Below are 57,671 nucleotides of genomic sequence, written 5' to 3' on the forward strand. Positions count from 1 at the left end.
AAACGGTAACCTTTAAGAGCCGAGAATACATCAAGTTTAAGCATGGCAAATAACTACGCGATCTCAAAGCGCTCATCAACCTGACAGAGCCGTGGGGCCATCGAGCGGTGCCAAAGGAGTGCAGGTCGTGCCAGTTATATCTGTCAGTAACGTACCGTCCGGCGCCTCGATGCTCAAAGTAGTTGCGCTCGAGGCAGTCGAACCAACACCAAATGGCGAGTTAACAATTGTAACATCGTAGGTAATAAAATCTCCTGCTGGAGCAGGATCATAAATTCCATCTGTAACATCAAGAACAAGATCGAAAACTGCCGCAGAAGCGCTTTGAGGTAAAGTGATCGCCGCTACCGAAAAGACGATTTGACCAACCTGCTTTAATTTAGCCGCGAGAGCGTTCAGACAGTTCATTTGCATTCCAGTTCACAATCGACATCAGCCAACCAGAATCGAGAAGGCAATAACTGGCCCTCGCACAGGCAACAGCTTACCCGCAACGTTTCTTGCAGTTTTTAGAGTTGGCGTGGTCGCTTGGGCCTAACAGCCCGCATACTTACCTAACGTGAACTAACATTCTTCATATGAGCATTAAATACATTAGAATTATTAATCATGAGAAACTCACACATTTTGTTAAATTTGTATATTTCTGTGATTATCTCGTCACTATGACGGCGCTTAGGCCGATGATGTTTACGGCCACTTTTGCGGTGAAGAGGAGAAGCTACGTTGGATCACTTGCGCAAGAACAGACCGCACTACATTTTGACGTGCGTCTCAGCTGCATTTCACTTCTTTAAGTTCAAAGCGCTCATCAACCTGACAGAGCCTAGCAAACAGCCCCAACGCACACAGGAAGTAGGCCTTTGCAACACTTTGAGATTGGTATTTCATAGACGCTACTCCTTAACCTGCATCATTGGGCGGCCAGCCCTGCGTGTCTGTTTGATCCGCCCATCTCAAGAACTCAGCAAGACCACGGATTTCTTCATCGGTGAGGTTGAAGTTTGGCATCTGGCGGCGCCCTTCAATGCCAGATGGTTGAGATTCCATCCATGCTTTCAAGGTTTCAAAAGCGGCTTGTGGATCATCGGCAACATCCCAGCGCGTCATGACATTGCCAACTTCCGGAGCAAAATAGGCACCCTCGCCATGCAGTGTATGACAGTTGATGCAGGAGTTCTTTTCCCAGACATGCTTGCCAAGAACGACTTGCTCGCTCAAAGGCATCCCAGCTGTGGATTTTTCGGTAATATAAAGATGGCTTTGAACAGTCATAACGACGAAAATAGCTACGAAGAAAACCGAGCCTCCGTAGAATATATTTCGCGCCCGGGATTTTGTTAATATTTCTGCCATTAGAGGCCTCCCCCTGATTACGTGATATTCAAGGAGTAGCTTCTTTTAAAAATTCGAGTTTGTGTTTGCGCAACGTTCTAATCTGAATGAAGACTTGTTTGAATGTCGCGCCCGTCATTTGTCGCAACCAGCGCACCGGAGCAGATAAAAGGCTCTGTTCCCATTAGGCCAGTTCCGCAAATTTACAATGGTCGGTTGGCCATGATGGGTTCGTTTGGAATTGGCAGGATCCCTTCTCTTACCCGTCTGTTCAAATGGTTTCGCGGCTGGTTCTTCGTGTAATACGCGAAATATTCAAACCCCACTTCAATATTCGGAAGAATCCTATCACAAGCCCGAGGAGGTGAAAAAGAGCAGGTCATCCAACAAATAGTGGACTGAACTGGCGCGTAAATGAACGGTGGTATTGCTGTTGGGAAGTAATACAACGCCTAAACTACGCAAAGATCTGTGTTCGAGAAAGACTTTGATTCTCGTTTGACTACCTGTCGATTAGTTGACTATTGTTCATATGGTGGTGTGGTAAGTCTCAGCGTTTCATTCAAGTGCTTTCTTGAAGTCATGCGAGATCTCCGCTGATCGTAACTTACAGCTGAAAATGCAGTACGCAATGAGGTAACCTTTGGCACACAGAGGTGGTTTGGGGTTTGCTAATGTTTTCGCACAGGACAAACATGAGGTACCCCATGCCAATCACTCAGACCGCGACGAGAGTTATCCCACATAGCATTGCGGAAACCCCTAGTGCATCCAGCTTGGAGCAAAAACCTGATGGCGCGGCACGCGGCGAAGAGAACGCCGCTTGGAAAGATGGCGTGCATTATGAGTTGAAAGCTGAGCAACAACCACGTGCGACGCGTAGCTTTCGCCAGACATTGAAGCGAGTGACAACCATTCGGCGCACGACTACGCCAATGCCAGATAAAACAGAACAGAAGAGGGCGTTTAGCGGAAAGAAGGCCGAAGCTCTCGATTTTCAAAAAACGGTATTGCAAGCGGTTAAAGGCTTCCTAAAAGCGAAGGAAGGGGACCATGGCGCGTTTGTGTCCCTACGGGGAAAAGTCGAACAGCAATTGGTAAGGATCGAAGAGGAACTGAACACTGGCGCAAATCAACCTGTTTCCTTGGAAGATGTAAAAGTGGCGAAGGCTATGAGTAAGGAGTTGAAGGCCGATATTGCCAATGCGCTGCGTCTGGAAACCGGCATCAATGAAAAGGATGCCGCGAAGCAGGCGAAAAGGGTGTTCAACGAGTACTTTGTGAGCACCATAAACAATATGGAGTGGGCGACCATTTCCAAGAGCTTTCGTATTGGCACGGAGAAGCTGACGTCTACTCTCACTCCAGCGGCGCAGATGCGCTTGGGCGGTGAGAACTCCTGCGACATTTTTGCGAGAAGCTATGATGGCAAAGGGGTTTGCGCAGGCAGCACTACCGAGACCAAACACGCGGCAAATCTATGGTTTTCGGAGCTGAAAGCCGAAAGTGGCGAAGTTTTGTTCAAAGGTATTCGTCACGGAATTCTCTCTCCCTACGGCTTAAAAGAAGGCAGTGTCGAGCGCCAAGCAGGCGCTGATACGAGGGTGAAAGAACTGCTGACCGCCGCACTCTTCATGGATATTAGCAAAATGGAACGGGCGTTGGCCGGTGAGGTTGTCCCGATGAGGCTCACGTCAACTTCTCTGGTTACCGCCTCGAAGATCGGAGGGCTGAACAATGAAGGAGCGATGTTTGACGACCAATTTGCTGCACTGAGTAAGGCCTCTGGAAAGACCCTGAGTTTAACAGTGACTACGGCGGATGGCAGTCAGAGGGATGTGACAGTTAAGCCAGAGGTCCTACCATTTAGCGTTGGTGTAAACGTGGTTGCACTTTCTGTTCCTCTGGATGCTGTTAGCGGATGGAAGGGGGCAGACAAGATCAACCGTCAGAGCTTGGAGGTGTTGCTCGGGCCGCTTGAAGGCGAAGACCTGCAAGGTTGGGCAGGGGCGTATCTGTTTGAAAACCCAGATGCAGACAATGCCGCGCGTGTCACGACACTTGCCTCGCAGATCAAAGAAATCTGGGAACGTAAGAGCCATCACTCCGATGGGCAGGATCCTTACAAACTGGCGCAACGTATTGCGTTGCTGACGCATGAGGTTGGGGCTGTGCCCGCTTGGAACTGTAAAAGTGGGAAGGACAGAACAGGCTGGCTGGATGTCGAGATCAAGTCCGCAGCGATTATGGCGCACCAAGCCGCCATAGATAATAATGGTGAAGCAAAAGCCCATCCTGCACCAGGTGCTGCAGCTGATCGGCATAAGCAAGTCATCAGTAATGTTGCTTTGCGGGATGGCAACCTTGAGCTACAGAAAACGAATACCGGCGTGAAGGGCAATAAGATCTTTAATGGAACGGCGGCAGACCATACAGCACTATCGTTTTACAACCGGGTTTCTGATCAGCGCATCGCAACGCAGATCAAGGGATTGTCGACCCTTTATGGAGCGTAACATGCAAAAGCAACTGGACGTACTTTTCACTCATCTTGGGCTTGAATATGCCCCGGACCTTCAAGGAGATCAGGCGACCTTAGTGGTAGACCAGCAAACGGCGATTTTTTTTAATGAGATAACGGATGTGGTGCCCGCCGGGTTTCTGATGACCACAGTGCTTCCACCTGAAGGCGGAGGTCGCGACTACGCGTTGAAGCTTCTTGCGAGAAATTCGGGATTACCATCAGAGATCTGTTTTGGGTTTGATGAGGAGATGGAAGCCTACACCGCCAGTGTTTTTGTGAGTGAAGATGTGAGCGGTGATATGTTCGTGTCCCTGTTCAACAATTTCCTGAGCGAACTGGCATCTATACGAGACACAAAAACAGCACCTTCTGCAAATGCCGTGGGAGAAAACATGTCTATGGTAGAATTAACGCTCTAGTACTGAGTAATCGTGGGACAGTGAACGCTATCTAGCAAAGTTTCATGTGTTTTTTGTTGAAGGATCAACTAGTTCGCTAACTCATTAAAATAGGGAGCTACTTACCCTAGATGTGCTAAGCATATGTTGAGTGATCATCTATTGTTGTGGAGTAGAAAGCATTTAGATTATCGATGGTTTTCCTGCTATCAAAAATGGGTTAGAAAAACTTGTCGTTCCTGCTTGCTGGTTGTTCTATGAGCATCCACAAATGGCGACACTTTCTTGGTTTGGCGTTTCACCTCCACGTGCTGGCGTCAAATAAAAGCACCGGGAGTCCCCAAGTCTCCCGGTGCTTGTTTTTACAGCTACCTTAGTTTAATGCGCTTTACCATTGGCAAGGCTCATGTCTGGCAGCTTGTGGGCTATGCCTTTGTGGCAATCGATGCATGTTTTCTCACCAGTGACCAGATACTTTTCGTGCTGCTCGGCAGCGCGTTTGCTCTGTCGCGTGAAGTCCATAGAGTCATCACTATGGCAATTGCGGCATTCAAGGGAGTCATTGGCTTTGAAGCGGGCCCACTCGTGGCTTGCCAGCTCAAAACGCTTTTCTTCGAATTTTTCCGGTGTGCTGATTGTTCCGAAGATCTTGCCGTACACCTCTTTAGAGGCAGCAATCTTGCGGGCAACCTTGTCGCTCCAGTTATGTGGCACGTGACAATCAGGACAAGTCGCACGTACGCCAGAACGGTTTGTGTAGTGAATTGTTGATTTCAACTCTTCATAGACGTTTTCACGCATCTCGTGGCAACCAATACAGAATTCCTCTGTGTTGGTAACTTCCAAGGCGGTGTTAAAGCCGCCCCAGAAGATAATGCCGGCCACAAATCCACCGAGTGTCAAAGCCCCAAGGCTATAATGAACACTCGGACTACGGATCACCTGCCATAATTTCTTAATCCATGAAATCATGAGGCGCTCCTATTTGTTGCTGTCTGGTGCCAGCACACTGTCAACGTCAACAAAGCCGTTTTCGACCAAAGGCCGGGCATCGGTTTGCGGAACATGGCACTGTGTGCAGAAGTAGCGGCGTGGAGAAACGGAGGCCAGAAACTGGCCGTCGCGGTTCATGAAGTGTGTGATGGAGACCATTGGCGCTTGCGACTGCTCAACCGCGGTGCGGCTGTGGCAGGTCATGCACTTATTGGAGTTCTTGTCTACCTGGTAGCCATCGATCTTATGGGGAATGAGCGGTGGCTGTTCAGGATAGTTTCGCACCTGCCGCTCGTCTGAATTGACGATTTTTGGCATATCTGGTGCAGAATCTTCTGCCATGATGTCGTTATTGCGCATTTGCGAGATCGGTTCAGCAGCTAAAGCGCTGGGACCTGCAAAAGAAGCAAGAGCGACGAGGCTGGCGATCAACAGTTTATGCAGTTTCATAGCTTACCTCATGCAGCAACAATTTTGACCGCGCACTTTTTAAAGTCGGTCTGTTTGGAGATCGGGTCGGTGGCGTCCAGTGTGACTTTGTTAATCAGCTCACTGGCGTCAAAGAATGGCACGAAGACCAAACCGCGCGGAGGCTTGTTGCGGCCACGGGTTTCTACCCGGGTGGTTATCTCACCGCGGCGGGAAATCACACGGATTTCCGAGCCACGACGGAGGCCTTTGGCTTTGGCGTCATCCGGGTGCATGTAACACACGGCATCCGGCACCGCTTTGTAAAGCTCCGGTACGCGTTGTGTCATGGTTCCCGTGTGCCAGTGCTCGATCACACGGCCGGTGCAGAGCCAGAAGTTGTACTCTTCGTCCGGGCTCTCCGCTGGCGGCTCGTAAGGCAGTGCGAAGATGCGCGCCTTACCATCCTTATGGCCGTAGAACTCGAAGCCCTTGCCCTTACCTACATAAGGGTCTGAGCCTTCGCGGAAACGCCACTGGGTTTCCTTGCCATCAACAACCGGCCAGCGCAGGCCGCGCTCTTCGTGATAACGCTCGAACGGAGCCAGATCGTGGCCATGACCGCGACCAAACTGGGCGTATTCTTCGAACAGGCCTTTTTGCACGTAGAAGCCGAAGTGTTTGGCCTCTTGGTTGTCGTAGTCCGGATTGGTTTCAGCAAGCGGGAACTTGTCGACCTGCCCGTTGGTGAACAGCACTTCGTAAAGCGTTTTGCCGCGATACTCCGGTTTTTGTGCGATTAGCTCTTCTGGCCACACATCTTCAACGGTGAAGCGCTTGGAGAACTCCAGCGTCTGCCACAGGTCAGACTTGGCATCGCCCGGTGCGTTTACCAATTGGTTCCAGAACTGGGTGCGCCGCTCGGCGTTACCATAGGCTCCTTCTTTTTCCACCCACATGGCGGTTGGCAGAATAAGATCTGCTGCCATGGCGGATACGGTTGGATATGGATCAGAAACAACCACGAAGTTCTCTGGGTTGCGCCAACCGGGGTAGATCTCGTCAACAACGTTCGGCCCCGCCTGCATGTTGTTGGTGACCTGTGTCCAGTAGAAATTCAGCTTACCATCTTTAAGCATCCGACTTTGCAATACTGCGTGGTAGCCGTTTTTAGATGGGATGGTGCCTGCTGGCAGTTTCCAGATTTTCTCGGAGATTTCGCGGTGTTTTGGATTACCAACCACCATGTCCGCTGGCAGACGGTGGGCAAAGGTACCAACTTCGCGTGCTGTGCCGCAGGCAGAAGGCTGGCCGGTCAGTGAAAACGGACCACTGCCGGGCTTGGCAATTTTACCTGTCAGCAAGTGGATGTTGTAGAACATCTGGTTGACCCACACGCCGCGGGTGTGCTGGTTTGCACCCATGGTCCACAAGGACATCACCCGCTTGTTTGGATCGGCATAGAGCTTGGCAAGCTCAAGCAGACGTTCGGCAGGAACACCGGACATTTCCTCGGCGTATTCCAGCGTGTAGTCGCTGACAAACTTCGCGTACTCCTCGAAGGTGATTTCGGTGGAGCCACCCGCCTTGCCGGCGTTTTTCGCAGATTTCTGCCGTGGGTCTTCGGGGCGAAGGCCATAGCCGATATCGTCATTGCCAAGACGGAAATTGGTGTGCTTGGAGACAAAGTCTTTATCAACCGCATCATTCTGGATGATGTAGTTGGCGATAAAGTTGGCAATGACCAAGTCGCTTTGTGGTGTAAACACCATCGGAATGTCAGCCAGATCAAACGAGCGATGCTCATAGGTGGACAAGACGGCCACTTTTACATCCGGGTTTGACAAGCGGCGATCGGTTATCCGGGTCCACAGAACTGGGTGCATTTCCGACATGTTAGAACCCCAAAGCACAAAGGCATCGGCGTTTTCAAAGTCGTCGTAGCAGCCCATCGGCTCGTCAATGCCGAACGTGCGCATGAAGGCGGCAACGGCAGAGGCCATGCAGTGACGGGCGTTTGGATCGATGGTGTTGGAGCGGAAACCAGCCTTCCAGAGTTTGGCAGCGGCATAGCCTTCCCAAACAGTCCACTGGCCAGAGCCGAACATGCCAACAGAGAACGGGCCGTTCTTTTTCATCGCCTCTTTGGCTTTAACTGCCATGATGTCGAAGGCTTCATCCCATGAAACTGGGGTGAATTCGCCGTTCTTGTCGTACTTGCCGTCGGTCTTGCGCAGCAAAGGCGTTGTCAGGCGATCCTTGCCGTACATTATCTTAGAAAGGAAGTAGCCTTTCACGCAGTTCAGGCCGCGGTTCACCGGGCTTTTCGCATCGCCATGGGTGGCGACAACACGGTCATTCTTGGTGGCAACCATAATGGAACAGCCGGTCCCGCAAAAGCGGCAGGCGGCTTTGGACCATTTCAAATCGGTTTTGCTGGCATCTGTAATCACGTTCGAGGCGCTTGCAGGCAGGCTCCCACCTGCAGCAGCAACTGCAGCAGCAGCGGCTTGCGCTTTAACGACGGCACGTCTTGTTAGTTTTATCATGAGCATTTCCCCTCGATTGGCAGGTCACCCTGATCTGAAATGACGATTGAGTTGAGGTCTGTTGTGTCGGTTTGGTGGTAAACCAGAGAGGCAACGAGAACGCCGTCCAGCTTCTGGATTGTGTCCAGCGCGTTGGCGATCTGTCGCTCGCTTTTGGCTTCCAAGGTCACGACAATCTTCTCGGTTTCCGTTACCTCTGGCAGTTCCGCGCCGGGAATCTGGAGGATTTCCGAGCACACCGCCTCTTTTTTGCTTGGATCAGCTGTGACGAGCACACTGGATATGTGCCAGGCTTCGTCTGTTTGGTCGCGCTCTACATCCATATTGCGCATTAGTTAGGTGTCTCTCTGTTGGCGTCGATTAGTGTTATGGCGCTGGCAGGGCAGACGGGCAGGCAAGCGCCGCAGCCCGTACAGCTGTCTGTATTGAGTGTTATTTTTCCAGCAGGTGGTTGGCGAAGATCAAAGCGCAGCGCACGCGGCTCGCAAAGATCTGTGCAGCTCTGGCACGAAATTCCTTTGTCCAGCAAACAGGCTTGGGTATTGAGCTGAGCAGTAAGCTGCCAAGGTTCTTCCTGTAGGTCAAAGACCTTCGCTGTGCACTGGGAGGCACATTCTTCGCAAAACGTGCATTCTCCAATGCCGGGCTCAAGGTAGGGTCGGTTGTCCTCGCTGCGCAAAATACCTTCTGGACAGGCTTTGACACAATCCATACACCCAGTGCACAGATCTTCGATCCGCTCTTCCGTTGTCCACGGCGGGCGGATCGGCTGCTTCTGGCTGGTAGAAGAGCGAAAGCGGGTAAGAAAGGCGCGGCGAGAAACGTTGACCATCACGAATGCCTAGACAGTCGGAGGACCAAATAGAATTTGGCTCATCCAGAGGATGAAGCCGTAACCACCAACCAGTGCCGTTACAACAACGGGTGCAAGAACGACAGCGAGTAGGAAGAACGCAATGCGCTCCTTCGCCTTGCTATGGATTGATTGATCAATGTCGCTTGTCATAAGCCTCCCCTTGATAAGTGGGAATTGGAACTGCGAGACAGAAGCCAATTATCCCTTAGGAGGGTTAGGTTATGACTTTTAGAGTTCTTCGAATTTGAGGAATCGCAAGTTTTTTGCTGAATCCCCTTGTATAATGCACAATTAACAAAGTTTCTGGTGAATAAAATTAGTAAATGCTAACGATAAAGCGCAATTAGAAAGAATTTTCCTTTTTTACACGGCCGTCAGTTAGTATTGATCTGGTTGGTGTAAGGTTTAATCATGCGCATAGAAGTTTAAATCCGCAGATGCCAATTGATTCCTGCGGATTTATTAGGGCTATCGGAATTTAAAGGCGAGTTCTGCCGAGTGGGTCAAGGTTATCGCGCAACCAATCCCCGAGCATATTTAGGCCGAGCACCGTCATCATGATCGCTAAGCCGGGAAACACTGTAACCCACCAAGCGGATTGTGCGTAGTTTCTTCCCTCTGCCAACATGCCGCCCCAACTTGCAACACGTGGGTCTACGCCGAGCCCGAGGAATGTAAGACTACTTTCCAGCAGAATATTGTTGGCGACGTTCAGCGTCATCAAAATGATGAGTGGTCCAAGCGCATTTGGCAAAATATGCCGAAAGATGATCTTGGAGTTAGCCAGCCCATAGCTGCGCGCTGCCTGCACAAACTCTCTTTCTCGCAGAGACAAGACAGAGCCACGCACAAGGCGCGCATACTGCACCCACTGCGAAACAATCATCAGAATGATGATGCGATCCAACCCGGGGCCGAAAATGGCAATGATTGTGATGGCCAGCAAGATAAACGGCAGCGCCAGCTGAATATCGGCAAAGCGCATCAGCAACGCGTCGGCAAAGCCGCGGTAGTAGCCTGCAAACAAACCAATGACGGTACCAAGCGTGACAGCACCCAGTGCAGAAAGAATACCGACCGTGAACGATACACGGCCTCCAACAATGATGCGGGTAAGAATATCCCTTCCCAGCGGGTCTGCACCTAATGGATACTCGGAGGATTGCAAGGGGGGCATAAGACGTGCCAAGAGATTTACGCTTTGTCCGCCATCAGGGAACAAAAGCGGAGATATTAGTGCGAGCATGCCAATCGTTCCGCAGAGCATCAATCCAGCTACAAACTCAAACTGTCTAAAACTGGAGCGTTTTACCTGACCTTCGATCTGGGAGTGTTCGTTCGCCATGTTATTCCACCCGAATTCGCGGATCGATCAGGCCGTAAACCAGATCCACCACTAAGTTGACAAAAACAATCATCACAGCCAGCAGGGAGATCGCGGCTTGTAATACTGGATAGTCACGTTGCCCGATGGCCTCGACTGCCAGTGTCCCCATGCCCGGCCAGTTAAATACCAGTTCCACAATAACCAAACCGCCGATCAAATTGCCAAACTGTAGGCCAAGGAAAGTTACGATGCCGATAGCTGCATTGCGTAGCGCGTGCTTATAGATCACCACCCGTTCGCTCAAACCTTTCGCTCTGGCGACCATGACGTATTGCGAGGACAAAGTCTCCAGCATCGTCGTGCGCACCAGACGGACATTGGTCGCCGTGAGAATAATGCCGATCGTGACAGCTGGCATGACGATAGAAGATGCACCGCTAAACCCGCTGGCCGGAAAGAGGGGGATGGTGATCGCAAAAAGGAGCACCAGCATGATACCAAGCCAGAAATTCGGGAAGGACAGGCCCAGCAGCGAAACAACGCGGATGATCTGATCGGCTATCCCCCCTTTGTGAACCGCAGCATGGATGCCTAAGGGAATAGAAATTGCAATGGATACAAGCATCGAGCTTAAGGCGAGGACTAAGGTAGAAGGCAGGGCAATGGCAATGAGATCGCCAACGGCGCCGCGGAAAAAACTCTGCCCCAAATCCAGCGTAAGTAGGCCGCGGATAAACTCGTAGTACTGCACAAGAAATGGCTTGTTGAGACCAAGGCTCTCACGGATCCGTTCAAGGTCAGCCTCGGTAACGCTGGCGGCTTCTTCGGCCAAAATGCTAGCGGGATCACCCGTCAGGCGAATTAGAAACGCCACAAACAAAGTGACGATAAACAGGACGAACAGTGCTTGCACCACGCGCCTGATAAAGAAAGCCGCGATAGACATATACGCTCCAAACTCGGCAGAATTCGACAAACCGAAATCATGTTCCGGTTGCAACAGGTTAAAGAGGGGTGCGCCCTAAGAGGTAAGAAATAGGGGTCAGGGCGCACCCCAACGCTTTTACCGTTTGACAGAAACGTTCATGAAGCGCAGACGATCATCCGGCGCGGCCACAAACCCTTCTACGTGCTTGCCAACGGCATAAAGCGCAGCAATGTTGAACAGGGGCACTTCAAAGGCCTGTTCATGTGCGTATTTGGCTACAGCCTGCAACCCTTCGCGGCGTTTTTCTGTGTCATACGTCTGGCGCTGTGCTTCCAGCAAAGCATCCAGCTTTTCATCCTTGATGTAAGGGTTAAAACGCTCACCTGTGTGGTACAAAAGATAGGCCGTGTTATCGAAATCAAACGTCCAGCCGCCCCAGCCGAAGGCAAACATTTCTCCGGTGTTACCTTTGTAAATGATTTCCGAGCTGTAGATGCTGGCTTCATGTGGCCGCAGCTTGAGGTTGAGGCCTACTGCTTGCAGATAACTGGCAACTACGGTGCCGACTTCGCGGTCCAGATCACGATTGGAGCGGTAGTCCAGCGCAATTTCGGTGCCCGGTTTAATACCGGCCTCTTTCAGCAACTGCCGCGCTTTTTCTGGATTGTACTCGTAGGTTTCCAGATCCGGATTGAAACCAAACGACTTAGATCCTTGCGCACTGTTAATGGGTGTACCATAGCCAGACAGCAGCGCTTGCACGATCATCTTCTTGTCGATGGCCATATTAATGGCTTTACGAACGCGAATATCCTTGGTGATGAACTTTGCCGGGTTCAAACGGAAAATGTTTACCCGAGGGCCGTCGACGGCGTGCAGCTCCACATTGTCATTTTGCTTGAGAGCATCAATGGACGTTGTTGGGATATTCAAGGATATATCGATGCCGCCGGACATAATCTCGGCCATGCGCGTGGAAGGTTCTGCAATAAAGCGAACCTGCACGCCTTCCATTTTGGCAGTGCCATTCCAGTAGTCGTCAAAGCGTTCGAGCTTTAGGTCAACACCCGGCGTATAGCTCGCAACTTTAAACGGACCGGTGCCGACGGGCTTTTTATCAAACGCTTCCGGTCCCACTTCGGCCATGTATTTTGGCGGTACAATCATAGCGCCGTAGCCGGAGAGCTTGGTTATGATGACCGGATCGGGTTTGGCCATATGAAAATCAACGGTATGTGCATCAATTACCTCAACAGAGCCAATCGAGGTGTAGTTTGCCCGTTGTGGTCCGGCCTTACCTTCTTCTCCCAGCAAGCGATCAAAGGTGAATTTTACAGCGTCGGCATTGAATGGTTCGCCATTATGGAATTTGACACCTTTGCGCAAGGAAAAGCGAATGCGCTTGCCTTCCTCAAGAAACTCCCAGGAGGTTGCAAGGCCGGGAGACAGTTTGATCTGCTCATCGCGTGTCACAAGCCCATCAAAAATATTGCTGCCGAATGAGCCCCAAGATAGGGTAAAAGTGTCAATAGGGTCGAGGTTTTGTGGGTCGCGGCCTTGCGCAACCTTCAAGACATCTGCTTGGGCGAGGCTGGTCATCGGCAAGGCAGTTGCCAGAGCTAGCCCGGAAACCACAGCCGCCTTGAAAGCGATCTGGTGGGCTGTCTTTAGTGAATGCAATTCAAATTTCATCAGTTCCCCCTGAACTAATTAGCTAGGAATGAAATCACTTTGCGAAACAAAGTGGCCTGGTGCGATTTGCTCCAGCTTATTAATTGCTGGTTCGTTCCCAACAGCACGCATTGGGCTTGGTATTTCGCCTTCCAATGGCGGTTTAAACCGCCCAGGCCCGCGCGATGGATCCATATGAGGCACCGCATCTAGAAGGCGTTTGGTGTAATCGTGCTGAGGATTTTCAAATACTTGCTGTCGGCTGCCGATTTCGACAAGCTGACCAAGATACATAACGGCAACGCGGTGAGCGACGCGCTCTACCACGGCCATATCGTGGGTGATAAACAAATAGGAAAGCGCGCGTTCTTGCTGCAGCTGCATCATCAGGTTCAGCACTTGTGCCTGCACGGACACATCCAGAGCGGAGACGGACTCATCGGCGATAATGACCTTTGGATCGCAGATAAGTGCTCGGGCAATGCAAATTCGCTGCCTTTGCCCGCCAGAGAATTCATGCGGGTAGCGTTGTGCATGCTCGGGCTGTAAGCCAACCTTTTCAAGCAATGCGCCGACCATGTTCTCCGCTTCAACCTTGCTTGTTGCAATACCATGCGTGAGAGCTGGCTCCATGATGCTCTGGCCCACCGTCAAGCGCGGGTTCAAGGATCCGTATGGGTCCTGAAAGATGTATTGGATCTCGCGCCGAAACCGTTGGCGGGCAAGTTTGGGTAGCTTGAAAATGCTTTGCCCATCGAAATGGACCTCGCCAGATGTTGGCTCGATCAACTGCTGAATGGTCTTACCTACGGTCGACTTGCCCGAGCCGGATTCTCCAACCAACGCAAGGGTCTCTCCCGGGTATAGCTGCAAGGATACTTGCTCGGCTGCATGGACACGATGAGTGATGCGGCTGAATAGTCCTTTGCGAATGTCAAAACGCTTAGTTAGGCCTTTCGTCTCCAATAGTGGGGCTTTGGTGTTGTGGTCAGCCTGCGGGCCAGATGATGGGTTCGTCGTGCCTTCGCTCAGGCCGGGCACCATGAAGAATTTCGGCTTGCTTTGGCCTTTCATACTGCCGATTTGCGGCACCGCGGCCAGCAGCGCCTGCGTATACTCTTGCTCTGGATTTAGCAGAACTTTTTCAACGCTGCCCTGCTCTACCATTCGACCTGACTTCATTACCAGCACATCATCAGCCATTTCCGATACCACGCTCATATCGTGGCTGATGAAAATGACAGCTGTGCCAAGCTCCGCCTGCAGTTCGCGGATAATATGGAGAATTTGCGCTTGAATGGTGACATCCAACGCGGTGGTTGGCTCGTCGGCAATTAGAATTTTCGGCTGACAAGACAAAGCCATAGCGATCATCGCCCGTTGGCGCATACCGCCTGATAGCTGGTGCGGGTAGGCGTCCAAAAGCCGCAGGGCATCAGGCAAGCGAACGAGGTCAAGATAGTCTTTAGTGAGGCGACGGGCCTCGGCGGCGGACACTCCCCGGTGCAACATAAGCGTTTCACTTATTTGCGTGCCAATGGTGTAAACGGGATTGAGTGATGTCATCGGCTCTTGAAAAATCATCGATATTTCATCGCCGCGGATCTTTCGAAGTTCTTTTTCGCTGAGCGAGTTTAAATCAACTTCGCGGCCCAACACCCGGCTGTTGAAGAGGGCCGAGCCGTTTAGAACACTGCCACCTAAGTGATGGACAAGCCCAAGCAGTGCTAAGGATGTGATCGACTTGCCAGAACCAGACTCCCCAACAATGGCCAGTGTCTTATTCATAGCAAGGTCGAAGGACAAATCTTCTACAGCCCGCACCGATTTGCCATTTTGACCGAATCCAACGCTGAGATTTCGCAGAGAGAGGATCGCAGAGGCGGGCTTGCTCGCCGTTACGGTGTTAGTGGAGGTGAGGGGAGTTGTCAGTTCTTGCACCAAACCCTAACCTCCGCACTGCTTGGTCGAGCGCTCACGGACACTTTGCGCAACGCAACCGATGGTTATCTCCAGCGCCTTAGTCGACATTTCAAGGCTCATGGAGCTGCTGTTGCGCCCTTCTTTGCTGCCATTTGCAACATTTTCCGGGCTCTGCGGTATATGAATAAAGCCGCTGAGAATAGGCAGTGCGCGTTCGCTAATCAGGTGACGTAGCGTGTATGTCATCTGGTTGCAAAGATGTGTCCCGGCGTAGAACGAAAGTTCGGCTGGGATCCCAGCTTTTTTAATTTGTGAGACGATTTGTGTGTGCGGCAAGTCTGAATTGTAAGCGACCGGGCCGTCTTCGACGATGTTCTCAAGCTGGGCATTGATGCCGTCAATATCTGGAACATGGAAGTGACGCCAGTTTAGGCCAACCATTTCACTGCGTACGACATGAGAAGATACGGCGACGCCAATGCCGATCCAGGCATCTGGCTTGTATTTATCAAGGGCCTCCAGGACAAACTGGCTTAATTTCGAAGTTGAAACTGGAACCTCAAGCGCGACCAGCTCAAACTCGACGTAATCTCGGCTTTTTAGATTATCCACGACCGCTGCGGCTGGGTTCTTGGCTGCCATCGCCCAGCTAGAGTAACCAGCCACGAGGATCCTTGGTTTCTTTGGTCCAAGTTGTGCGCTCACGATCTTCTCTCCTAAGTAGTTAGCTGTAGATTGAGCTGGAAATCTCATAATATCAAATAGTAATAATATATAGTGTATGTGAAAATGTTATTCATCTAATGATTGTGGAGATGAGAACATGCAGCATAGGCAGGTCGAGGCATTTCGCTATGTGATGGTAGCTGGAACGACAAAAGGCGCCGCTGAGATCATGCATATCTCGCAACCAGCAATCAGCCGTTTGATTGCAGATCTTGAGATTTCTCTGGGGTTTAAGCTCTTTGATCGAACGGGAGGGCGTCTTGCCCCAACGAGCAATGCGCTGCGTTTTTTGGAGGCAGTAGATCAGTATTATACCGGCATGGACCGGCTCTCAAACGTGGCGCAGCAAATCCGCAGAGAACGTCCTGCAGATCTAAAGGTTGCTTCCACACCTGCACTATCGACCTATTTTTTTCCGCAGGTGATTAGCAAATTTCGCGAGCGTTATGAAGATGTTGAGTTGGTAGTGGAGAATATGTCTTCTGCGGAAATCGTTAACCGCCTGCAGTTAAACCTCACTCAAATGGGCGTAACGCTTGCCTTTCCAGAGATGGCGGGAATCCAGCAGGTGCCTATTGCCAGAGCTTCTCATGTTTGTGCAATGCACCAATCACATCCACTGGCCCGCAAGGACTGCATAACTCCACAAGATCTACAGGGAGAGAATGTGCTCAAAATCCTGCCTTCGGGCCTTGCCAGCTGGAAGAGGGTAGAACAGGCTCTGGCCTTTTCAGGCGTTGAGTACAGCCAGTCAATTGGAATTCAGAACTCGCATACGGGCTACAGCCTTATCGCGCATAATTTGGCGGTTGCGCTGATTGAGCCCTTCGCCGCCTCTGTCTGGCGTTGCAATGGCGTTGTGATCCGTAAATTTCTGCCTGATGTCAGTTATTCCTATGTGGTCGCCTACTCAAAACTAAAGGATATGCCGCCGGAACTACAAGAGTTCTTGCGTTTAACACAGCTGCACTTCATGGGGAGCGAATATGGTGTAGTGACCTAGGATGCGCTTGCCGCCTCTGGGGAGCTCTGCATCGCTACCTGTAGCCTTGGTACGAGACTACGAATATCGCGGTTTAGTTCCGACAGTTCGTTAATCGCCCGCGCCATTTTTTGGATGCGGGCATCATCCATTGGTTTGGTTTCCCCTAGTGTGAGCACTCCCGCTTTTTTCTGAATGCGCATGGAGTATGTATGGGTGATTTCTCCTGTTTGGTCTTGCTGAAAAAAAGAATGATTAAACTCATTACGCAGTCGTGTCAGGCGATTGAATACGCGTATGATACGGCGCAGTTCCGCTGCGATTTCCTTTTTTTGCAAGTGCGCATTCGCCAAGCGTTCTACAAGATCTATGCGGGCGCGAGTGGTGTTGAGACTAGCGAAAACGAGCGTGGCTGTGATTTCGTCACTTTGCATGAGGTGCTGCATCACATAGATGAACATGCTTTCGTTGTTTGACCAGCTATAGCTGATATGGCCCATAAGGCCAAAGATTAGATTGCGCCGGCCTGCCAAGTCAGGTGCAGCGCGGTCCAATTCTTCAAAGTCTGCGCCATGTCGATGGTCTACCTGCATCCCAGTCCTTCTGCATAATCAAGCATGGTACCCTCGCAATTTAGTCTAGAGGAATGTGACAGGCGCTTCCAAGCCACCAATACGTGGGGGACAACCTCCCCCGAATGGGTGATTTGTCTCAAAACGGTACATCCATTAGTTCTCACTGGTTGAAGCAACACTCTAAAAAAATAGGGATTCTGCATAGTGATTGTGCATAGCAGTTGGTCAATCCCCATATTTCAAGGAGTATCGAACCAAAGAGCATCAGCAAAAAGCAAGGGGTTTATTTTGAGGTCCTCGAAAAGCATGTTTTCAATAACTTAGTTCTTGCCAAGCTAAAGGTAAATGTCACAGAAAACAAAACGGCATCTTGGTCATTTCGAAATTATTTTTCATTGTGGTGCGTAAAAACGATAGTTACTAAGGAAAAGTTTAATTTTACCGCATATCCGTTGGATAAAAATCTATAGAATTACTGTGTATTATTTACAGCTATTAATTTGCAGAGTTGTTCCTCGTTTAATTAATCCGTCAAGTGTCGCCGTGGCTGCGGTAACCTCTTGTTCATCGTAGCCAACTTTTGGCTGAATATTTTGGATTAGGATAACACGCTCGACTTTTTAGAGTAGTTCGGTTGTACGTCATCAAATGCATCGCAATATCTCGCAGGATCTGTTCTGCGTTAACGATGCTGCTGTGTCTTATATCTGAAACCATCCTATCCCGAATTCTTGGCCAGATTTAACACCCGCCTGCTGGCGGGGATGTTGCTGCTGGGTGGCCTACGTAAGTGATAGGGACCCACAGCGAACTCTTGAGGAGTTTTTGCATGGCTATGGACAGATTTGATCTAACTAGGACTGGAAGTGACACGACTTTAAAGGTGTCATCGAAAAACACGGCGCAAGAAGCAGATCTACTGATTGATCCTGACTTTAGAAATGATGCTGTGCTGTCGCAGGATGTGAATGTGAACGACGACAGCAGCACAGATGCAATCGCAGCTGTGAAGACGGCGTTGCAAGATACAAACTACGCTGATGCAATTGGTGACGACCTGACGATTGCGGCGGATGCAGCTGCCTCCGCACAAGGTACGGGGTATGCTCTGGGTTTCAATCAATCTGTGGCCTCGGGGGCGAACGCACAGTCCAACGCGCTTAACGCCAATATAACCGGTGGTGACGCGGAAAATGCCAGTAGCGGTGGAGATGGTACCAGCTTCAATTCAGGCAATACAAGCCAGAATGGCAAAATGAACGATACGGACACCAGTGCCGACATCACACAAGGCAACTCAATCGCTGATATCGACTTGCTCCAAAATGTGCAGGTCGAGAATCTGGCGGATATTTCGCAGGTAGTGCGTGCTAACGGCGGACAAGCCAGCAGCGATCATGGTGTTTACAGTACAAACTCGCAGGCTCTTGGCGCTAGCAGTGTAGCGGATGATCTTGATATATCCGGTTCCACTGGTGCGACCGCAGCTGCGACAGGCTTAGCCTCCACGGTCAATCAAAACTTGAAGAGTGGCTCGAACCAACAAGGAAATGACGCGAGCCTGCACATAACTGGCACTGACATAAATGCGGTCACCGCAGGTGGTGATGGCGCATCGCTTGCAGCTAGCAAAAATCCGCGTAATGCCGACACAAATACAGATGCTGACTTTGCGCAGAGCAACGCTTTGGCTGATAGTGAAAGCGGTGTGAATGCTATCAACTCTGCGGCGATCGTAAACAGTGCTGGAATTAATCAGGATGTGATTTCTCGCGGCGGCGGTGCCGAGAGCAGTAGTGGCATCGAAATGAAAGGCCAACTGGGCGCTATTGGTAGTGTTGGCGGTGATGCGAGTATCGTGGGAAGTGCTGAGGCAATAGGGAGCGCAAGTGCTGTTAGCCTAGCGGTACAGCAAGAGCTTTCCTCAGGCGCAAATACGCAAGGAAATAAGCTTAGCTTTGAGCAGGTCGGCGGTAGCATCAACACCGTATCCGCGGAAGGCAACGGGGCGACGAACAACGCCATGGCAGGTAGCCATTTGGGTGGTCACTTTGCGAATACAGAGGTAGCTTCAACGCAGGTAAATGCGCTAACCGACAGTGATGAGTTAAGCGATCCGAGTATCACCAACGATGCCGCGATTTCTCAACAAAGCGTTGCGCGGGCTGGTGATGCGACTGCCGAAGACGGGATCACTCAGCACGCGGGCAATGGCGAGCTTGGGTCAACAAAGGTCGATGGCGATTCCGCTATTGCTGGCACTACTTCGGCTATTGCTGATGGCAAGGCCATTGTTGCCTCTGCAAACCAGAGCGTGAACACTGGCGCGAACCAACAAGGCAACACAGCCGAAATCGCAACAGTCGGTGGCAATTCGACATCTGCATCTGCAGGTGGTGACGACGCCACAGCGGGCTACAACGCATTGACTGGCGGACATCAGGGCGTTGATGTAACGCATAATCTTGAAGCTGCTCAGTCTAACAGTCTGACGGATACGGACAGCCTTCATAGTCCGAGTGTTCTAAATAACTCCACACTTATGCAAACTGCTATTTCCAATGGCGGATCAGCGGCATCAGGCAGCGGGATCTCGCAGGCAGATACTGTGCTGTCACAGGCCAATAGCTATAGTGATAAAAGTGTCGGGAGTGATGAGAGTATCTCAGGGCGATCCACGGCGTCAGCAGATGCAGTCTCACAAAGCTATGCATTCAACCAGTCACTAAACACCTCCGCCAACTTGCAGATCAATAAGGTGGCAAGCACGCAGGCAACCGCAGGCCAAGTCAGCGTGAGTGCAGGAGGTGATGGTGCAACCCTTGCTGTGTCTGGTGTAGATGGTAGCCCAGAGTTGGCATCTACAGCTGTATTGGATACCACCGGACAGACCAATACTTTAAATGATACAGATGAGGTTAGTTCCACATCCGTCACGAATAACTCGTTTGCCATGCAGTTTACATCGGCAATCGGTGGGACTGCGGGATCTGGTGATGGTATTGCGCAGGGTGAGTTCCACGAAGAGCTTGGTGCTGCGACTGTAGGCGGTGATAGTCTTATCTCTGGATCTACATCGGCAAGTGCGGATGCAAAGGCATCGGCGAGCGCGTTTAACCAGACCATCGTGACTGGCGGAAACAAACAGGGCAATTTCCACGAGACCTCCAGCGTTGGGGGAACCGCAGCCAATGTTTCCGCGGAGGGCAGCTCGGTCACGCTAACTGGGGTAATGACTTCTGATCCAAATGAAGCAGGTTCCTTTGCTCACAGCGCCTTTGCGGAACAATCCAACACCCTAACAGATGCCGATCGCATCTCGAACACAAGCGTCGCAAACGATGCTAGCTTTATTCAAGATACGACAGCGCGAGGCGGTACAGCAAACTCTGGATCCGGCATTTCACAGGGTGAAAACGCGACAAGCACCGGTGACAAGTTTTCGCAGCGAGAGATCGACGGGGATGCCACCATCAGCGGTGTAGCAAGTGCGTCAGCCGGTGCAAATGCTGTTATATCAAGTTTTAACCAGAGCCTTCTGACTGGTGGTAACGTGCAAGGCAATAGCTCCGCATCGGCAATCATCGGCGGCAATAGCGCAGATGTAAGCGCTGGTGAAAACGACGCGCAGAACAGCGCTCAGGCAACGCCACCGCCTACTATTGCGAATTCGGTTGATGTTATGTTGTCTGCACAACAAAGCAACACTTTGAATGATCGAGACACTGTTACAGACGCGCGAGTTGAACTAACTGGTAGCGTTGATCTATCCGCAAGCGCTGTTGGCGGAACGGCGACGTCCGGCAACGGCATTGAGAGCGAAGCGTCCATGGTTCGGCTCGGGGCCGGGCATGCTGGCGATGATGGAATGCTAACAGGAGCAAGCTCAGCTCGTGCGGACGCAAATGCTGCGACTGGCAACTTCAATCAATCGCTCTCAAGTGGTAAGGGCGCGCAGTCAAATACGTCGTCCTATGATTTGGCAGGCGGCGGCGCCACAGCACTGCACACGGGTGAAGATGATAGTGGTTTGAATTTCGCCACCTCCACGAGCGGTCCAGCCACGGTGGATCCGCTTTTGGTGCCTAGCTCTAGCAAGGCAACAATTGAACAGACGAACAGTTTGCAAGATCAGGATACCATTGAGGCTGCATCTGTTGTCAACAACGGCAGCTCCATTACACACTCGGTGTCGGCAACAGGTGGAATTGCTACGTCTGCTGATGGCATCAATGCAGATTCCATGGTTGGCATACTCAGCTCCGGTGATGACAATGGTGTCGTTGGTAAAACGCTTGCAAGTGCTAATGCTTCTGCTGAAGCTTCAGCGTTTAACCAGACGATTATCACTGGTGGCAATATCCAGACGAACAAGCAGCTTTCGGATGTTGTCGGGGCACATCGTAACCTTGTAAACGTCGGCGAAGACTCTACCGGCAACGGTGGTAATCTGTTTGCGGGCCTAGCGGCAGGTAATATTGATGCGTCCCTCACGCTTGATCAAACCAATGGCCTGAACGATCAAGACACCATCACTGATGCCTCCTTAGTGAACAACGAGGCGTTCTCTCAAAGCGTTTCCGCTAATGGGGGGACGGCCACCGCCGGAGACGGGATTGCGGATGATGGTAGTAGTATGTTCAACGGCATCAACGGTGATGTTGGAGATGACTACAGCATTACGGCTGAGAGTGTTGCATCGGCCTCTTCCACTGCGAAAGCCACGGCGTTTAACCAATCTCTCAATACTGGTGGTAATACGCAGGTAAACCTAAGCAAAAACGAGTTTACCGGTGAGAACGACACGGTGTTGTTTAGTAGTGAGGATGACACGCTTCCAGATGGGATCAGTTTGTCTGTGACGCCAACGGGGCAAGCCGGTTTTATAGATGCGGACCCACAATTGAATGGTGCGGATAGTACATTTGATATCGAGCAAGCCAATTCCTTGCAAGATCAAGATGTCTTGACCAACCCATCCGTGGTGAACAACGCTGAATTCTCTCAGGAGGTTAATGCTCAAGGCGGTCTTGCACAAACCTCCTATGGCATGGACGACGCAGAGGGAATTGTTGACTTCTCAGCAGGGGATGACATGAGCCTAGTGGCCTCTACAGCAGCAACTGCTGATGCCTTAGGGGTTGCAAGCGCCTTCAATCAGACCATTGTGATGGGTGCAAATGTCCAAGCAAACTCAGTCGATATTTCGGTTGTGGGTGGTTCTGCTATCACAAACCTCACCGGTGAAGACGACATGGGCTAGCCAAAACGAGACCCGCGCTTGGCGCGGGTCTTTTCAACTGGAAAGAGGATAGATGCTTACTTCATCGATCAATGAGTTAACTTGGCACTTCCTAGGGTACTTGCGCCTTATCCAAAGCGAGGCGCCTCAAACCGTAAACTATGAAGAAGGTGCTATCCAAGCAGGCATTAGCCTTGAAGTGGGAAGCGAGACAGCGGCGGAAAGCGCATTTGGTACTAGCCCGCACCAAGACGTAGTGGCGCCGCTCGCACACATGGAAGCGGCAATCCCTCTGACACATGCAGTTACTGGGAAAACAATCGGCATACAGCAGCAAGAAGCCGCAAGCCTGCCGAGTATTAAGGAGGAAGGGGAAGTTAACATTAGCGATCCGGTAGGCTTCGATCAGGTTGTCGTGCCAACGCAGACTATTTTCTCTATTACTGTTTCTGCCTATTACAACTTGCAAGAAACTATGAGCCAACAAGTATTTGCTGAGCAAGGCAACGTGATTGTTGATGATGACCTTTTGGTTTCGCAAGGTCGGACGATAGAGAAAACAATAACCGCCAAGCAGATATACGAGGATGTCTCCGCACTATCGCAAAGTATTGAATACTTGCCCTTCGGAGATGTTGGTGCTGCGACAGCAATGACCGCGCAGCAAAAACTTGTAACGATTGCCTCCCAGGTAACCGGGCGGGTAGAGGCAGGTAAAGCAAACAAAAAGTCCATTGAGCTCACTCGCGAAAGCGGCGATGAGAGCGGTGCTTTGAACTTACAACAAAGCAACATATCCACACCGGATCAGTACATTGATTTGGGAAACAACGAGACGCTAAACACCGCAAGTATTGTTGATCTTGGACTAGTGAAAGCTGGCGTGTCGGTACTTGGCGATTATTACAATAGCGATATAATCGTCCAAACCAATATTAGTTGTCATTCAAACGCCTCCAGCGAAGTCGCTTCGATTGCGTCTCAACTTTCGAATGAGGCTTTGTTTTCACGAGAGGCTGGCGAAGTATCGCCTACTCTGTTTTCAGGGGGCATGGGGCATGCGAATTTTATCGTAGATTATGTGATGGGTGATGTTACGAAGCTCAACCACCTCCAACAATATAACTTTATTCAAGACAATGATTGTATTTCTTTTGAATTATCTCGGGAAAATACAAGTGTTAGTCTTGGTGATAATGCTCAAGTCAATGCGGGCCAAATAGTAGATCATTTTCAAGCCTATGATATGATTATAGTATTGGGTGATTACTATGATCTCAATTTCATATCTCAAAGTAATGTTTTACTAGATAACAATTATGTTTCGGCCTCTGGGGGGTGGCAATCTAGTACGGGAAATATTATAGAAAATGAAGCACACATAAAGAGTTATGGTGGTGGGCAACTCCTAAAAGATATGCCTGGGCATATTCGTCACATGGCAAGCGAGCTCTCTGCATTTTCGGAGAGTTTCTCTATAGAGACGTCTTTAATTGAGAGTGGTCTGCCATACTCTTTAGGTTCAGATTTCAATCTGCTGGTTGTCGCGGGCGATTTCTACAAGATGAACGCTGTTACTCAATTGAATATAGTGAGTGATGTTGATCAGGGCGCACTTGGAGTATCTCAAAAAATGCTCTTGGGGGCAGATGGTTCTCGCGTCATTAATGCAAATGGTAACGTCTTAAAGAACTCGGCGGTAATTGTCGATAATGATAGTCAATCTAATTTTCAATATGTTGATGGAGCTTATACGGAAGAAGAGCTTTATGTAAATGTGAATATATCTGGAGGTGAGGTTTGTGATGTACTTGAGCAGGTCAAGGCTGCGACGGGGTTTGTTAGTGAGTTAGTTGCGTTTGTTGATGCGCCGTCTCAACAAAGCACAAACCTCTCAGAGTGTGAGGCAGATATAGGAAATACGTCGAGCTTCATGGATATTTTAAGCTAAGTACTTACGAGAAAACAGAGAAACTATGTCAGTTCATGCATCGCCTATCGAAGAAGTCGCTGTTAACACAAATGGGCAAAAAGTACCGCAGAGTTTTGTTGGAGCCTTTGGAAAGATCATTTTAAGATTTGGCAATCTAAAGCGCTGGGTGCTGTTGAGAATGCGCGCGTCAGAAAAGGTTGATCCAGCGGATTTTCGCGGTGCGATTGATAGGGTTGTACGACGCACCAAAGCGAACCTTTTGTTTGTGGCAGTCGTCTCTTTATTCGCCAGTAGTTTGGTACTGGCTGTTCCCATCTATTTGTTTCAAATATCAGATCGGGTGCTCACAAGTAGAAGTACAGACACGTTGTTGATGTTATCTTCAATCGTGATCGGTTTAATCCTCGCGCACGTGCTGTTGGATCTATTGCGCCGGTTTCTGCTCACTCGAATTGCCGTTGATATTGAGGTGTCCTTAGGGGCTCCTGTATTGGGCGCTGCGGCTCGTGCAAACTCAAGCAGCAATACCAGAGAGTTTCAAGCTCTTAATGACTTGCAGCAGCTCAGGAGTTTTTTGACAGGGCCTGTGTTACTCGCAGTTATGGACGCGCCTGTGGCGCCGGTGTATCTCGCTGTGGTCTTTATGGTACATCCCCACTTGGGTATTATCGTGACAACTACGATTTTGGTGCTTTTATTACTAGCGAAAATCAACCAGAGAGTAACAGCGGGGCCATTTGCACTTGCACATTCATTTAGTACCCGCGCTTCAATGCAAACAGAAGCCATGGCGCGCAATGCTCAAGTAATCAACGCTATGGGCATGATACCAGAGGCAGTTGCCTTTTGGGGGAAGGAAACCTCGATTGCTCTAAAAGCACAACTGCTTGGGCAAGATAGAAATGTTATAGTGTCGTCGCTTTCTAAGTTTGCTCGATTATCGACGCAGATCGTCATGCTAGGCTGGGGTGCCTATCTTGCTTTGCATGATCAGCTTACTGGCGGAATGATTATCGCCGCATCCATCATCGCAGGTCGTGCATTGGCGCCGGTTGAGGGTACAATCGAGGGTTGGAAATCGCTCGTCGCGGCGCGTTCCGCATACGGCCGTGTGCGTAACTTATTGCAGAATTCTCCGCTTAATGTTCACCGTTTGCAGCTGCCAGCGCCCAAGGGGAACCTTGTTGTTGAACGGCTTCTTTTTGTTCCGCCACCCGATAAGAAGGTGGTTTTGAATGGCATTAGTTTTTCACTAAGTGCTGGTGAAAGCTTAGCGGTGGTTGGATCTTCTGGTTCAGGCAAAACAACACTGGGAAAAATGCTTGTCGCTTCCCTTGTGCCAACAGCGGGGCATGTGCGCCTTGATGGAATGGACTTGCGGAACTGGGACAGTAGACAACTGGGGGAGTGTATAGGGTATCTGCCGCAGGATCTGCAGCTTTTTCCAGGCTCTATCAAGCAGAATATTGCTCGCATGCGTGAGAGTATTATTGAAGAGAACATCTTTGCCGCCGCGGAAATAGCAAACATACATGGTTTGGTATCGACCTTTGCTCAGGGCTATGAAACGCAGGTCGCAATGGACGGGACGCCGCTGTCTGCCGGGCAACGACAACGCATTGGCTTGGCTCGTGCCTTTTATGGTCAGCCTAAACTTGTTGTTTTGGATGAACCTAACTCGAATTTGGATGGAAAAGGCGAAGCCGCATTGGCCCATGCCATACAAACAGCAAAGCAACGTAAAATCACTGTAGTTGCAATTACTCAAAGGCCCGCGCTTTTGAAATCCGTGGATCGTATTCTACTCGTCGAGAATGGCTGTGCCCCTCTCTTTGGCACACGTGAAGAGGTCTTGCCAAAGCTCTTTGGTCGCACTCAAACATTACCCGCTCGCGGGCACAGCGAAACCAGCGTAGGTGAGTGATTTTTAGTATGTCTAGCAAAGAGTTAATCCTTGGAAATAGGTGGCACGAAGATGTGCCAAAAGGGCTTTTCCTACCAAAACTTGCGAGCGTGGCCATTATTCTTGTCGTTTTCCTTTTGTTTGGAGTGTGGGCCTTTACAGCTCCGTTGGCAGGAGCCGTTGTCGCGCGTGGCTCCTTTGTTGCGACTGGGAAAAACAAGATTGTGCAGCACTTAGAAGGCGGAATTATTCATGAGATACTTGTAAAGGAAGGCGAGATCGTCTCTGCAGGTCAAGTGCTAGTGCGACTTGATGAAACAGCGGCTCGCGCAAACATGGCTCGGCTGCAGGTGCGGCAGTTGCGCTTACAGGCTGTGCGAGAACGATTAGAGCATGAAGCGCGCAACGCGGAGCGCCTGTTGTTTCCAAACGCTGAAAGTTTGGGTGAAACGCAGGGTAAAGCGAAAGAAATCATCTTGGGTCAGCTGCTCACTTTTCAAGCGCATCGTCGCAAGCTGATGAGTGAAATTGCCATATTGGACAAGGGGATCGCCGCGCTTGAAGAGCGAATTCAAGGATCGAGCGCACAAGCTAAGGCTGTTGAGCAGCAACTGGCGCTTTTGAAAGAAGAAGAGCAGAGCAAGCGTGCGATGCTCTCCAAGGGGCTTATTCGCAAGAGCGATCTGCTGAACGTGCAGAGAATGATCGCAAACCTCACGGGTGAACGCGGCAGAATACTAGCAGAAATGGGCGATGCCCGCGAGCGGATCGCAAGAACCGAAGCTCAAATTCAAAAAGTGCGCGACGAGGCTGCGCAATCGGCGGCTGGAGAGCTGCAAAGCGTGCTTGCGGATCTTGACGATGTGAGAGAGCAAACTCGTGCGGCCCAAAATGTACTAGAGCGCATTGAAATCCGCGCGCCAGTTCGCGGCGCTGTGGTGCGAATGCGCTACCACACAGCAGGAGGGGTCATTGAGGCTGGCAAGGATCTGATTGAGATTTTGCCCTTGCAAGAAGAACTGGTTGTTGAGGCGGAGATCAAACCAGAGGACATTGACCATGTTGAGAAAGGGCAGCAAGCCATGGTTCGGCTAAGTGCTTTAAACCAACGCACGACGCCAATGATACCGGCTGAGGTTACATACGTATCGGTTGACGCCGTTCCCGATGAGCGTCTCCAGTCTCTTGCAAAAGAAGTCTACAAGGTCAAAGTAAAAATTCTGATGGATAAGGTGGCCAACACTTCGGCATTTTCTCCGACACCGGGAATGCCAGCGGAGATTTACATCACAACAAGGAACCGAACTTTTATTGACTACTTGATGGAGCCGCTGAGCGATAGCATGTCCCGCGCATTTCGTGAGCCCTGAAGTCTATTGGTGCAAGTCGCTACTCTGTATCATTGGGGTGTCGTGCCTTAAAAGGCGCTGCTGCAAAAAGCGGTAGTGGCTGCGATTGAGACATCATCCAAAAATGGGGGGAATACCCTTCTATCTCTTGCCCTTCTAGCAATATCATGGAAGGGTACAATTGCGAGGAAAGAGGTACCCAGCCAGAGGTGGCTGGCTGTTGATCTGCGCTTTTCTCGCGAAAGCTATGGCCGCTACGGCTTGAAATAAAGCACGTTCAAAGTGTTATGTGGGGTGAGTTTGTGGCAAGGCGGCAATGATTGGCTGCCCATCCAAAGACAGTATTTTGCAGGTAATATTAAAGACCTGAGAAATTGTGGTCTCGTTCAAGACTTCGGTAACGCTGCCTTGCTTTGCGATTTGGCCTTTTTCAAAGAGGACAACATGATCGGCGTAGCGCGCAGCAAGATTAAGATCGTGTAGGACTACGATTATATTGCGACCTTGCTGTCTATTCATGCGATGTACTAACTCTAAAACGTCAAGAGCATGGGCGATGTCCAGATGATTAGTTGGTTCATCAAACAGAATTGTGTGGGATTGCTGCGAAAGCACCATGGCGATCCAGGCCCGCTGTGCCTGCCCCCCAGAAAGAGATCCAATTGGTGTTTGTGCAAGCTTGGTCATTCCAGTTGCCAGCAAAGCTTCTTCACAGGCTGCTTTATCCAAGGCAGAGGGTCCGGTAAAGGGTTTGCGATGTGCAAAACGCCCCATCATTACAAGGTCCTTAACCAACGTATCCTCTGGCGCCTCGGGGGTTTGGGTGAGCAAAGCGATGTTCTTTGCAAGCTCTCTGGCGCTCCAGTCTTTAAGATCGCGTCCTAGCAGTTGAATGTTGCCGCTGGATAGGGGCAGGAGATGCCGCAGTGAACGCAAGGCAGTGGATTTACCACTGCCATTTGGCCCGCAAAACGCAATGACTTTTCCTGACGGTAAACTCAGGTCAAGTCCCTCAAAGACAGGGTGCCCATCATAGCCGGCACTGGCGGCTTGCATCTGAAAAAGAGTGTCAGGCATTGATCGCCCTCCGCTTGGTCAGCAGGAAGAGAAACAGCGGTGCGCTGATAAAAGCAGTTAACGCCCCAGCCGGTAGCTCCAGAGGGGGAAGGCTGACACGTGCGATGATATCAGCGGCTAAAACAAGCGCAGCGCCAGATAAAGCGGTAACCGCAAGATAGCTTGCGACTTTTTCTCCCACAATCAGGCGTGCAATATGGGGTGAAACCAAGCCGACAAAACCCAGTGCGCCGACAAAGGCGACAGCAATGCTGGTGAGGTACACGCTTAGCAGCAGCAGCACCAATTGTGATCTGCCTAGGTTTAAGCCGGTAGCGCGTGCAGTAAGCGGATCCAGCCGCAGTTGAAACAGTGATCGTGCCATGCAGCCGAGCAGAGGCAAAGCAACGGCAAGCGCGCCAAACAGAATGGCCACATCGCTCCAATGAGCCGTGCTTACCGATCCTGTAAGCCATATCTTGGCTTGAGAGGCCCGATGTATCGGACCAAGAATCATCAGCAGGACCACCAGAGCTTTTGCCAGCGCCGCCATGGCAATGCCGTAAAGAATAAGAGACAGGGGGGAACGCTTGGGATCTGAAAGCGTTAGTGCTCCTGTGACGAGGGTGAAGAGCAACGCGCCAACGATGGAGGCTACGGGCATCCAGTGGATCGATAGCTGTAAGGCGCTTGTTTGATCGGAAATCAACCAGAGGAACACCAGAGTTCCAACTGCCGTGCCGTCGGTAACGCCAAGCACTGAGGGAGCTGCCAAGGGATTTCTGACAGTGCGTTGAAGTATGGCGCCTGCCAGGGCAAGTGCGCAACCACTTAGCAGTGCAAGCAGAACACGCGGCAGGCGCAGCTTCCACAAGATGATATAGTCGGCGCGCTTGCCCTCACCCAGCAGCGCAGCAATGACTCGCTCTGGCGGCATAAAGCTAGCGCCTATGCCAGCGCCCGCAATAATGAGGATTGTCAGCACGACGAGCAGTCCGCAAATCGCTAGTGTTTGCCGGTTTTTTGCAAAGACTGTGTTTTCACAGAGCATGGCTAGCCTTGCCTCTTGCGTCTTATCAGTGACACCAGCATGGGTGCGCCAAAACGGCGGCTAGCAGGACAGTTGTTACGGCAAGTGAGGCGTGCCCTGTATTTGGAGTTATGCGCTTGGCAAGATGAGGCGCAACAAGGCCTAGAAAGACAATGGGACCAGCAATTGCAACAGCTGCCGCAGCCAAGCTCGCCCCTAACGCGAGGAAGCCGAGGCGTGTAGGCAAAACGGCGACGCCAAGTGCGGCGGCACTTTCGTCATCCATTTTCATTGCGTCCAGCGAACCTGCAAAGTAAAGCGTGGCGAGCATGCCAGTTAGCAAAACCGGCAGAGCCAATTGCAGCAGCGCAAGCTCACGGTCTGCAAAGCTGCCTGCAAGCCAAAAGAGTAAGTCTTCCAAAGCGCTTTCATTGGTAATCAGTACCAGCTGGGTGAGAGAGGAAAGCATCGCAGCGAGCGTCACCCCTGCCAGCAGCACGGCAACCGGGCTCATCCCCTTATGCAGGCTACCTGATACCGTAAACACCACCAGCATCGTCAGGATTGCACCAAGGAATGCTGCGAGCGCGATCTCCCAAAGATTGGTGGTTCCTGTCAGGGTAAGCGCAAGGACTACGGCAAAGGCGGCACCGGTATTGACACCCAAGAGGCCGGGTTCTGCAAGCGGATTGCGTGTCACGGATTGCAAGTGTAGCCCTGAAAGTCCAAGCAAAGCGCCACATGTGATTGCAATAATGCTGCGGGGTAGACGTAACCGGGTGATTACAAGGTCTTCTGCTGTTTTCGCATCTTGTAAAGCGCCCCAGACAACCTTTGGGGAATAGAAGTGCAGGCCAATATGCAAACTAGCCAACCAAGCAACGACCAAGCCAAAGATTAGCAGGATGTTCATTTGCAGTGGCGAGGTTGAGTGCCTGCGAAAACCCATTGACATTTGTGTAGTATTCCGATTTTAAGTTGAATTGAATAATCAACTATTCTTAGCCAATCCACAAGTGATCAGCCAGTAGAATTACGCAGCCAAAAAAATGTTGGTCTTTCAATGCTCGCTTATGTGGTGTTGTCACTACCCCTCGGTTTTTTGGCAATATTGGGCATGGCTGCCCATATGAAATAGGTGGATTAACAATGTTAAAGCAGGCATTTCTTGCGGCAATTACAGTCTTAGCGCTCTTTGCTGGGCCAGTGCAGGCGCGTGAAATAAAGCATGCGATGGGCACAACGGAAGTGCCGGATGCACCAAAGCGAGTTGTTGTATTGACCAACGAAGGCACAGAGGCCCTCATTGCCTTGGGTGTTGTTCCTGTTGGCGCTTCCAACAGCTGGAACGGCAATCCGTGGTGGAAGCACATCTCTGATGTCATGGTTGATGCTGACCCACTTGGCAAAGAAAACTCTATTAATCTGGAGTTGGTTGCTGCACTTGAGCCAGACTTGATTATCAGCAATAAGCTGCGTCATGAAGCGATCTATCCGCAGCTGTCCGCTATTGCTCCCACTGTCGCCTCTGAGCGTCTAAAAGGCGACTGGAAGGTTAATTTCAGGCTTTATGCACAAACTCTTGGTCTTAGCGAAAAAGGTGATGCGTTGATCAAGGACTACGAGGCGCGTGTTGCAGCGCTGAGCGGCGCGCTGGCTTATAAGCTGCAGGAAAAAGTGTCAGTTGTCCGCTTTGTACCTGGTCAGATTCGGATCTATCAGCTGGATAGCTTTTCAGGTGTTGTGCTGAAGGATATTGGCTTTAAGCGACCAGAAAACCAGAATGTAGAGAAGTTTGCGATCCGTACCGGTAAAGAGAGCATTCCAGACATGGATGGCGACCGGATTTTTTACTTCACCTATGACAATGGCAATGGTGATGGCAATGCGCTGCGAGAAGACGTGCTGGCTGATCCGTTGTGGCAATCGCTATCTGCTGTCAAGGCAGGCCGCGTACATGCTGTGAGCGACGCTATCTGGAATACCGCCGGTGGTGTATTGGCGGCGCGTAAGATGCTGGATAACGTAGCAAAGATCTATTCTGTCGAGCCGTAACTTAAACCAATAAAAAAGGCGGTCGGTATGGAGAGCCGACCGCCTTTTTTGCCAAGCGATAAACTGTTAGTTCGCGTCGGCTGCATTTTTCATTAGGTAATCCATCACCAGTGCCGCTTCGTCTTCATCCAGACCAGCACGGGGGAACATGGACGGGGTGATGCCCTTCCATTGCTGTCGGGTGAAGTGGGAGACTTCGCGCGGACCATGACAGACGGTGCAGCGTTCGTAGAACAGCTTTTCGCCCGGGCTCATATCTGCATAGAGCTTTTCGGTCAATTCATAGAGACGATCCAGACCCAACTTGTCCTCGTCAATCTCGGTTAGGGCGTAATCATCGATGATCGCCGGCTTGTCATAGGCAGTATTCGGCCCTTCCGGATCAGTACACTTGCGCATTTCAACAAGAGTGGTGTTGGCGGTTGTCGCTTCACTAAGACCAGAAGAGCGCTGTGTTGAGGTTAGGAAATTCACAAGACCTGAGTTACAGCGGCCTTTGCTATCCAGTTGTGGCCAGCAGCCTTCATAGATAGAGACCACACCCGGCATGATTTCGTCGGAAACGACCGCACCTGCGATGACTGTTCCGCGCTCATTGTACAGCTCTACCAGATCGCCATCCGCAATTCCGCGCTCGGCTGCATCTTGTTCGTTGATGCGTACCGGTTCGCGGCCCTGTACCTTGTAAAGACCCCGCAAGGTTTCTGATTGGTCCATCTGGCTATGCAGGCGGAACCAAGGGTGAGGGGAGACGACGTGCAGCTGACCCTTCTTGGCAACACCAAGATACTCGTGCTTTTCCATCCACATAGGCATGCCCGGGCAATCGTCAATGTCCATGTTGGCGATGTTTTCACAGAACATTTCAATTTTACCGGAAGCGGTATGCAGCGGATTGGCCTGTGGATCCTCGTAGAAAGCGCCATGGCGGGTCCACTGACGGGCTTCTTCCGGCACTTCCATAAGTGCGTAACCTTTCTTCCAGAACTCTTCGAAAGGCGTGTCCTTGGCGGCAGAAGAGCGCTCATAGGCGTTCTGCACATGGGTCATGTAGTCGTCACTGTTGGTGAACTGTGCCCACAGGCCGAGCTTGTCGGCTAGACCCTCAAAGATTTCATAGTCAGACAAGCTCTCGCCAATCGGTTCGATGACCTTTTTCATGGCGTAGACACGATCATTGGAATAGGTGCCGCCAGATGTAATGTCATCGCGCTCCAAGGTGGAGGAGGCAGGCAGCACGATATCGGCCCAACGGGTCGCTGCTGTCCACCAAATATCGACACTAACGATTGTCTCGACTTTTTCCAGTGCGCGGATAAGGCGGTTTGTGTCCTGCTGGTGCGACATGAAGTTGTTGCCTGCATTGAAAATCATCTTCACATCTGGATAGGTGTAGGTGTTGCCGTTGTAGAACACCTCTTTACCCGGGTTTTCTAGCATCTCGGTGATGCGGGACGCCGGGCAAACACCTTTTACCCAGTTCCGCCCCTGGCTGAGGCCGGATGGCGTGGATTTGCCAGATTGCGGCATGCCGCCATTGCCGTAGTGCCAAGAGAAGCCGACGCCTTGACCTTTCTTGCCGATTTTACCAGTCAGCGCCGCGAAGTTAATAATCGCCCAGTGGGTCATCTCGCCATGTTGTGCCCTTTGCAAGGACCATGCGCCAGCAATCTCAGTGCGAGATTTGGCCAAGAGTTCGGCTAGCTCGCGGATTTTGTCGGCTTCGATACCGGTAATTTTTGCAGCCCACTCAGGTGTTTTGGGCTCTTTGTCTGTTTCGCCCTTAACGTAGGCAATCCACTTGTCCGCACCGACGGTGTATTTTTCGATGTAGGCTCTATCTTCCAGCCCTTGTTCCAGCACGTGGTAAGCCATGGCAAGGAACAGGGCCACATCTGTGTTTGGTACAATGCGAACCCAGTCCGCATCCATGTATTGATCTGTTGCGGTGCGTTGCGGGTTGATGGAGATAAACTTGACGCCTGCGTCACGGATTTCTTCCCAGTGCGCATACATGCCATGATCTGCCACGCGGTATTCAACGCGGTTGTTTTTGATCGGGTCACAGCCAACCAGAACAAATACCTCGGTGTGATCGCGGATTGTTTCCCAAGCAGATTGTGCGGAGTAAACCTCCATATCGCCAATGATATGGGGCAGGGACACTTGGCTTGCACCAGCAGACCAGTCACCTTGCGTATTGGTGCATCCGCCCATGAGGTTCAAAAGACGGCCTTGCAACACATTCGGGCGGAAGACACCAGCATTTGACCAGCCGCCATAGGATGAGGAGAAGATCGCTTCGTTGCCGTGGTTGGTGGCCGTATCCAGCAGGGCTTTGGCCGCTAGGCTGTAGGCAGTATCCCAGTCCACCTGCACATAGGGTTCCTTGCCGCGCAACTCTGGCTTTACATCGCCGTTTTCCCAGCCCTCTAGGTAGGATTTGCGTACCATCGGGTAGTTGATGCGTGACTTGTCATAGGTGCGGTCTTTTACACCGTAGGCCATCATCTCGGTCGGGCGTGCGTCCAGCTCCATCATGTTGCTAATGCCGACCAATTTGCCATCACGTACAACGGCTTCGAATGGGCCGAAATGCGATGCGTGGAAAACGCGGTCAGGGAAAGAGTTCGGGTCGATGGAGGCGAAACTGGTTGAGCCAAGCAAGCTGGTTGAGCCGACAAAGGCGGCGCTACCTTGCAAAAATCTACGGCGGGTAGGGCTGGCGAAAGACATTGTGATCTCCATATATTTTTCTTGCCCTAAAGGTATCCCCGGCATGCAACCAGCAGCCTTGACGCGGCGCAAAGGCATTTGTAGGAAGATGTAAAGAGATGTAACAGGTTGGCACATGTCCCAACATATTCTGATTGTTGAAGATGATCGTACGACACGCATGCGCCTTTCCGCGTACTTGCGCGGCCTTGGCTACCGTATCAGTGAGGCGGGAAATGCCGAGGAGATGGAGAGCGTTCTTTCGCTGGACCCGCCAGATTTGCTGCTTGTAGATATTAATCTAGATGGAAAAGATGGCCTAACAATTACCCGAGAGCAAAGAGCCCATTCGCGTGTCGGAATCATTTTACTCACCTCCCGTGATGATCAGGTTGATAAGATAATCGGTTTGGAGATGGGTGCAGATGACTACGTTACCAAGCCGTTCGATAAACGTGAACTGGCCGCGCGAATCAAGAACCTTCTTAGCCGCATTGCAGATATTGGTCGGGTGCAATCCAGAGCGGTGCCGCTGGAGTATTTCGGGCCGTGGTGTTTTGATCGGATACGCCGGCGCTTGGTTTCAACAGCACGTACGGAGCAACTTACCCCTCAAGAATATGCAGTCATGACATTGCTTGCTGATCATCCGGGGCAGACTCTCAGCAGAGAGTGGTTACAGGAGAAAATCGGGCGCAGCCCCGCGCGGACAAATGATCGTATGATCGACGTAGTGGTGGGGCGTTTGCGTAAAAAAATCGAGAAAGATCCGTCAAATCCAGAGTGGATCTTGACCGAGCATGGTCAAGGCTATCATTTTGTCGATCCTTCGACCAACTGAATTCCAAGATCGCTTGCGGCACTGTATAGGAGCTCAAGCGCATCTAGTGCCGCTGCTTCGAGTGCTGCGCGCTGGCTCGCATCCAACTCTTCCGTATGTTTTTCTATTTTGCACAAAAGGTCACAGAGTGTGGCAAGTTCGAAGTTCGCTGCCGAACCCTTGAGCCTGTGGGCAGCCTTGGCGCGCTCTGCTCCTGCCGTGTTGAATATTGCAGTGATTTCCTGCGGTAAACCTTCCATGAATTCTCTGAGGATAGCGCTCAGTGTGTCGCCTCCAAGGTCATCAAGGTCACTTTTCAGCGCCCTGCGTATACAAGCATACTGCGAGCTATCAGTCTTGGCCTCCTTAGGGATTTGGTTGTGACACTCGACCGTCTTGGTGGAATTCAGGACGTCGGCTAGGGCGCGGGGGGATAGGGGTTTTGTCAGAACGCGTTCAACAGAAAGCCTGTGGCGATTTTGTTCGTCATCTGCAATGGAGTGGGCGGTTAATGCGACCCGTCGGGTATGAGGTGAGGTTTTGGCGAGTTGCCTAGCGATGTGGTCGCCTGACAAGTCAGGTAGGTCTAGGTCAATCAAAGCAAGATCAAAGCCTCGTTTGACGGCCCAATTTAATGCCTCATTACCAGTTCCAGCTTCGGTGACCGTGCAGCCAAGCTTCTCAAGATAACCGCGTGCGACCATCCTGTTCACTGTACTATCGTCAATAACCAAAACGGAGAGATTTGCATGAAGTGGAGATAGTTCTTGTGTTTGTTTATCGATTTCTTCCGCCTCTCCGAGAAGGAGAGGAACAGTTAGTATAAAGCGGCTGCCGACACCGCGCTCGCTTTCCACTGTTAGCGAGCCATCAAGAGCCTCAGTTAGCTTGCGAGAAATGGCAAGGCCTAGTCCTGTGCCTTCTATCCCTGTTCGCCTCACATGCCCGGCACGCATATATGCATCAAAGGCGCTGTTGATCTCATCGCGCGTCATGCCTAATCCCGTATCAGATACGGAGAAGCTGAAAATGAAACGACCTGTCTCCTCGTGAAACGCCCAGTCACTTGTAAGACTTACTTGACCCGAAGGGGTGTATTTGACGGCGTTCGAGATGAGGTTGCTCAAAACCTGACGGATTTTGAGCATGTCGCCGTAGAGGATTTGCGGCGCTGTCTCGTTTACCTCCACATACGCCTGAAGTTTGTGTTGGTCGGCCAAAGTGTAGAGCTGCTGCGCAAGTTGGCCCATCAAATCACGCAGGGAAAAATGAACGAGATCACCACGGTTTGATCCACGATCACTGCCAGCGTATAGAAGGATATCATTTGCAATGGCCAGCAAGTCTTTTGCGGAGCCATGCGCGATGCTCGCCTTTTCTCGCGCTCCTTCATCATTTAGCTCGCCCTTCAAAAGGTCCAACATGCCAAGCAGGCCGTTGAGCGGCGTGCGTATTTCATGGCTCATGCGCGCAAGAAATTCACTCTTACTTTCGTTGGCTGCCTCTGCCTCTGCCCGTGCTACGTCGGAAGCTTGCATTTCTGCCACCACATCTCCTGTTCGAGCAATCACGGCCTCTTCAAGGTGCGTTCTTAATTTGGCAGCATCTTTTGCGCGTCGCCTCAGAACGTTGAGAGCCTTTTCCATTTTGCCTATTTCATCATGGCCAGACAATTTCAGTGGAGGCCCGAAGTCTCCTTCCGCGACAGCAACAATGCGCTTGGATAAGTAGGATAGTCGTTTAACAAGCCCATTGCGCGCGTATGTCCAAAGGGTTATCGCTCCGAAAAATGCGATGAGTACGAGGCCTACCAAGAGAATGATAGCAAGGCGTGACGTTTGCTGCGCGTTGTATGTGGCCTGTTGACTTGCCCGTTTCGCCTCTATCCCGATTTGAGCCGCTTGCTTGGTGAGTTGCGTTATTGCAAATTGCAGCTTTTCTCTATTCTTTTTAATGTCTTTTCGAAGTAGCACACGCTGGCGGCTTTGCTCCAATATGCCACCAGATCCGACCAATGTGCTATAGTGCGCCAGCAGTTTTTTGACCTCTTTGCCGACCGTCTTTGATAGCAAAAAACCGCTGCGTGACCGCGCTTGCTGCAGTTGCTGTGAAATTGCAGTTTCAAGGGAATCTAATTGTGCGTTTGAGCGAGCACTTCGCACTTGCTTTGCATAGAGCCTAACTGCGTCAATGCTGCGCGCAAACTCACCAAGCCGCTCAAAAACAAAAAAGTCCCGATCCGCGAGCCTATTCAGACTTGCTTGCATATCAACGGCTTTATCCAAATACAGGCTTGCGATGCCAGAGGTGATGCGCAGGCGTGCCAACTTCGTTTCTTGGTTGATGAGACTGGCTAATCGTTCGCCGGAGTTTTCAAGCCGCAGAAGATTTGCGTCAATTGTCTCTCCAATCTCCAATTCTCTCCCGCTGGCGATTGCCATGTGATCTACTATTTCCTTGATTTTTTGAACCGGTATCGATGCGATCTGAGCACCGCTGATTATCCGTAACTGGCTGGCTGTATGTTCTATTGTGTCGGTCGTCGCATTGAGAGACGCAGAAATCTGCGCAAGTTCTTCAGGGTTACTTGCCTTTGCAAATGCACTGGCGAGAGGGCCAACCAACTTGGCATCCGCACTTAGCTTGCTGCTAATCTCGATTATCGGCAAGTTAACTCGAACTAAATCCTCGTAGGTGTTAGTGAGATAACGGTTGACCGCGATTGAAGCAGCGCCCACCATAACGGTGATAACCCCTAAGGCTGAGAGAATTTGGATTAGCTGAGTGTCAAAGCGACGTGTTTTCATGAGTGGACTTTACGGCTGTTTACGCGGCGCCGCAATTATTGCCTATGCGGGAGTTGTCGCATTGGCTTCATTACACAGTGTACGTGCTGATGATGCAAAGTCGGAGCTTTGCGTGTTGGTGCCGCATTTTAAAGATGAGTATTGGCTCAGTGTTGGCTATGGAGTTGAGCAACAGGCCTCCCGTGAAGGAGCGGATATTATCTTCTACGAAGCTGGCGGCTATAATTCGGTGGCGAAGCAGATCCTGCAGATCGACCGTTGTATTGCCTTACAGCCAAAAGCAATCTTGATTGGTGCGGTCAGCTCTAACCATCCTGACCTTATAGCCGCGCTTAAGCGGGCTGAGGAGATCATGCCGGTATACGGGCTTGTCAACGAATTGCATGCACCGGCTCTTGCGGGCATGATTGGTGTCGATTGGGAGCAAATGGGCAGCAAGCTTGGTCGCTATCTGCAAGCCAACTCTCTGGGCAAAAAAAGTGAAATGGCTGTCTTAGTTTCGGGGCCCGCCAAGGCTGGTTGGACCGGGCCATTAGAAAAAGGGCTGCGCAGCGCGCTAAAGAATTCACCAATTGCAATTGCTGCGGTCTATGGTGCAGATACTGGGCTCAGTCAGCAGCTCGCGCTGGTGCGACAAGCGCTGCAAGAGTACCCTAATGCGGATTACTTGATCGGCAGCGCTCCGGCGATTGAGGCTGCGATGGGCTTACGTGCCGCAAGGCCCGACTTGCCACAACCAGCACTCGCCGCGACCTATATTAGCCATACAGTTTTGCGAGGTGTTGTAAACGGTAGTGTTATTGCTGTCGCCTTTGACGACCCGATTGAGCAAGGGCGACTGGCGGTAAAGCTGGCGCTAACTAAAAGAAATATTAAGAAGAATTTAGCTGAAAATTTGCAATTTATAGGGCCTGAAGTAAAAGTTATTACTCGGATTTCGCGTCCAGATAACGTCAGACTTGTATCGCCCTCAAACTACTTTCCTTACATCCAGTAGTGTCGCCTTCACCTTCATTGAGGGGAGTTAGTTGGTATCACACTCTACTAAACTTTCGTCTAATATGGGTGCTTGCCACTACATTTTTGCCCTTCTTGCCCTAAGGAAATAGAAATGATTACCTTTCTGACTAAGAAATCTGCGGGAATCCGCATAGATACACAGCGCATGCATTAAGTAAACTTCAGCATTTTGGGGAGTTTACTGGCGCGTAATGCTGGCCTTGCACAGCTGAATTGTAAAGTCATTAGCTGGCTGTCCACTGAAAAGCGACCATATCCTACAAGAAGTCTGCCTGTTTTGAGCCTGCAACCATTGCGTTAGTCATGGAAGTGTCTATCTTGCACAAAAGGCTCCATTTTTTATCCTAGGGTCAAAAACGCTGGTAAGGCACCGACCTTTTTCGTAAGAAACTGAGCATATGTGAGTGATTTTATTTAGGTTATTAGCAGATTATGGTGTTCATACCATGAGATTTAGTTATTTTTCGCAGGTTGATGCTTCATCCCTTATTGACAAGGCGTACAGCGAACTGCGTCGCGCTATTATTGCCGGGGAGTTAAGGGCCGGACAAAAGCTAAGAATTCGCGAGTTGTGCCAGTCCTTTGAAATTGGTCCAACTCCTATGCGAGAGGCTTTGTCACGCCTTGTTTCTGAGGGACTTGTAGCCAATCAAAGCCATCGCGGCTTCTATTTGCCCGAACTTTCCTTCGAGGAAGTATTGGACATTATTGAGCAACGTGCCGTATTAGAATGTGCAGCTCTTAAAACCGCGATGAAACTGAATGATCCGGAGTGGATTGAAGATGTTCGTTCAGCTTTCCACCTCCTTCGTCTAGTAGAAGAGCGTTGGCAGGCGTCTCGCCGTAGCTTCTGGACCGAGTGGGTGCAGCAAAATCGCCTCCTGCATGAGACCATCGCGTCAGGGGCGCTATCCTACTGGAATGCCAAGTTCCTTAGTATATTGTATGACCAGAGCGAGCGTTACACTATGGCCTGCCCTCCTTCTGGTTTCGTCTACGAAAGCTGTATCACCAATCATGAACGTATTTTAAAAGGGATCATGGCTGGCGATGCAGATCTGGCTGTTCAGTCCATGCATGACTACGTCATGAGCCTTAAGGACGCCGCAGCAGATGCCATGAAGGCGAGAGAGACGATATAGGCTTCAGTTGATACTGAATAACAGTTCAACCGGCTTCATGGCGCTTCAATGCGTTGTGGCCGGTTTAATTTTATCTCTTGACTAGTATTAGCAAGTGCTTAAATTAGAGAAAACTAATTATAGGGGTGGTTATGATAACCCAGTTTACACCTTGGTCATCACTGCTTGGTGGTGTGCTGATCGGCTTTTCGGCCATTGTATTGTTGATCCTGAATGGACGTATCGCAGGAATTAGCGGGGTGCTTAGCCGCATCTTATTGCCGGCCCATTGTAAATCAGAATTGCCGTGGGAGCTTGCTTTTGTTGTCGGCCTTGTTGCTGCACCATTTATCTATTCGCTCGCAGGTGGGGTATTACCTGCCTTGGCAATAAGCCCAAATGCATTGCTTGTCGGGGTCGCCGGGCTACTGGTCGGCTTTGGCTCCGTGCTTGGTGGGGGGTGCACGAGTGGGCATGGGGTTTGTGGTTTGTCGCGGCTGTCCAAGCGCTCCATAATCGCGACACTTAGCTTTATGACAACCGGTGCGGTAACAGTTTACTTGATCCGCCACGTATTTGGAGGCTAGCAATGCGCGTGTTTTATGGTTTATTGGCTGGCCTGCTATTCGGTGCAGGATTGACAGTTGCCGAAATGGTCAATCCCCTTAAGGTACAGAATTTCTTGGATGTCTTTGGCAATTGGGACCCGAGTCTTGCCTTTGTTATGGGTGGTGCGATCCTTGTGGCTTACCCATTCTTCCAAATGGCCCACAAAATGCGCCGCCCAGTAGCCTGTGAAGATTTTCAGATGCCAACAAAAATCAAGCTGGAAAAACGCTTGGTCATTGGCTCTGCGATCTTCGGTGTTGGCTGGGGGCTTGCTGGCCTTTGCCCGGGCCCTGCTGTTGCAGTGCAGTCATTTGCGCAAGACAGTAGTTTCCTGCTGTTTTTAGCTACAATGGCTGTCGGCATGTTCTTGGCCCGCGCAGTGAATCTCTACGTTCTGCGTTAATTCTTAAACGCCCGCTTATTGGAGAAAATGATGACGTATCCTGTAAACCTGCAGGTAAAGCCGCAGGTAACGAACTTTTTCGACCCGGTTTCCAACACCATCTCTTATGTGGTGAAAGACCCTGCATCTAACGCGTGTGCCGTAATCGATTCCGTAATGGATATTGATTATGCTGCGGGGCGTATCAGCTTTGACCACGCGGACGAGATCATTAGCTTCATTCAGCAAAACGGGCTTGAGTTGCAGTGGTTGATTGAAACTCATGTTCATGCAGATCACCTTTCTGCTGCGCCTTACATCCAGAAGAAGCTAGGTGGGAAAATCGGTATTGGCGAGCATGTAAAGACTGTTCAGGATGTGTTCGGCAAGGTGTTTAATGAAGGCACTGAATTTGAGCGTGATGGCAGCCAGTTTGATCGGCTTTTTAAAGACGGTGATACCTATAAAATTGGTCAGTTAGAGGCTTTCGCTATTCATGCACCCGGACATACGCCTGCCTGTATGGTGCATGTTGTTGGTGATGCCGTCTTCGCTGGCGATACGATTTTCATGCCAGATAGTGGGACCGCGCGAGCGGATTTCCCTGGCGGTGACGCTGCTACCCTCTATGACTCTATCACCAAGGTGCTTTCTCTGCCAGAAGAGATGCGCCTATATATGTGTCATGATTATGCCCCGAACGGGCGAGATATTCTGTTTGAAACAACTATTGGTGAGGAACGTCGCCGCAACATCCATGTGGCAGAAGGGGTGAGTAAAGAGGAGTTTGTGCGTATGCGTGAAGCGCGCGATGCAACGCTGGATATGCCCACGCTTATTGTTCCTTCCATCCAAGTTAACATGCGTGCCGGAAATCTTCCAAAGGAGGAAGAAAACGGTACGGTCTATTTGAAAGTGCCCGTCAATGCCCTCTAGTTTTTTCGATCGCGTCAAAGAAATGTTTAAGCCCGGCCCCTTGCAGCCAACGAAAGTCTCGGCAGACTTCTCTATCTGCGCTCAGCTGAGCGAGGAGCATATTGCCCAAGCAAAGCAACTTGGTTTCGCATCTATTATATGTAATCGCCCGGACAATGAAGAATCGGGGCAGCTGAATTACGCTGAAATGGCGCAGCTTGCTGAAAAACAGGGACTAAAAGCTGCAATGGTTCCGGTTTCGCAAGGCAGTGACCCGCACAGCATAGGCAGCGCTATGGCGAGGGCACTGGATGATCTGCCGGCACCCGTGTTGGCTTATTGCCGCTCTGGCAATCGCTCTAACATTGCGTTTAACGCTGCAAAACCCTACCGCAAGTGAGTAACTGGGCGCAGGAAACGCGCCCGGCCACTTTTCCTCTTCAAATCCTAGATAAAGTGACCAGCTGCCGCGCAGCAGGCCATATTGTCATGCATTTCATAATGAGTAGGCTAGATCATGCATAGTCCATCGCAACCTCGTCAAGGGCACAAGGACGCAGACAAACCTTGCTGCTCACGAATGGCAAAGATATTGCCTATTATCGGCTGGGCGCGCACCTACAATGGAGCGACATTATCCGCAGATCTTATCGCAGCGGTTATCGTGACAATTATGCTCATCCCCCAGTCACTCGCCTATGCATTGCTTGCTGGTCTGCCTGCAGAAGCTGGGCTTTATGCTTCCATAGCGCCGCTTGTTGTATATGCGGTTTTTGGCACAAGCCGAACCCTCGCGGTGGGGCCGGTAGCGGTTGTAAGTTTAATGACCGCGGCAAGCCTGGGGGCTCTGGATCTACCAGATACAGCTTCCTACGTTGCCGCGGCTATGCTGCTGGCCTTGTTATCAGGTGTGTTTCTAACGAGCCTAAGCCTGCTGCGGCTTGGCTTTCTTGCTAATTTTTTAAGCCATCCTGTCATCTCTGGCTTTATTTCAGCAAGTGGCCTGTTAATCGCCACAGGGCAATTACGCCACATTCTAGGTGTTTCAGGCGGTGGTCATAATTTACCTGAAATGCTCGGAAGTATGGCCGCGCAAGTTGGGGCTATGAACATTACTACTGTGATGCTAGGGGGAGGTGCGATCGCGTTTTTGTTTTGGGCAAGAAAATGGTTGCTGCAACTTTTGTTGCGTTTGGGCTTTTCGAAAGCCTTGGCAGCGGCGCTGACCAAAGCAGGGCCTGTCTTTGCGGTAATTGCCACAACGGCGGCCACCTACGCTCTGGGTCTTGATAAAGATGGCGTCAAAATCGTCGGCAATGTGCCAAACTTGTTGCCAGGCTTTAATATGCCAAGCCTTGACCGTGAGCTCATCATGCAGCTTTTGGCCCCTGCGGCACTTATCAGTATCATTGGGTTTGTAGAAACAGTGAGTGTGGCGCAAACACTTGCCGCCCGTCGCCGTCAACAAATTGACCCTAATCAGGAGTTGCTCGCACTTGGCACGGCAAACCTCTCTGCGGCATTTACAGGTGGATATCCGGTAACAGGTGGTTTTGCACGCTCCATCGTCAATTTTGATGCGGGGGCGCAAACGCCAGCTGCGGGCCTATTCACAGCTCTTGGCATTGCGTTGGCGACTGTGTTTCTGATGCCAATGCTGTACTTCTTACCCAAGGCAACCCTGTCCGCGACGATTATTGTCGCCGTGCTTTCGCTGGTAGATTTCTCGGTGCTAAAGCGAACATGGAGCTACTCAAAGGCCGATTTCGCGGCGGTTTCCACCACAATGCTTGTCACCCTATTGGTTGGTGTAGAGCAGGGGATCAGCGCTGGCTTGCTTATTTCCTTAGGCCTTTATCTTTATCGCACTTCGCGGCCCCATATTGCCGTTGTGGGGAAAGTGCCGGGAACCGAGCACTACCGTAATGTAAAGCGCCACGAAGTGGAAACCCAAAGGGAACTGCTGTCCATCCGCATCGATGAAAGCCTTTACTTTGCCAATGCACGCGTTTTGGAAAGTGAAATCTACCGATTGGCGACGGAAAATAGTGAGACCAGACATGTAATTCTACAATGCAGTGCGGTCAACTTCATTGACGCCAGCGCCTTGGAGTCCTTGGAGGCGCTAGATCATCGTCTGAAAGATGCTGGAATTGTGTTGCATCTATCCGAGGTGAAGGGGCCGGTGATGGACCGGTTGGAGAAAAACAATTTTTCAAATGATCTTTCCGGGGAGATTTTTTTAAGTCACCATCAAGCAATCTGCACTCTCTCATTGAGCGGTGTGGCTTGAAGAGCAGGTTGTGCTTTTACGTTCCACAACGAACTAACGGGGATTTTGCTTTACGTTTGCCGGTTTCCAGTGAAACATATGTATTGATGTGCTATGCTATTAAATTAAGGTGCTTCACTACCTAAAAACAAAGCATAGTACGCATATAAGCGAAGAAATTTCAGCAAATGAAAGCTATTTACGCGCATCAATATACATGGGAGCCGGTCAAGCCCGGGGCAGTTCGAGGCAGTGACGCTGCGCTGCATCCGTTGACAAGAAACATTTGCCAGGGTCAGTCAGTTGAAAGCGCTGCAGGGTTGATGCCGAACTGGGCACTACAGCTCTTGGATATTGAGGAGCGCGCTCTGCTCTGTAAGCCAGATCTGACATCTACAATTTTTGTTGGGGTAAAAGGTAGCGGCCGGTTGGGCGCAACGAGTGGCGCAGCCTTGCAAAGCCCGTTTAGCATGAGCGATATTCGCAGCTTTTCTGGCAAAGAGAAGGTAATGGCGGAGCGGGAAGAGGAAGCCTACGAAATTCTTCGCTTGCGTTATGTTCCAAGCGCCATCTGTGCCTCAGCGGAGGTTGTTGAAGTGGCAGATGAAGTGCCACTGCGTGCTCAAGCTGGGGAGGTTCTTGCAATTCATGTGTTGCACGGGCCCGTGTCGCTTCGCTTTGGTAACGCAACCGAGCATGATGAGACTTTAGGGCATCGTGACACATTGTTGCTCACCGAGAAGGATGGCCCGATGTTTTTTCGTGATCTTTCCAAGGGTGTTGGTGTCAGCGTTTTTGTGAAGATCTCCATGTCGAAGCGAGAGCATTAACAGGGAAATGGGATAGGGCGCGGTAGGAGTTTTATCTCAACCGGTCGTGTACAGCCAGACGTAGGAAGTAAGATCCTGTTTGCGTAGCACGCGCATGCTGCGATTATCGAGAATATAGTCAGCACCGAATAGCTTGACGTGCAGGACCGCATGATAATCTTCAACAGATCGATCATAAACCGCGACGACTTGCATGGCCCCGCGATCAAAACCAAGAGCTGCCAAACTCCAGTACTTCAGGATTGCGTAGTCTTCGCAATCGCCCTTGCCTTTGGCCAGAGTTTCATCCGGGCTTGCCCAATAGTCGGCTTGCCCCCACACCTCTTCATCACTTGCATATGTGAGCTGCCTGTTTACCATTTGGTTCACTCGGGCCAGTACGGGGCCGAACTGGTGTGGATCAAGCTGCACCGCTGAGCTTCGTTGGCGGCTGTTTTGGAAATACTCTTGAACCTCTATGCTTTCCTGTTCTTTTTGCCGATCTTCGCGCAGGCGCGGGGCCATTTGTGCTGCAATTTGTTGCCACCGCTGATCGAGCGCCGCAGTGGAGGATTGGTGAGCAGCTAAGTTCCTCTGCAGTTGTTTCTTGCTTAACGTCCCGCTGATGATACCGGAATTTGCAAGGCGGGCCCGCAGCGAAAGGGGTATCTGCGCTACGCCTCCTTGAGGAGGTGCGGCGGCTTGCTGCTGAGATTTGTACTTATCAGTCGCAGTATGCAAGGTGCGTGCGCGCTGATGGCGCGCTGTGTTTGGCCGTGAAACTTTTATGACCAATTGTTCTTGGCGTTGGCTCGCAATCACGCTTTGACCAGTGGTTAGGTCCAGTGTCCGTTGATAGTCATAGGCCACTGGCGTGGAGGCCGCATGTGCTTCTTGACCAAAAACGTGCAGCAACAGAACAACCAGCAGAGCGAGCGCTGAGATATATCCAATTGCTATGCCGAGCTCCCGCTGGGGCTTTGGCTTTAAAGATGACGGTGAGATGGAGAAAAGATGATGGTCACCTCTATTTAATGATTGAGGCAACAGCCGGTCCAAAAGACTGGCAATGATAAGCGACATAGATGCGCGCCTTGCGATATACGCAATGCAACGGCGAAATAAAAATTCTCTAAACATAACCCGACGCCCCAATTGTTCTGGCCGGGTTTTGAGAATTATCGTTCCCTTAAAGCCTCGGTTCGAACTTTATTTATAGGCTTTAGAAGGTAACCTAGAACGGTATTTTTGCCAGTTAATATATCTATACTGGCCACCATTCCCGGTATTATTGGTAAACGTTCCGTTTCACTTTCCAAGTAGTTCTTTTCCGTGCGCACCAATAGTTTGAAGTAACTATTTCCCTGTTCATCTTTGTTCGAGTCTGCACTAATACGTTCTAGTGTGCCTTTTAAGCCTCCATAAGTTGAGTAGTCATAGGCCGTGATTTTTACCGTAACCGGTTGGCCGGGATGAAGAAACGCGATGTCCTGCGGGCGAACCTGCGCTTCAATGAGCAGCGTATCTTCCAAGGGCACCAACTCTATGAGTGCTTCGCCCGGCTGCACCACAGCTCCAATTGTGCTGATTTTGACATGGTTAATTATGCCATGAACAGGAGAGCGTAGTTCCGTCCGTTTGGCCCGATCCTGTGCAGCCTGTAAGGTCTCGGTGGCGATAGCGCGTTCTGCCTGCGCTGCACTTAGTTCTTCTCTGGCGCGAGTCGCAAAATTGGAGCGAGCGCTGCGTAGCCGCTCGCTGGCTTCATCCAGCCCTGATTTCGCACGAAGTATGGACGCCTGTGTAATGGCCAGCTGCCCCTGCATTTCGCTGAGCTGTCGCTGCAATCTAAGAAACTCGATTTCGGGCAATACCTTGCGTTTAAATAGCTCGGAATTGATTTCCACCTCTCGTGCAAGCAGCGAGATAGAGGCATTAAGCTTGTCGCGCTCGGCTATGAGCTGCCGGCGCTCTTGCGTGCGTTGATTTGCCTGCGCCTGCAGCACAGCAAGATCATTGGAAAGTTGTTGTTGGCGAGCGAGAAAAACCTGCTCTTCTGCGGCGAGGAAGCCACGGTAGAGCTCGGGTTGCTTTTTCGCTTGTTCGCCAGCAGCGGCAAAGTCCGGCAGTTGACCTGTGGCCTCTGCCTGTAAACGGAACACGCGCGCATTCAGCGAACTATAGCGCTGTTCAACTTCACCAAGCTGCGCGGCGAACAGCGTGTCTTCCACCTGCACCAGCACATCCCCTTGATCAACCACTTGGCCCTCTTGCGCATTGATTGCAAGCACGATGGAACGCTCCGGCGCTTGTACCACTTGCAATTGGCGAGATGGAACAACGCGGCCTTCGCCTCGGGTAACCTCTTCTAGCTCTGCCATGGATGCCCAGAGCAGTGCCGATCCGAGCAATAACAAACCGAGATACAGAATTCGGCTGGCGGCGCGGGGAGGGCGGGTCCGCAATGCATCGCGAAGATCGGTTGCATAATTGGGCTTGATCATAGTTCGGCCCTCTCATGTTGCTTGGAGCGTTCTGCGCCTTTTCGTTGCAAGTCGGCCAACACTTGATCACGCGGTCCGTCGGCTACAACGCGCCCGCCATCCAGAGCAATCAGCCGGTCAGTAAGTTTCAAGAGAGACAGGCGATGGGTTGAAATAAAGATCGTCATGCCAGCGGAATTAAACTCTGCAAGACGCTGCAACAGGCGTTCTTCTGCCGCCATATCAAGGTGCGAGGAGGGCTCATCAAGAAACAGAACTTGAGGGCGTCGCAGCAAAATGCGCGCCAGCGCAACAGATTGTTTTTGACCACCGGAAAGCAGTCGCCCGCCCTCGCCAACGGGCATATCATAGCCTCTGGGGTGAGCATTGACAAAATCCTCAACGCCCGCAAGGCGCGCGGCATGCAAAATATCATCATTGCTGGCATGGAGCTGCCCCATGGCAATGTTCTCCCGCAGCGTGCCCGAAAAGAGAACGTTCTCCTGCGAGAGAAAGCCAACACCATTGCGCAAATCGGCTGGGTCAAATTGGCGAGTGTCAATTCCATCTATCAGCACGGAGCCGCCTGAGGGATAGTAGAGCCCACACAGCAACCGACCTAGTGTAGATTTACCAGCGCCGACACGGCCAATTAGGCCAACTTTCTCTCCTTGACGGATGTTCAGGCTGATGTTCTTCAACGCTTCGGTTTCAGCGTCCGGATAGGAGAAGCTGACATCTTCCAGCTCAACACCGCCACCGGCGACAGCACGATTGACGTATGTTTTGCCCAATGTGCGCTCTGTCGGGATCTTCATGAGTTGATCGAGCATATGATAGGAGTGCATCGTCTGGCGCAATCGGGTGAGGGCACCGGCCACAGAGGCAAGCGGGGCAAGAACGCGACCAGAAAGCATCATGGCCGCAACAAGCGCGCCCATGTTCACCCGGCCTTCATTCACAAGATAAACGCCCCAAATTACAATCAAGACCGAAACCATCGCTTGCGTAAAGCCGGTCAGTGACTGTGCTAGCGAGGACCACTTTTTACCACGTAAAAGCGCACTCGCACTCGCCGCGACAGAGCGTTCCCATTTGGTCTGCATCTGAGCTTCGGCATTTAAAGCACGCAAAGTGTCCATATGCGCAACACTTTCCACCAACACAGAGTGTCGTGCCGCGCTTTCCCTTGTGGCGCTGGCGACAGAGCCCGCCAAAGGCGCTTGCACCAGCAAATTGATAGCAATCACAACCGGCACGGCTGCAAGCGGGATCCATGCGATCGGCCCGACCACAAAAAACAGCGCTCCAATGAAAATGCCGATAAACAACAAATCAATCAGAGCGACCAGTGAGGAGGAGGTAAAAAACTCCCGCACGCTTTCAAACTCTTTGATCTGGTTAGCGAATTGCCCGGTAGAGCCGGGCCTCTGATCCATGTTTAAAGCCAAAGCGCGTGAGAAAATGCGGCTGGCCAGTTCAAGGTCTGCCTGCTTCCCTGTGATGTTTATTATATTGGATCGTGCTGCTTTGAAGATACCGTCAAATGCTAATGCCAGCATTACCCCTGCTGCCAACGCCCAAAGTGTTGGCAGAGCATAATTTGGCAATACACGATCATATACATTCATCACAAAAAAGGGTGAGGCCAGCGCCAACAAGTTGATCAGCAATGCGGCCAACGCGATATGCAGATAGTCTTTCCAGAACGATCCAACAACAGACCAGAACCAATGCCCTTGGTCTTGTGCGCCTGAAGCGCTGAAACTGTCGCTTGCAGTCCCTATTGAATTAAAGAAGACACCGGAACCGATGTATAGTTGCTGCAATGCTTGCAAGCTCATTTTTTCCGGTTGCTCTGGCACTAGTGGATCTACGAGTGTGGCAATACTGGCTGTCTCATCCAGTTGCGTGAGCAGACGCAGCCCGCCGTTTTCCAAGATCAAGAGTGCAGGCAATGCAATCCTTGGAATTTCCTTTAGTGGCTTTTTAAGAATAACCGCCTGCAAGGCACAGTTTTTCGCTGCTCGACCGACAAGCTTGATCGGCAACGGTCCGCTTGCCACAGGCAAGCCTGCAAGGATAACAGAAGCGCTAGCAAAGTTACCAAAGTGTCTTGCTATGTAGCGCAGTGCCTCCACTAGCGGATCTGCAGGCGCATCAGATGATTGCGCGTCAGCCGGAGCAGCGTCGGATCCGCCTGCTGATGAAGACGTGCTTTTTTGTGGCGTAGGCAAGTTTTCCACCTCAAGGGCAAGAGGGGCGTGGCGTTTGTTTGCCTAAAACGGCAAACAGTGAGAACAGCAGCGGCGCCTCGTGCAAAAGCAAAAGGCGCCGTGAAAACTGAGTGCTCGAAAAACTATTGACGCAGCGGCTCTAGTTGGAAGGCCGCAGGTTGCGGCAAAATGGAAACGTTGTCGCGTGTATCTGCCACGGACTCAGCCGGGGGTGTCACGCCCATCATCGCGAGAAGATTGCCGGTTGTTCCTTGTAGTTGATAGGTGGAAAATGTCAGTACAGACTGTGCCGAAAGCAAATTAATCCGGCTGTTAAACAAGGCGTTCTCCGCATTAAGCAAGTCAAGAAGAGTGCGCTGTCCAACGTTGTATTCGTCCTTGTAGCCCTTCACGACCTTTTCGTTGGCTGCAACGGTTTGGCGCAGTGCGGCAATACGTTCGCGGGTTGTTTGAACTGCCGCCCAGGAGCGTTCGACAGCTTCGCTTGTCTCTCGTTTGGCGCGGTCTGCACGCGCATGTGCCTGTGCGAGTTGTTCGTAGGCGCGGGCCGAAAGAGCGGTGTCGCGGCCACCGCTGTAGAGGTTCCAGCGCATTCTCAGCATGACCCGGTAATCGTCGCGGCGGCCTTCAATGCCATCAACGTCGTCGCCTACGGCTGCTCTCCCTTCGAGAGAGACCCGTGGAAAGAAAGTGCCTTTTGAGCCTTCAGCCCGGAATGCGTCAGCGTCGACATCAGCGAGTGCCGCTTGAATAAACGGGTTGTTTTGTCCGGCTATGGTGAGCACGGATTGCAGGTTATTGCCCGGGGATTTTATTGCAGAGACAGGTTGTAGGTTAGAAGGATTTTCGCCGACCACCCTACGGAATTTCGCCATAGTATCTAGTAGGGATTTACGCACTTCTGCGGTGATCAAGCGGGTCGCTGCGACGCGCTCCTGCGCTTGAGCAAGGTCCGCCGCACCGACAGATCCACCATCAAAGCGCGCTTTAACATCGCTATAGAGTTTTTCATGGCGTGAAGTGTTGCGCTTTGACAGCGTTAGTACGCGCTGGTGACGTAGAATGTCGATATAAGCCTCAATCGCATCCAGTGCGGTGGCCTCGCTGCGTTCCAACACGCGAAGTGCGGCCCCATCTACGCGCGCACTTTGGCGGTAGACTTCGTTGGTAGAATAGAAGCCATCGAAGAGTAACTGTTCTACGTTAACCTCAATTTGTTTCGCGGTACGCCATTTGCCCTTGTCCTTATCGCGGTGGCGGCGTTCAGGACCGATATAGCCTGCTACATTTAAGGAGGGCATGAAGGCTGCCTGAGCGGAACGCAAATCCTGACCGCGGGCTCTTCGGTTTGCAGAGGCTTCCAAAATATCCGGATTGGTATGAACCGCACTTTCTACAGCGTCACGAAGGGACATCGCGTGCCCTGATACACTAGAGGCCAAAGTAAATGCGCAGGCCAACGCAAGACATCGGAATTTCATTCCCCAGACTCCAAACTTGTCGCTTTTTGGGGATCTGACCAAAATCAAGGCGCATCATTTAACGACCCTAAAGTCACTATGTGCACTAGGTAAATATATGGCTATGATCCCGAAAATGATCCGTAGTATTGACATAGTTGAAACATGTTATGATGTAATTATCAACCATCAGATATAGCTGGATATTAGTCCAAAAAATTTGGTAGAGGTAATTGATTAATTTTTATCAGCATTTATATTTGGTAATTCATTTGTATTGTTGTTGCGAGTTGTTTGATTATTGAATCTAAAAGAGTAATTTTCAAAATTCAGTCGGTTTGGATTTAGAGTGGTGCGTGCAGCGCGTTCAACGGCTCAACTAACCTTAACGAATGATATAGATAAAATTGTAATTAAAATTTCTAGCGCGAGCAAATTTGATCCGATGTTTTAGAATCATGCCCATTTTTAACTGAAGAGGGGAACGGCGTCTTGGGGTGATACCGTTCCCCTTCTTGGCAAAGAAGCACTACGGAGGAATTGGAGTGCCTCAGCTCCCAAACCCAGAGGAGGGCCCTGACAAACAGGTCTGGGCTTGGTTCGATGGGCCGGGGCTGGAGAGTGGGGTGGAGTGGTGCGCCCCGGCGCCATCAAATTGATAAATTTAGGTGTTGCTAGAAAGCGACAGGATAGTTGGTGCAACTGCACTGCCGTTCATCACTATGCTGCACCTGAGGCAATTCTCATTGATGCAAAGATTTGGGGGGTGTGAACGGCTTAATTACAATAAAGAAATTTAGTTTGCTACGTTTAGAAGGCCTCCCAACCTAATTTTACTTTCTGTCCCCCTAGGGGGTGTTGTCTCTATAGCGCCACCATATCACTTTATTTTGTAGTGTAAATTAAAAAATGTAATCGCTTACATTATTTCATTATCACTATTTATCTCGTAATAAACAGCTAGTCGCAACCTATTCTAATTCATAGGTAAATCTTTGTGTTCATTTATAACGCGCTGGATGGCTTGTGAAACAAGCTGGGTAAAACCTGTTACAATTCATCAGAATCAGGCGGAAATTCGTCGCTTTTTACGCATGTGTATTACCGGCCTTGAGAGAAGTCTTCCGCAGAGAAACACTTAATTTTCAATCATTGAATGGATAAGGTGTTGGCTACGCAACGCGCCTCTCAGTAGTTACTCCATATATGTCGATGTTTTGATTTTTTGCGTCGACTACATGATACTTCTTTTCATTTCCATAAAATAGTCTGTACCTGTAAGTCTACAAATGCAGTATGCATTACTGGGCTTTAGGGAGGGACAGATGGATATATTGGTATTCATTCAGAATAACATTTGGGCAATTGCCAATATGACGATGGAGCACATTTCCGTTGTTGGTGTCGCCGTTGGGCTTGCTATACTTACAGGCGTGCCACTGGGTATAGCGATAACTCAAAATCGGGTCGCCGCCGATATTGTTTTGTACGTCGCATCTATTGTGGTCACGATTCCATCTATTGCACTGTTTGGGTTGTTGATACCCGTGCTATCGATAATTAATCAGGGGATCGGTTGGCTACCAGCGGTGATTGCCATTTTGTTGTATTCCCAATTGCCGATCATTCGCAATACTTATACCGCAATCACAAACGTTGATCCTGCCTTGAGAGAAGCCGCGCGCGGGATGGGCATGACCCCTTTTCAGCGCCTTCTCAAAGTCGAAATACCGATTGCGATCCCGGTTATCATGGCTGGTGTCCGCACGGCTGTCGTTATGAATATTGGTGTCGCCGCTATTGCCGCCTACATCGGAGCAGGTGGGCTCGGCCTTCTTATATCCCGAGGTATTAGTCAGACAGACCCGCGCCAGCTTATCGTTGGAGCTGTTGCGGTATCTTTGCTCGCTATTGTTGCTGATTGGGTCCTTCTGAAGGCACAAAAATTCCTCACCCCAGCTGGCCTAACTCGATAATAAGTCCAAGCTCATAAAGGTAAAAACAATGATCCAGCTTGAAGATCTGACAAAAACCTTTTCTACCCCCAATGGGCCTGTTGTTGCGGCAGATAAAGTGAATATGACCGTTCCGACGGGTGAAATATGCGTTCTTTTGGGCCCGTCAGGATGTGGTAAAACAACTGCCCTCAAAATGATTAACCGCTTGATTATGCCCACGAGTGGTCGCATTTACATCAACGGGGAAGATACGACCCAGTTAAACAAATTTGAGCTGCGTCGTCGAATTGGGTATGTCATTCAACAAATTGGCTTGTTCCCTAATATGACCATTGAGGAGAACATTTGTGTTGTTCCCAAAATGCTTGGTTGGGATGCAAAGAAAGCAAAAGAACGCGCTGCTGAACTAACAGACTTAGTCGGTTTGGATCCCCATCAGTTTCTACACCGCTTCCCTAAAGAACTCTCTGGGGGTCAGCAGCAGCGTATTGGTGTTATACGCGCCTTGGCAGCTGACCCGCCAGTTATGCTGATGGATGAACCTTTTGGTGCAATTGACCCGATCAATCGGGAGATCATCCAAAACGAATTCTTAAAGATGCAAGAGGTGTTGAAGAAGACGATTATTTTTGTGAGCCACGACATCGATGAAGCGGTAAAAATGGCTGACAAAATCGCTATCTTTAGAGGCGGGAAAATAGAGCAATATGATAGCCCTAGCCAGGTTCTTGCTCACCCGGCCAATCCTTTTGTTGCTGACTTTGTTGGTTCTGATCGGACGCTTAAACGTCTGCGCCTGCTCACTGCTGTTGACGTGCGTGATATTGATGCGCCTGTCGCGTCTATGCAAGCAAGTGTTGAAGAAGTTCTTGTCTCGGCGAAATCCCATGCAAACCGTATCGTTGTCTTGATTGATGCAGATCGACATCCAGTTGCATATGTAACTGCAGACGAGTTGTCTGGGGCCACTGGCGTCGTGAGCGACTTCGCGCACGACTTGCCAACAACAGTTCCTGTTGGTGCAGATCTGCGCGCTGTTGTTTCGGAAATGCTGTCCCATGACACGATGTGGATTACCTGCGTAGATGAACGGGGCCATTTTGCCGGTGTTGTGACTCAGCCGGCTGTTACGGCTGCGTTGGGTCAAAAAAGCAGCAGTGTCCGTGATCAGGCAACCGATGCGAGGCTCGCGAATGTTTAGTGCCAAGGACTTTTCCCGCAAGCTTCAGCTACTCGCGATGTTGTTTATCGGCTTTTATATTAGCTGGTCTGGATTGTATGATGAGATAGCGACTTACTGGGAAGATATCGTTTACCTAACCCAGCAGCATATTTTTTTGGTTGCTACATCTGGTTTGGCCGCAATTTTGATTGGCGTACCTGTGGGTATATGGCTATCGCGTCCTGCAATGGAACGTTCGGCAGAAGCTATTATGCAGGTGTTCAATATTGGTACGACAATACCGACATTGGCTGTAATCGCGCTCTCCATGACTATTCTTGGGATCGGGTTTGCACCGGCATTCTTTGGCCTGTTTGTTGCATCCTTGCTTCCGATTGTCCGCAACACATTTACGGGACTTCTTGCGGTCCCAGATCACCTTTTGGAAGCCGCAACCGGTATGGGGATGACGCCGCTGCAAATCTTGATCCATGTGGAGTTGCCCAACGCTCTATACGTGATCCTGTCTGGCATTCGTACCGCGCTTGCAATCAACGTTGGCACGGCGCCACTTGCCTTCCTCATTGGAGGGGGAGGGCTGGGCGAGCTGATCTTCACAGGCATAGATCTTATGGAGACAGGGATGTTGTTAGCAGGGGCAATCCCAACAGCAATGCTTGCCGTTACGGTCGATTTTCTAACGGGTCAGGGGCAATTTTATTTTGTCTCTAGGGGGGTAAACCCACTTCGTTAAAACGTAAATTCAAAGATCATAATAAGAGAGGGAACTTATGTTTAATAAAGCTAAAAAACTACTGACTGGACTCGCATTTTTTGCGCTTACAGCCAACGCGCACGCAGATGAAATCACTATCGGCGGTAAGAACTTTACCGAGCAGCAGTTGCTGTCTTCGATTACAGAACAACTGTTGCAGGCAAAAGGCTTTGAAGTAAGCAATCGTGCAGGCATGGGCACAGCAGCTGTGCGCGCCGCAATGGAAAATGGTCAGATTGATGTCTACTGGGAATACACCGGTACATCGCTAATCAATTTCAACAAGGTAAAAGAGAAGCTCAGCGCAGAAGAAACCTACTCACGGGTTAAAGAGTTAGACGCAAAGAAGGGCATCGTTTGGCTCAACGCATCCAAAGCAAATAATACATATGCACTAGCAATGCGTGCTGCCAAATCGAAGGAAACAGGCATCAGCACTCTGTCAGATTTGGCAAAATCAGTAAATGGTAATGAAGGCTTGACGCTCGGTTGTAACGCAGAGTTCTACGCGCGTGCCGATGGCCTTAAGCCACTGCAGAAGGCATATGGTTTCAAGTTTTCTCGCTCCGATGTGAAGCGCATGGATTCTGGCCTTGTGTATCAGGCGCTGCGTGACGCGCAGGTAGATGTTGGTCTGGTATTTGCTACCGATGGCCGGATCCCCGCATTCGATTTTGTTGTACTTAAAGATGACAAGGGCTACTTCCCAGCATACGCGCTCGCACCTGTCGTTCGCACAGAAGTACTTGAGGCTAATCCATCTCTCGCAGGTCTGCTAAATGAGGTTTCCGCGAAGCTGGATGACAAGATTATGGCATCGCTAAATGCTCAAGTTGACGTTGAAAAAGTCTCTATCGAAAATGTGGCTAAGAAGTTCTTGAAAGACAACGGCTTTATCTAAGCAAATCTAAAGGATCAGGGCGATTTCGGTCGCCTGATCAACTACAGCCTTACAACAAGTTTGATAAAAATATGGCGAACTCTCTAAAGGTCGGCGCGGCGCAAATTTCTAGCGCAATAGGTGATATTGCCGCAAATACTCACAAGCATCTCAGTTGGATTAAGCGGGCAAAAGACTTGAATGTCGAGCTGCTGATCTTTCCCGAGCTTTCGCTTACCGGCCACTATGGATCAGAAACACTTCTGGATTGTGCCAGAAAAGAAACCGATGCTTGTGTTCATGAGCTTGTTGACGCAGCCGGCGATATGACGGTTGTGTTCGGATTGATCGAAGAGGGGAAAGCCGCGCAGTTTTACAATTCTGCACTAGCTATTGCCGGTGGGAAAATACTGCATAAACACCGCAAAATAAATATCCCGACCTACGGTAAACTTGAAGAGGGTAAGCACTACGGAAAAGGCCAGAGTATTACACCCTTCTCACTGGCTGAAAACTGGGAAGCTAGCCTGTTAATTTGCGCAGACTTGTGGAATCCTGCGCTGCCTCATCTGGCATTCATGCAAGATACCACGCTGCTATTGTCGCCCGTTAGTTCTGGTGTGGAAGCTGTTGGCATGGGTTTTGACAACTCATCAGGCTGGTCCTTGGCGATGCGCTTTTACTCGATGATGTATGGTACTCCGTCTGTCATGGTAAATCGCTGCGGTGTTGAGAAAGATCTAACGTTCTGGGGTGGATCGCGCATAACCGATGCGTTTGGCAATGAAATTGCAGTCGCTGGCGATACGGAAGAGCTGATTACCGCAGAGCTCGACTATGAGACCACACGAAGGGCTCGCTATCGATTGCCGACAGTTCGGGATTCCAGTTTGCCATTCATTGCAGACAAAGCCTCAAAAATTTTAAGGCACCAATAGTTCTGCCAAATGTGCAGTTCTCTCCTTCAAATCAGAGCAAATTTACGAGTTTTGCTCTTAAAGAGTGGGCGTCAATGATGCGCGACAACAAGTTTTATGCGTTCATCACCAATCTCCGCTGGGGTGATGTTCCAACTAGCGTACAAGAGCGCGCACGCCTTTGGCTACTGGATCTGTTGGGCGTGGCGGCATCAGGCACGACGACACGCTTGCACGAAATCATTTCGGAGCACGCACGCGAACATTTTGCAGCCGGAAAACAAAGCGTCAGGACCCTCTTTGGTGGTGATCGTGTTAGTCCTGTCGGTGCAGCGCTCGTTGGCGGAATGACTATTGACTCGATTGATGCACATGATGGACACAAAATTACCAAGGGGCATGTTGGGTGTGGCGTGCTTCCCGCACTTTTGGCGAATGGTGATTTAAACCCAGACATGGATGCGAGTGAGTTCTTAACCCAGCTGGTCATCGGATATGAAATTGGCACACGCGCTGGTATTGCGATGCATAAAACAGCATTGGATTACCATACATCCGGATCGTGG

Annotated in this window: 47 protein-coding genes (1 of these 47 running past the window's edge); 24 read left to right on the top strand and 23 right to left on the bottom strand. The window is 50.7% G+C overall.

Going from position 1 to position 57,671, the window contains the following annotated elements; all coding sequences use genetic code 11:
- Positions 1–75 precede the first annotated feature (75 nt).
- Both AYK82_RS00030 and AYK82_RS00035 read right to left on the bottom strand, forming a co-directional pair.
- Positions 76–408, bottom strand: coding sequence for a hypothetical protein (locus tag AYK82_RS00030; RefSeq protein WP_068310045.1), 333 nt, complete (start codon positions 406–408; stop codon positions 76–78).
- 495 nt (positions 409–903) lie between these two features.
- Complete coding sequence (locus AYK82_RS00035; RefSeq protein WP_068310047.1) at positions 904–1,356, bottom strand: c-type cytochrome; 453 nt, start codon at positions 1,354–1,356, stop codon at positions 904–906.
- 102 nt (positions 1,357–1,458) lie between these two features.
- Between AYK82_RS00035 and AYK82_RS00040 the strand changes: the two genes are divergently transcribed.
- The 3 genes from AYK82_RS00040 (at position 1,459) to AYK82_RS00050 (ending at position 4,278) form a co-directional block, all read left to right on the top strand.
- Positions 1,459–1,638: a hypothetical protein gene (locus AYK82_RS00040; protein ID WP_068310050.1), complete on the top strand. Its 180-nt coding sequence runs from the start codon at positions 1,459–1,461 to the stop codon at positions 1,636–1,638.
- Between the two features lie 404 nt (positions 1,639–2,042).
- A complete protein-coding gene (locus AYK82_RS00045) occupies positions 2,043–3,851 on the top strand; it encodes an inositol phosphate phosphatase SopB (protein WP_068310052.1) in 1,809 nt (602 codons plus the stop codon).
- A 1-nt stretch (position 3,852) separates the two neighbouring features.
- Complete coding sequence (locus AYK82_RS00050) at positions 3,853–4,278, top strand: hypothetical protein (protein ID WP_068310054.1); 426 nt, start codon at positions 3,853–3,855, stop codon at positions 4,276–4,278.
- Positions 4,279–4,635: 357 nt separating this feature from the next.
- Here AYK82_RS00050 and AYK82_RS00055 read toward each other — a convergent pair whose 3' ends face one another.
- The 11 genes from AYK82_RS00055 to AYK82_RS00105 all read right to left on the bottom strand — a co-directional run bounded on the left by AYK82_RS00055 (position 4,636) and on the right by AYK82_RS00105 (position 15,617).
- Positions 4,636–5,229, bottom strand: a complete 594-nt coding sequence (locus AYK82_RS00055) for a NapC/NirT family cytochrome c (RefSeq protein ID WP_068310056.1) — start codon at positions 5,227–5,229, stop codon at positions 4,636–4,638.
- Between the two features lie 9 nt (positions 5,230–5,238).
- The gene (locus tag AYK82_RS00060) at positions 5,239–5,700 is read right to left on the bottom strand and encodes a nitrate reductase cytochrome c-type subunit (RefSeq protein ID WP_068310059.1); all 462 of its coding nucleotides are present in this window, start codon (positions 5,698–5,700) and stop codon (positions 5,239–5,241) included.
- Between the two features lie 8 nt (positions 5,701–5,708).
- On the bottom strand, positions 5,709–8,207 hold the full coding sequence (napA, locus tag AYK82_RS00065; protein WP_068310061.1) for a nitrate reductase catalytic subunit NapA: 2,499 nt from the start codon (positions 8,205–8,207) through the stop codon (positions 5,709–5,711).
- Complete coding sequence (locus tag AYK82_RS00070) at positions 8,204–8,539, bottom strand: chaperone NapD (protein ID WP_068310063.1); 336 nt, start codon at positions 8,537–8,539, stop codon at positions 8,204–8,206. The genes napA and AYK82_RS00070 overlap by 4 nt, the downstream gene beginning before the upstream one ends.
- Positions 8,539–9,039: a ferredoxin-type protein NapF gene (locus AYK82_RS00075; RefSeq protein WP_068310065.1), complete on the bottom strand. Its 501-nt coding sequence runs from the start codon at positions 9,037–9,039 to the stop codon at positions 8,539–8,541. Before AYK82_RS00075 ends, AYK82_RS00070 begins: the two co-directional genes overlap by 1 nt.
- A 9-nt stretch (positions 9,040–9,048) precedes the next feature.
- On the bottom strand, positions 9,049–9,213 hold the full coding sequence (locus tag AYK82_RS00080; RefSeq protein ID WP_068310067.1) for a periplasmic nitrate reductase, NapE protein: 165 nt from the start codon (positions 9,211–9,213) through the stop codon (positions 9,049–9,051).
- A gap of 328 nt (positions 9,214–9,541) precedes the next feature.
- On the bottom strand, positions 9,542–10,408 hold the full coding sequence (locus AYK82_RS00085) for an ABC transporter permease (protein ID WP_068310069.1): 867 nt from the start codon (positions 10,406–10,408) through the stop codon (positions 9,542–9,544).
- A 1-nt stretch (position 10,409) separates the two neighbouring features.
- A complete protein-coding gene (locus AYK82_RS00090; RefSeq protein WP_068310189.1) occupies positions 10,410–11,330 on the bottom strand; it encodes an ABC transporter permease in 921 nt (306 codons plus the stop codon).
- Between the two features lie 123 nt (positions 11,331–11,453).
- Complete coding sequence (locus tag AYK82_RS00095) at positions 11,454–13,010, bottom strand: ABC transporter substrate-binding protein (protein WP_068310071.1); 1,557 nt, start codon at positions 13,008–13,010, stop codon at positions 11,454–11,456.
- Positions 13,011–13,028: 18 nt separating this feature from the next.
- Positions 13,029–14,930, bottom strand: a complete 1,902-nt coding sequence (locus tag AYK82_RS00100) for an ABC transporter ATP-binding protein (protein WP_244265691.1) — start codon at positions 14,928–14,930, stop codon at positions 13,029–13,031.
- Positions 14,931–14,936: 6 nt separating this feature from the next.
- Positions 14,937–15,617, bottom strand: a complete 681-nt coding sequence (locus AYK82_RS00105; protein ID WP_068310073.1) for a pyroglutamyl-peptidase I — start codon at positions 15,615–15,617, stop codon at positions 14,937–14,939.
- Positions 15,618–15,735: 118 nt separating this feature from the next.
- On the opposite strand from AYK82_RS00105, the gene AYK82_RS00110 reads away from it, so the two are divergent.
- Positions 15,736–16,641 carry a LysR substrate-binding domain-containing protein gene (locus AYK82_RS00110; RefSeq protein WP_068310075.1) on the top strand — a complete coding sequence of 302 codons (906 nt, stop codon included), beginning with the start codon at positions 15,736–15,738 and terminating at the stop codon, positions 16,639–16,641.
- On the opposite strand, the gene AYK82_RS00115 is transcribed toward AYK82_RS00110, so the two are convergent.
- Positions 16,638–17,213 (bottom strand): hypothetical protein, encoded by a 576-nt coding sequence (locus AYK82_RS00115; protein WP_068310077.1) that lies wholly within the window; start codon positions 17,211–17,213, stop codon positions 16,638–16,640. The genes AYK82_RS00110 and AYK82_RS00115 overlap by 4 nt on opposite strands.
- 811 nt (positions 17,214–18,024) lie before the next feature.
- Between AYK82_RS00115 and AYK82_RS00120 the strand changes: the two genes are divergently transcribed.
- The 4 genes from AYK82_RS00120 to AYK82_RS00135 all read left to right on the top strand — a co-directional run bounded on the left by AYK82_RS00120 (position 18,025) and on the right by AYK82_RS00135 (position 27,643).
- Positions 18,025–22,458, top strand: a complete 4,434-nt coding sequence (locus AYK82_RS00120) for a beta strand repeat-containing protein (protein WP_156453211.1) — start codon at positions 18,025–18,027, stop codon at positions 22,456–22,458.
- A gap of 52 nt (positions 22,459–22,510) precedes the next feature.
- On the top strand, positions 22,511–24,388 hold the full coding sequence (locus AYK82_RS00125) for a hypothetical protein (RefSeq protein ID WP_068310081.1): 1,878 nt from the start codon (positions 22,511–22,513) through the stop codon (positions 24,386–24,388).
- 160 nt (positions 24,389–24,548) lie between these two features.
- Positions 24,549–26,294, top strand: a complete 1,746-nt coding sequence (locus AYK82_RS00130; RefSeq protein WP_082733656.1) for a type I secretion system permease/ATPase — start codon at positions 24,549–24,551, stop codon at positions 26,292–26,294.
- A gap of 8 nt (positions 26,295–26,302) precedes the next feature.
- Positions 26,303–27,643 carry an HlyD family type I secretion periplasmic adaptor subunit gene (locus tag AYK82_RS00135; RefSeq protein ID WP_082733647.1) on the top strand — a complete coding sequence of 447 codons (1,341 nt, stop codon included), beginning with the start codon at positions 26,303–26,305 and terminating at the stop codon, positions 27,641–27,643.
- 264 nt (positions 27,644–27,907) lie between these two features.
- On the opposite strand, the gene AYK82_RS00140 is transcribed toward AYK82_RS00135, so the two are convergent.
- From AYK82_RS00140 to AYK82_RS00150, 3 genes are read right to left on the bottom strand one after another with little or no spacing between them, the layout of a single operon-like run.
- Entirely contained in the window at positions 27,908–28,699 is a 792-nt protein-coding gene (locus AYK82_RS00140; protein ID WP_068310085.1) for an ABC transporter ATP-binding protein, read from the bottom strand.
- On the bottom strand, positions 28,692–29,729 hold the full coding sequence (locus AYK82_RS00145; RefSeq protein ID WP_068310087.1) for a FecCD family ABC transporter permease: 1,038 nt from the start codon (positions 29,727–29,729) through the stop codon (positions 28,692–28,694). Before AYK82_RS00145 ends, AYK82_RS00140 begins: the two co-directional genes overlap by 8 nt.
- Positions 29,730–29,754: 25 nt before the next feature.
- Positions 29,755–30,663: a FecCD family ABC transporter permease gene (locus AYK82_RS00150; protein WP_208976336.1), complete on the bottom strand. Its 909-nt coding sequence runs from the start codon at positions 30,661–30,663 to the stop codon at positions 29,755–29,757.
- A 194-nt stretch (positions 30,664–30,857) separates the two neighbouring features.
- On the opposite strand from AYK82_RS00150, the gene AYK82_RS00155 reads away from it, so the two are divergent.
- Positions 30,858–31,763, top strand: coding sequence for an ABC transporter substrate-binding protein (locus tag AYK82_RS00155; protein ID WP_068310090.1), 906 nt, complete (start codon positions 30,858–30,860; stop codon positions 31,761–31,763).
- Positions 31,764–31,829: 66 nt separating this feature from the next.
- On the opposite strand, the gene AYK82_RS00160 is transcribed toward AYK82_RS00155, so the two are convergent.
- A complete protein-coding gene (locus AYK82_RS00160; RefSeq protein ID WP_068310195.1) occupies positions 31,830–34,499 on the bottom strand; it encodes a molybdopterin-dependent oxidoreductase in 2,670 nt (889 codons plus the stop codon).
- 115 nt (positions 34,500–34,614) lie between these two features.
- Between AYK82_RS00160 and AYK82_RS00165 the strand changes: the two genes are divergently transcribed.
- Complete coding sequence (locus tag AYK82_RS00165; RefSeq protein ID WP_068310092.1) at positions 34,615–35,319, top strand: response regulator; 705 nt, start codon at positions 34,615–34,617, stop codon at positions 35,317–35,319.
- Here AYK82_RS00165 and AYK82_RS00170 read toward each other — a convergent pair.
- Complete coding sequence (locus tag AYK82_RS00170) at positions 35,292–38,105, bottom strand: ATP-binding protein (protein ID WP_068310094.1); 2,814 nt, start codon at positions 38,103–38,105, stop codon at positions 35,292–35,294. The two genes, AYK82_RS00165 and AYK82_RS00170, sit on opposite strands and share 28 nt — an antisense overlap.
- Between AYK82_RS00170 and torT the strand changes: the two genes are divergently transcribed.
- The 8 genes from torT (at position 38,104) to AYK82_RS00210 (ending at position 45,254) form a co-directional block, all read left to right on the top strand.
- Positions 38,104–39,102 carry a TMAO reductase system periplasmic protein TorT gene (gene torT, locus AYK82_RS00175; protein WP_068310096.1) on the top strand — a complete coding sequence of 333 codons (999 nt, stop codon included), beginning with the start codon at positions 38,104–38,106 and terminating at the stop codon, positions 39,100–39,102. The genes AYK82_RS00170 and torT overlap by 2 nt on opposite strands.
- Positions 39,103–39,571: 469 nt before the next feature.
- Positions 39,572–40,267 carry a GntR family transcriptional regulator gene (locus AYK82_RS00180; protein ID WP_068310098.1) on the top strand — a complete coding sequence of 232 codons (696 nt, stop codon included), beginning with the start codon at positions 39,572–39,574 and terminating at the stop codon, positions 40,265–40,267.
- 131 nt (positions 40,268–40,398) lie between these two features.
- Positions 40,399–40,833 (top strand): YeeE/YedE family protein, encoded by a 435-nt coding sequence (locus AYK82_RS00185; protein WP_425272551.1) that lies wholly within the window; start codon positions 40,399–40,401, stop codon positions 40,831–40,833.
- A gap of 2 nt (positions 40,834–40,835) precedes the next feature.
- Positions 40,836–41,258, top strand: a complete 423-nt coding sequence (locus AYK82_RS00190) for a DUF6691 family protein (RefSeq protein ID WP_068310100.1) — start codon at positions 40,836–40,838, stop codon at positions 41,256–41,258.
- Positions 41,259–41,285: 27 nt separating this feature from the next.
- Positions 41,286–42,173 carry an MBL fold metallo-hydrolase gene (locus tag AYK82_RS00195; protein WP_082733648.1) on the top strand — a complete coding sequence of 296 codons (888 nt, stop codon included), beginning with the start codon at positions 41,286–41,288 and terminating at the stop codon, positions 42,171–42,173.
- Complete coding sequence (locus AYK82_RS00200) at positions 42,163–42,552, top strand: protein tyrosine phosphatase family protein (RefSeq protein ID WP_244265688.1); 390 nt, start codon at positions 42,163–42,165, stop codon at positions 42,550–42,552. The genes AYK82_RS00195 and AYK82_RS00200 overlap by 11 nt, the downstream gene beginning before the upstream one ends.
- Positions 42,553–42,732: 180 nt before the next feature.
- Positions 42,733–44,445: a SulP family inorganic anion transporter gene (locus AYK82_RS00205; protein WP_068310104.1), complete on the top strand. Its 1,713-nt coding sequence runs from the start codon at positions 42,733–42,735 to the stop codon at positions 44,443–44,445.
- 167 nt (positions 44,446–44,612) lie between these two features.
- Positions 44,613–45,254, top strand: coding sequence for a hypothetical protein (locus tag AYK82_RS00210; RefSeq protein ID WP_068310106.1), 642 nt, complete (start codon positions 44,613–44,615; stop codon positions 45,252–45,254).
- A gap of 36 nt (positions 45,255–45,290) precedes the next feature.
- On the opposite strand, the gene AYK82_RS00215 is transcribed toward AYK82_RS00210, so the two are convergent.
- From AYK82_RS00215 to AYK82_RS00230, 4 genes are all read right to left on the bottom strand, one after another.
- A complete protein-coding gene (locus AYK82_RS00215; protein ID WP_068310108.1) occupies positions 45,291–46,316 on the bottom strand; it encodes a transglutaminase-like cysteine peptidase in 1,026 nt (341 codons plus the stop codon).
- A gap of 95 nt (positions 46,317–46,411) precedes the next feature.
- Positions 46,412–47,737 carry an HlyD family type I secretion periplasmic adaptor subunit gene (locus AYK82_RS00220; RefSeq protein ID WP_068310109.1) on the bottom strand — a complete coding sequence of 442 codons (1,326 nt, stop codon included), beginning with the start codon at positions 47,735–47,737 and terminating at the stop codon, positions 46,412–46,414.
- Positions 47,734–49,953 (bottom strand): type I secretion system permease/ATPase, encoded by a 2,220-nt coding sequence (locus AYK82_RS00225; RefSeq protein WP_082733658.1) that lies wholly within the window; start codon positions 49,951–49,953, stop codon positions 47,734–47,736. The genes AYK82_RS00220 and AYK82_RS00225 overlap by 4 nt, the downstream gene beginning before the upstream one ends.
- A gap of 122 nt (positions 49,954–50,075) precedes the next feature.
- A complete protein-coding gene (locus tag AYK82_RS00230) occupies positions 50,076–51,368 on the bottom strand; it encodes a TolC family outer membrane protein (protein ID WP_208976337.1) in 1,293 nt (430 codons plus the stop codon).
- A gap of 1,370 nt (positions 51,369–52,738) precedes the next feature.
- Between AYK82_RS00230 and AYK82_RS00235 the strand changes: the two genes are divergently transcribed.
- The 6 genes from AYK82_RS00235 to AYK82_RS00260 form a co-directional block, all read left to right on the top strand.
- The gene (locus AYK82_RS00235; protein ID WP_068310112.1) at positions 52,739–53,389 is read left to right on the top strand and encodes an ABC transporter permease; all 651 of its coding nucleotides are present in this window, start codon (positions 52,739–52,741) and stop codon (positions 53,387–53,389) included.
- A 28-nt stretch (positions 53,390–53,417) separates the two neighbouring features.
- The gene (locus AYK82_RS00240) at positions 53,418–54,572 is read left to right on the top strand and encodes an ABC transporter ATP-binding protein (RefSeq protein WP_068310114.1); all 1,155 of its coding nucleotides are present in this window, start codon (positions 53,418–53,420) and stop codon (positions 54,570–54,572) included.
- A complete protein-coding gene (locus AYK82_RS00245; protein WP_068310120.1) occupies positions 54,565–55,287 on the top strand; it encodes an ABC transporter permease in 723 nt (240 codons plus the stop codon). The genes AYK82_RS00240 and AYK82_RS00245 overlap by 8 nt, the downstream gene beginning before the upstream one ends.
- 37 nt (positions 55,288–55,324) lie before the next feature.
- Positions 55,325–56,209 (top strand): glycine betaine ABC transporter substrate-binding protein, encoded by an 885-nt coding sequence (locus AYK82_RS00250; RefSeq protein WP_068310122.1) that lies wholly within the window; start codon positions 55,325–55,327, stop codon positions 56,207–56,209.
- Between the two features lie 71 nt (positions 56,210–56,280).
- A complete protein-coding gene (locus tag AYK82_RS00255; RefSeq protein ID WP_068310124.1) occupies positions 56,281–57,126 on the top strand; it encodes a nitrilase-related carbon-nitrogen hydrolase in 846 nt (281 codons plus the stop codon).
- Between the two features lie 74 nt (positions 57,127–57,200).
- Positions 57,201–57,671, top strand: the beginning of a protein-coding gene (locus AYK82_RS00260) for an MmgE/PrpD family protein (RefSeq protein WP_208976339.1). It continues 864 nt past the right edge of the window; the window shows 471 of its 1,335 coding nt (coding positions 1–471); it begins with the start codon at positions 57,201–57,203; its stop codon lies off the right edge, out of view.

The organism is Polycladidibacter hongkongensis (genome assembly GCF_001561995.1).
GTDB classification, from domain to species: Bacteria; Pseudomonadota; Alphaproteobacteria; order Rhizobiales; family Stappiaceae; genus Pseudovibrio; species Pseudovibrio hongkongensis.

Coding starts and splice junctions, on each gene's coding strand:
- AYK82_RS00030 (WP_068310045.1), bottom strand. CDS start 408: ATGAACTGTCTGAACGCTCTCGCGGCTAAATTAAAGCAGGTTGGTCAA.
- AYK82_RS00035 (WP_068310047.1), bottom strand. CDS start 1,356: ATGGCAGAAATATTAACAAAATCCCGGGCGCGAAATATATTCTACGGA.
- AYK82_RS00040 (WP_068310050.1), top strand. CDS start 1,459: ATGTCGCGCCCGTCATTTGTCGCAACCAGCGCACCGGAGCAGATAAAA.
- AYK82_RS00045 (WP_068310052.1), top strand. CDS start 2,043: ATGCCAATCACTCAGACCGCGACGAGAGTTATCCCACATAGCATTGCG.
- AYK82_RS00050 (WP_068310054.1), top strand. CDS start 3,853: ATGCAAAAGCAACTGGACGTACTTTTCACTCATCTTGGGCTTGAATAT.
- AYK82_RS00055 (WP_068310056.1), bottom strand. CDS start 5,229: ATGATTTCATGGATTAAGAAATTATGGCAGGTGATCCGTAGTCCGAGT.
- AYK82_RS00060 (WP_068310059.1), bottom strand. CDS start 5,700: ATGAAACTGCATAAACTGTTGATCGCCAGCCTCGTCGCTCTTGCTTCT.
- napA (WP_068310061.1), bottom strand. CDS start 8,207: ATGATAAAACTAACAAGACGTGCCGTCGTTAAAGCGCAAGCCGCTGCT.
- AYK82_RS00070 (WP_068310063.1), bottom strand. CDS start 8,539: ATGCGCAATATGGATGTAGAGCGCGACCAAACAGACGAAGCCTGGCAC.
- AYK82_RS00075 (WP_068310065.1), bottom strand. CDS start 9,039: ATGGTCAACGTTTCTCGCCGCGCCTTTCTTACCCGCTTTCGCTCTTCT.
- AYK82_RS00080 (WP_068310067.1), bottom strand. CDS start 9,213: ATGACAAGCGACATTGATCAATCAATCCATAGCAAGGCGAAGGAGCGC.
- AYK82_RS00085 (WP_068310069.1), bottom strand. CDS start 10,408: ATGGCGAACGAACACTCCCAGATCGAAGGTCAGGTAAAACGCTCCAGT.
- AYK82_RS00095 (WP_068310071.1), bottom strand. CDS start 13,010: ATGAAATTTGAATTGCATTCACTAAAGACAGCCCACCAGATCGCTTTC.
- AYK82_RS00110 (WP_068310075.1), top strand. CDS start 15,736: ATGCAGCATAGGCAGGTCGAGGCATTTCGCTATGTGATGGTAGCTGGA.
- AYK82_RS00115 (WP_068310077.1), bottom strand. CDS start 17,213: ATGCAGGTAGACCATCGACATGGCGCAGACTTTGAAGAATTGGACCGC.
- AYK82_RS00120 (WP_156453211.1), top strand. CDS start 18,025: ATGGCTATGGACAGATTTGATCTAACTAGGACTGGAAGTGACACGACT.
- AYK82_RS00125 (WP_068310081.1), top strand. CDS start 22,511: ATGCTTACTTCATCGATCAATGAGTTAACTTGGCACTTCCTAGGGTAC.
- AYK82_RS00130 (WP_082733656.1), top strand. CDS start 24,549: ATGCGCGCGTCAGAAAAGGTTGATCCAGCGGATTTTCGCGGTGCGATT.
- AYK82_RS00135 (WP_082733647.1), top strand. CDS start 26,303: ATGTCTAGCAAAGAGTTAATCCTTGGAAATAGGTGGCACGAAGATGTG.
- AYK82_RS00140 (WP_068310085.1), bottom strand. CDS start 28,699: ATGCCTGACACTCTTTTTCAGATGCAAGCCGCCAGTGCCGGCTATGAT.
- AYK82_RS00145 (WP_068310087.1), bottom strand. CDS start 29,729: ATGCTCTGTGAAAACACAGTCTTTGCAAAAAACCGGCAAACACTAGCG.
- AYK82_RS00150 (WP_208976336.1), bottom strand. CDS start 30,663: ATGTCAATGGGTTTTCGCAGGCACTCAACCTCGCCACTGCAAATGAAC.
- AYK82_RS00155 (WP_068310090.1), top strand. CDS start 30,858: ATGTTAAAGCAGGCATTTCTTGCGGCAATTACAGTCTTAGCGCTCTTT.
- AYK82_RS00160 (WP_068310195.1), bottom strand. CDS start 34,499: ATGTCTTTCGCCAGCCCTACCCGCCGTAGATTTTTGCAAGGTAGCGCC.
- AYK82_RS00165 (WP_068310092.1), top strand. CDS start 34,615: ATGTCCCAACATATTCTGATTGTTGAAGATGATCGTACGACACGCATG.
- torT (WP_068310096.1), top strand. CDS start 38,104: ATGAGTGGACTTTACGGCTGTTTACGCGGCGCCGCAATTATTGCCTAT.
- AYK82_RS00170 (WP_068310094.1), bottom strand. CDS start 38,105: ATGAAAACACGTCGCTTTGACACTCAGCTAATCCAAATTCTCTCAGCC.
- AYK82_RS00180 (WP_068310098.1), top strand. CDS start 39,572: ATGAGATTTAGTTATTTTTCGCAGGTTGATGCTTCATCCCTTATTGAC.
- AYK82_RS00185 (WP_425272551.1), top strand. CDS start 40,399: ATGATAACCCAGTTTACACCTTGGTCATCACTGCTTGGTGGTGTGCTG.
- AYK82_RS00190 (WP_068310100.1), top strand. CDS start 40,836: ATGCGCGTGTTTTATGGTTTATTGGCTGGCCTGCTATTCGGTGCAGGA.
- AYK82_RS00195 (WP_082733648.1), top strand. CDS start 41,286: ATGATGACGTATCCTGTAAACCTGCAGGTAAAGCCGCAGGTAACGAAC.
- AYK82_RS00200 (WP_244265688.1), top strand. CDS start 42,163: ATGCCCTCTAGTTTTTTCGATCGCGTCAAAGAAATGTTTAAGCCCGGC.
- AYK82_RS00205 (WP_068310104.1), top strand. CDS start 42,733: ATGGCAAAGATATTGCCTATTATCGGCTGGGCGCGCACCTACAATGGA.
- AYK82_RS00210 (WP_068310106.1), top strand. CDS start 44,613: ATGAAAGCTATTTACGCGCATCAATATACATGGGAGCCGGTCAAGCCC.
- AYK82_RS00215 (WP_068310108.1), bottom strand. CDS start 46,316: ATGTCGCTTATCATTGCCAGTCTTTTGGACCGGCTGTTGCCTCAATCA.
- AYK82_RS00220 (WP_068310109.1), bottom strand. CDS start 47,737: ATGATCAAGCCCAATTATGCAACCGATCTTCGCGATGCATTGCGGACC.
- AYK82_RS00230 (WP_208976337.1), bottom strand. CDS start 51,368: ATGTCCCTTCGTGACGCTGTAGAAAGTGCGGTTCATACCAATCCGGAT.
- AYK82_RS00235 (WP_068310112.1), top strand. CDS start 52,739: ATGGATATATTGGTATTCATTCAGAATAACATTTGGGCAATTGCCAAT.
- AYK82_RS00240 (WP_068310114.1), top strand. CDS start 53,418: ATGATCCAGCTTGAAGATCTGACAAAAACCTTTTCTACCCCCAATGGG.
- AYK82_RS00245 (WP_068310120.1), top strand. CDS start 54,565: ATGTTTAGTGCCAAGGACTTTTCCCGCAAGCTTCAGCTACTCGCGATG.
- AYK82_RS00250 (WP_068310122.1), top strand. CDS start 55,325: ATGTTTAATAAAGCTAAAAAACTACTGACTGGACTCGCATTTTTTGCG.
- AYK82_RS00255 (WP_068310124.1), top strand. CDS start 56,281: ATGGCGAACTCTCTAAAGGTCGGCGCGGCGCAAATTTCTAGCGCAATA.